This is a genomic window from Streptomyces sp. NPDC006743, from assembly GCF_040703815.1.
GTDB lineage: Bacteria > Actinomycetota > Actinomycetes > Streptomycetales > Streptomycetaceae > Streptomyces.
The window spans coordinates 1-57,184 of sequence record NZ_JBEYJA010000054.1 but is presented as its reverse complement, the minus strand read 5'-3'; the positions used below and the strand labels follow the sequence as shown (position 1 = coordinate 57,184).

General features: G+C 73.5%; 42 protein-coding genes and 1 pseudogene. 16 read left to right on the top strand and 27 right to left on the bottom strand.

Going from position 1 to position 57,184, the window contains the following annotated elements; all coding sequences use genetic code 11:
• Positions 1-279: 279 nt before the first annotated feature.
• The 3 genes from ABZ719_RS31410 to thyX all read right to left on the bottom strand — a co-directional run bounded on the left by ABZ719_RS31410 (position 280) and on the right by thyX (position 4,035).
• The gene (locus ABZ719_RS31410; RefSeq protein WP_366728546.1) at positions 280-1,965 is read right to left on the bottom strand and encodes a ribonuclease J; all 1,686 of its coding nucleotides are present in this window, start codon (positions 1,963-1,965) and stop codon (positions 280-282) included.
• Between the two features lie 195 nt (positions 1,966-2,160).
• On the bottom strand, positions 2,161-3,060 hold the full coding sequence (gene dapA / locus ABZ719_RS31405; RefSeq protein WP_037861968.1) for a 4-hydroxy-tetrahydrodipicolinate synthase: 900 nt from the start codon (positions 3,058-3,060) through the stop codon (positions 2,161-2,163).
• 234 nt (positions 3,061-3,294) lie between these two features.
• Entirely contained in the window at positions 3,295-4,035 is a 741-nt protein-coding gene (gene thyX, locus ABZ719_RS31400) for an FAD-dependent thymidylate synthase (protein ID WP_366728545.1), read from the bottom strand.
• Between the two features lie 234 nt (positions 4,036-4,269).
• On the opposite strand from thyX, the gene ABZ719_RS31395 reads away from it, so the two are divergent.
• Both ABZ719_RS31395 and ABZ719_RS31390 read left to right on the top strand, forming a co-directional pair.
• Positions 4,270-4,503, top strand: coding sequence for a hypothetical protein (locus ABZ719_RS31395; protein ID WP_366728544.1), 234 nt, complete (start codon positions 4,270-4,272; stop codon positions 4,501-4,503).
• 114 nt (positions 4,504-4,617) lie between these two features.
• Positions 4,618-5,172, top strand: a complete 555-nt coding sequence (locus tag ABZ719_RS31390; RefSeq protein WP_366728543.1) for a phage holin family protein — start codon at positions 4,618-4,620, stop codon at positions 5,170-5,172.
• A gap of 60 nt (positions 5,173-5,232) precedes the next feature.
• On the opposite strand, the gene ABZ719_RS31385 is transcribed toward ABZ719_RS31390, so the two are convergent.
• The 5 genes from ABZ719_RS31385 to rpsO all read right to left on the bottom strand — a co-directional run bounded on the left by ABZ719_RS31385 (position 5,233) and on the right by rpsO (position 10,852).
• Positions 5,233-5,688, bottom strand: a complete 456-nt coding sequence (locus ABZ719_RS31385; protein WP_366728542.1) for a hypothetical protein — start codon at positions 5,686-5,688, stop codon at positions 5,233-5,235.
• Positions 5,689-5,699: 11 nt separating this feature from the next.
• Positions 5,700-6,452, bottom strand: coding sequence for a 4-hydroxy-tetrahydrodipicolinate reductase (gene dapB / locus ABZ719_RS31380; RefSeq protein WP_366728541.1), 753 nt, complete (start codon positions 6,450-6,452; stop codon positions 5,700-5,702).
• Positions 6,453-6,549: 97 nt separating this feature from the next.
• The gene (locus tag ABZ719_RS31375) at positions 6,550-7,929 is read right to left on the bottom strand and encodes a pitrilysin family protein (RefSeq protein WP_366728540.1); all 1,380 of its coding nucleotides are present in this window, start codon (positions 7,927-7,929) and stop codon (positions 6,550-6,552) included.
• Positions 7,926-10,145, bottom strand: coding sequence for a polyribonucleotide nucleotidyltransferase (locus tag ABZ719_RS31370; RefSeq protein WP_366728539.1), 2,220 nt, complete (start codon positions 10,143-10,145; stop codon positions 7,926-7,928). The genes ABZ719_RS31375 and ABZ719_RS31370 overlap by 4 nt, the downstream gene beginning before the upstream one ends.
• A gap of 419 nt (positions 10,146-10,564) precedes the next feature.
• Complete coding sequence (rpsO, locus tag ABZ719_RS31365; protein ID WP_030177470.1) at positions 10,565-10,852, bottom strand: 30S ribosomal protein S15; 288 nt, start codon at positions 10,850-10,852, stop codon at positions 10,565-10,567.
• A gap of 282 nt (positions 10,853-11,134) precedes the next feature.
• Here rpsO and ABZ719_RS31360 point away from each other — a divergent pair, with 282 nt between their 5' ends.
• The gene (locus ABZ719_RS31360) at positions 11,135-11,446 is read left to right on the top strand and encodes a DUF397 domain-containing protein (RefSeq protein ID WP_366728538.1); all 312 of its coding nucleotides are present in this window, start codon (positions 11,135-11,137) and stop codon (positions 11,444-11,446) included.
• Positions 11,447-11,506: 60 nt separating this feature from the next.
• On the opposite strand, the gene ABZ719_RS31355 is transcribed toward ABZ719_RS31360, so the two are convergent.
• The gene (locus tag ABZ719_RS31355; protein WP_366728537.1) at positions 11,507-13,012 is read right to left on the bottom strand and encodes a PQQ-binding-like beta-propeller repeat protein; all 1,506 of its coding nucleotides are present in this window, start codon (positions 13,010-13,012) and stop codon (positions 11,507-11,509) included.
• Between the two features lie 127 nt (positions 13,013-13,139).
• Entirely contained in the window at positions 13,140-14,654 is a 1,515-nt protein-coding gene (gene eccD / locus ABZ719_RS31350) for a type VII secretion integral membrane protein EccD (protein WP_366728536.1), read from the bottom strand.
• Between the two features lie 339 nt (positions 14,655-14,993).
• On the opposite strand from eccD, the gene eccCa reads away from it, so the two are divergent.
• Positions 14,994-18,959: a type VII secretion protein EccCa gene (gene eccCa / locus ABZ719_RS31345; RefSeq protein WP_366728535.1), complete on the top strand. Its 3,966-nt coding sequence runs from the start codon at positions 14,994-14,996 to the stop codon at positions 18,957-18,959.
• A gap of 68 nt (positions 18,960-19,027) precedes the next feature.
• Here eccCa and ABZ719_RS31340 read toward each other — a convergent pair whose 3' ends face one another.
• From ABZ719_RS31340 to eccB, 4 genes are all read right to left on the bottom strand, one after another.
• Positions 19,028-19,330 carry a WXG100 family type VII secretion target gene (locus ABZ719_RS31340; RefSeq protein WP_037861952.1) on the bottom strand — a complete coding sequence of 101 codons (303 nt, stop codon included), beginning with the start codon at positions 19,328-19,330 and terminating at the stop codon, positions 19,028-19,030.
• A 58-nt stretch (positions 19,331-19,388) separates the two neighbouring features.
• Entirely contained in the window at positions 19,389-19,730 is a 342-nt protein-coding gene (locus ABZ719_RS31335; protein ID WP_366728534.1) for a WXG100 family type VII secretion target, read from the bottom strand.
• A gap of 302 nt (positions 19,731-20,032) precedes the next feature.
• A complete protein-coding gene (mycP, locus tag ABZ719_RS31330; RefSeq protein ID WP_366728533.1) occupies positions 20,033-21,283 on the bottom strand; it encodes a type VII secretion-associated serine protease mycosin in 1,251 nt (416 codons plus the stop codon).
• Positions 21,284-21,300: 17 nt separating this feature from the next.
• Complete coding sequence (gene eccB / locus ABZ719_RS31325) at positions 21,301-22,821, bottom strand: type VII secretion protein EccB (RefSeq protein ID WP_366728532.1); 1,521 nt, start codon at positions 22,819-22,821, stop codon at positions 21,301-21,303.
• 193 nt (positions 22,822-23,014) lie between these two features.
• On the opposite strand from eccB, the gene eccE reads away from it, so the two are divergent.
• The 8 genes from eccE to ABZ719_RS31285 all read left to right on the top strand — a co-directional run bounded on the left by eccE (position 23,015) and on the right by ABZ719_RS31285 (position 35,424).
• On the top strand, positions 23,015-24,343 hold the full coding sequence (gene eccE, locus ABZ719_RS31320) for a type VII secretion protein EccE (RefSeq protein WP_366728531.1): 1,329 nt from the start codon (positions 23,015-23,017) through the stop codon (positions 24,341-24,343).
• Positions 24,344-24,390: 47 nt separating this feature from the next.
• Positions 24,391-25,113, top strand: a complete 723-nt coding sequence (locus tag ABZ719_RS31315; RefSeq protein WP_366728547.1) for a hypothetical protein — start codon at positions 24,391-24,393, stop codon at positions 25,111-25,113.
• Between the two features lie 410 nt (positions 25,114-25,523).
• A complete protein-coding gene (locus ABZ719_RS31310; protein ID WP_366728530.1) occupies positions 25,524-28,853 on the top strand; it encodes an SCO5717 family growth-regulating ATPase in 3,330 nt (1,109 codons plus the stop codon).
• A 374-nt stretch (positions 28,854-29,227) separates the two neighbouring features.
• Entirely contained in the window at positions 29,228-31,135 is a 1,908-nt protein-coding gene (locus ABZ719_RS31305) for an ABC transporter substrate-binding protein (RefSeq protein WP_366728529.1), read from the top strand.
• 38 nt (positions 31,136-31,173) lie between these two features.
• On the top strand, positions 31,174-32,274 hold the full coding sequence (locus tag ABZ719_RS31300; RefSeq protein WP_366728528.1) for an ABC transporter permease: 1,101 nt from the start codon (positions 31,174-31,176) through the stop codon (positions 32,272-32,274).
• Positions 32,271-33,365, top strand: a complete 1,095-nt coding sequence (locus tag ABZ719_RS31295) for an ABC transporter permease (protein ID WP_366728527.1) — start codon at positions 32,271-32,273, stop codon at positions 33,363-33,365. The genes ABZ719_RS31300 and ABZ719_RS31295 overlap by 4 nt, the downstream gene beginning before the upstream one ends.
• Positions 33,362-34,390 (top strand): ABC transporter ATP-binding protein, encoded by a 1,029-nt coding sequence (locus ABZ719_RS31290; protein WP_366728525.1) that lies wholly within the window; start codon positions 33,362-33,364, stop codon positions 34,388-34,390. Before ABZ719_RS31295 ends, ABZ719_RS31290 begins: the two co-directional genes overlap by 4 nt.
• Positions 34,387-35,424, top strand: a complete 1,038-nt coding sequence (locus ABZ719_RS31285) for an ABC transporter ATP-binding protein (RefSeq protein WP_366728524.1) — start codon at positions 34,387-34,389, stop codon at positions 35,422-35,424. The genes ABZ719_RS31290 and ABZ719_RS31285 overlap by 4 nt, the downstream gene beginning before the upstream one ends.
• Before the next feature lie 277 nt (positions 35,425-35,701).
• On the opposite strand, the gene ABZ719_RS31280 is transcribed toward ABZ719_RS31285, so the two are convergent.
• The 9 genes from ABZ719_RS31280 to rimP form a co-directional block, all read right to left on the bottom strand.
• On the bottom strand, positions 35,702-36,658 hold the full coding sequence (locus ABZ719_RS31280; protein WP_366728523.1) for a bifunctional riboflavin kinase/FAD synthetase: 957 nt from the start codon (positions 36,656-36,658) through the stop codon (positions 35,702-35,704).
• A gap of 159 nt (positions 36,659-36,817) precedes the next feature.
• Complete coding sequence (locus ABZ719_RS31275) at positions 36,818-41,317, bottom strand: hypothetical protein (protein WP_366728522.1); 4,500 nt, start codon at positions 41,315-41,317, stop codon at positions 36,818-36,820.
• Positions 41,318-41,664: 347 nt separating this feature from the next.
• The gene (gene truB / locus ABZ719_RS31270) at positions 41,665-42,570 is read right to left on the bottom strand and encodes a tRNA pseudouridine(55) synthase TruB (RefSeq protein ID WP_366728521.1); all 906 of its coding nucleotides are present in this window, start codon (positions 42,568-42,570) and stop codon (positions 41,665-41,667) included.
• Positions 42,567-43,028 (bottom strand): 30S ribosome-binding factor RbfA, encoded by a 462-nt coding sequence (gene rbfA / locus ABZ719_RS31265; protein WP_037861939.1) that lies wholly within the window; start codon positions 43,026-43,028, stop codon positions 42,567-42,569. The genes truB and rbfA overlap by 4 nt, the downstream gene beginning before the upstream one ends.
• A gap of 68 nt (positions 43,029-43,096) precedes the next feature.
• Entirely contained in the window at positions 43,097-43,393 is a 297-nt protein-coding gene (locus tag ABZ719_RS31260) for a DUF503 domain-containing protein (protein WP_037861935.1), read from the bottom strand.
• Between the two features lie 200 nt (positions 43,394-43,593).
• On the bottom strand, positions 43,594-46,680 hold the full coding sequence (infB, locus tag ABZ719_RS31255) for a translation initiation factor IF-2 (protein WP_366728520.1): 3,087 nt from the start codon (positions 46,678-46,680) through the stop codon (positions 43,594-43,596).
• A gap of 150 nt (positions 46,681-46,830) precedes the next feature.
• Positions 46,831-47,127 carry a YlxR family protein gene (locus tag ABZ719_RS31250; RefSeq protein WP_366728519.1) on the bottom strand — a complete coding sequence of 99 codons (297 nt, stop codon included), beginning with the start codon at positions 47,125-47,127 and terminating at the stop codon, positions 46,831-46,833.
• 90 nt (positions 47,128-47,217) lie between these two features.
• Positions 47,218-48,204 carry a transcription termination factor NusA gene (gene nusA / locus ABZ719_RS31245; protein WP_366728518.1) on the bottom strand — a complete coding sequence of 329 codons (987 nt, stop codon included), beginning with the start codon at positions 48,202-48,204 and terminating at the stop codon, positions 47,218-47,220.
• Positions 48,205-48,206: 2 nt separating this feature from the next.
• On the bottom strand, positions 48,207-48,725 hold the full coding sequence (gene rimP / locus ABZ719_RS31240; RefSeq protein ID WP_366728517.1) for a ribosome maturation factor RimP: 519 nt from the start codon (positions 48,723-48,725) through the stop codon (positions 48,207-48,209).
• A gap of 205 nt (positions 48,726-48,930) precedes the next feature.
• Between rimP and ABZ719_RS31235 the strand changes: the two genes are divergently transcribed.
• The 3 genes from ABZ719_RS31235 to ABZ719_RS31225 all read left to right on the top strand — a co-directional run bounded on the left by ABZ719_RS31235 (position 48,931) and on the right by ABZ719_RS31225 (position 51,045).
• Positions 48,931-49,584, top strand: coding sequence for a hypothetical protein (locus ABZ719_RS31235; protein WP_366728516.1), 654 nt, complete (start codon positions 48,931-48,933; stop codon positions 49,582-49,584).
• The gene (locus ABZ719_RS31230) at positions 49,581-50,045 is read left to right on the top strand and encodes a ferritin-like domain-containing protein (protein ID WP_366728515.1); all 465 of its coding nucleotides are present in this window, start codon (positions 49,581-49,583) and stop codon (positions 50,043-50,045) included. The genes ABZ719_RS31235 and ABZ719_RS31230 overlap by 4 nt, the downstream gene beginning before the upstream one ends.
• A 94-nt stretch (positions 50,046-50,139) precedes the next feature.
• A complete protein-coding gene (locus ABZ719_RS31225) occupies positions 50,140-51,045 on the top strand; it encodes an aminoglycoside phosphotransferase family protein (protein WP_366728514.1) in 906 nt (301 codons plus the stop codon).
• A 177-nt stretch (positions 51,046-51,222) separates the two neighbouring features.
• Here ABZ719_RS31225 and ABZ719_RS31220 read toward each other — a convergent pair whose 3' ends face one another.
• The 3 genes from ABZ719_RS31220 to ABZ719_RS31210 form a co-directional block, all read right to left on the bottom strand.
• Positions 51,223-52,926 (bottom strand): proline--tRNA ligase, encoded by a 1,704-nt coding sequence (locus ABZ719_RS31220; protein WP_037861912.1) that lies wholly within the window; start codon positions 52,924-52,926, stop codon positions 51,223-51,225.
• A 74-nt stretch (positions 52,927-53,000) separates the two neighbouring features.
• The gene (locus ABZ719_RS31215; RefSeq protein ID WP_366728513.1) at positions 53,001-53,588 is read right to left on the bottom strand and encodes a GNAT family N-acetyltransferase; all 588 of its coding nucleotides are present in this window, start codon (positions 53,586-53,588) and stop codon (positions 53,001-53,003) included.
• A gap of 226 nt (positions 53,589-53,814) precedes the next feature.
• On the bottom strand, positions 53,815-54,663 hold the full coding sequence (locus tag ABZ719_RS31210; RefSeq protein WP_366728512.1) for a GNAT family N-acetyltransferase: 849 nt from the start codon (positions 54,661-54,663) through the stop codon (positions 53,815-53,817).
• A 236-nt stretch (positions 54,664-54,899) separates the two neighbouring features.
• Between ABZ719_RS31210 and ABZ719_RS31205 the strand changes: the two genes are divergently transcribed.
• Positions 54,900-56,771: a SpoIIE family protein phosphatase gene (locus tag ABZ719_RS31205; RefSeq protein ID WP_366728511.1), complete on the top strand. Its 1,872-nt coding sequence runs from the start codon at positions 54,900-54,902 to the stop codon at positions 56,769-56,771.
• Positions 56,772-57,033: 262 nt separating this feature from the next.
• Here ABZ719_RS31205 and ABZ719_RS31200 read toward each other — a convergent pair.
• A pseudogene (locus ABZ719_RS31200) lies at positions 57,034-57,184 on the bottom strand (4-hydroxy-3-methylbut-2-en-1-yl diphosphate synthase); the annotation flags it as partial.

Sequence of the window (57,184 nt, the reverse complement as noted above, 5' to 3'; positions counted from 1 at the left end):
CGACTCTATCAGATCTTTCCGATCCGATTTCCTCGGTGCTTTCCAGGTTCCCGCTCCGCTTTCGCTTCGCGTTTCCCTTTCCGGCGGTTCCGACTTTATCAGAAGTTCTGAGTCGGATTTTCCACCTCTCCGGGAACGTCCTCCGGTACGCACGAAGTGCGCCGGGTTCCCGTCCTGGCGGAGCCGTAAACGTACTGGAGCGGGGCGCCTCGATGCAAATCGAGGCGCCCCGCCACCAGTTCGCGCGTACGAGCTGCCGTAGGACAGTCGTACGGTCCGTCAGACCTCCACCACGACCGGGAGGATCATCGGCCGGCGCCGGTAGGTGTCCGAGACCCACTTGCCCAGCGTGCGGCGGATGAGCTGCTGCAGCTGGTGGGAGTCGGCGATGCCTTCCTGGGCGGACTTCTCCAGGGACTCCGCGATCTTCGGGATGACCGCACCGAACGCCGAGTCCTCGATGCCCGAGCCGCGGGCCTGGATGTGCGGGCCGCCGGTGACCTTGCCGGTCGTGGAGTCGACCACCACGAACACCGAGATGATGCCCTCGTCCCCGAGGATCTTGCGGTCCTTCAGGGCGGGCTCGCCCACGTCGCCGACGGAGAGCCCGTCGACGTAGACGTAACCGGCCTGGACCTTGCCGGAGATCTTGGCCTTGCCCTCGACGAGGTCGACGGTCACGCCGTCCTCCGCGATGACGATCCGGTCGTGCGGGACGCCGGTCATCGCGCCCAGTTCGGCGTTGGCGCGCAGGTGGCGCCATTCGCCGTGGACCGGCATCAGGTTCCTGGGCCGGCAGATGTTGTAGAAGTACAGCAGTTCGCCGGCCGAGGCGTGGCCCGAGACGTGCACCTTGGCGTTGCCCTTGTGGACGACGTCGGCGCCCCAGCGGGTCAGGCCGTTGATGACCCGGTACACCGCGTTCTCGTTGCCGGGGATCAGCGAGGAGGCCAGGATCACCGTGTCGCCCTCGACGATGCGGATCTGGTGGTCCCGGTTGGCCATCCGGGAGAGGGCGGCCATCGGTTCGCCCTGCGAGCCGGTGCAGACCAGGACCACCTCGTGGTCGGGCAGGTCGTCGAGCGTGCGGACGTCCACCACCAGGCCCGGCGGCACCTTCAGGTAGCCGAGGTCCCGGGCGATGCCCATGTTGCGGACCATGGAGCGGCCGACGAAGGCGACCCGGCGGCCGTACTCGTGGGCGGCGTCCAGGATCTGCTGGATGCGGTGGACGTGGCTGGCGAAGCTCGCCACGATGATCCGCTTGCGGGCGCCGGCGAAGACCTGGCGCAGCACACCGGAGATGTCCCGCTCGGGCGGGACGAATCCCGGCACCTCGGCGTTGGTGGAGTCCGCGAGGAGGAGGTCGATGCCCTCTTCGCTCAGCCGTGCGAACGCGTGCAGGTCGGTGAGCCGGCGGTCCAGCGGGAGCTGGTCCATCTTGAAGTCGCCGGTGTGGACCACCATGCCGGCGGGCGTGCGGATGGCGACGGCCAGCGCGTCCGGGATGGAGTGGTTGACCGCGACGAACTCGCAGTCGAAGGGCCCGATGCGCTCCCGGTTCCCCTCCACGACCTCGAGGGTGTAGGGGCGGATGCGGTGCTCCTGGAGCTTGGCCTCGATGAGCGCGAGGGTCAGCTTGGAGCCGATCAGGGGGATGTCCGGCTTCTCCCGCAGGAGGTAGGGGACGCCGCCGATGTGGTCCTCGTGGCCGTGCGTGAGGACGATGCCCTCGATGTCGTCGAGGCGGTCCCGGATGGACGAGAAGTCCGGCAGGATCAGGTCGATTCCGGGCTGCTCCTCCTCGGGGAAGAGCACTCCGCAGTCGACGATCAGCAGGCGTCCGCCGTACTCGAAGACCGTCATGTTGCGGCCGATCTCCCCGAGGCCGCCGAGCGGGGTGACGCGGAGGCCTCCGTCGGCGAGCGGCGGGGGCGGCGCGAGTTCAGGATGCGGATGACTCAAAAGACCCTCCTCACCACACACGCCACGTACCGGTGGGCACGTGGCGCGCGTGACGTTCGTGCAGAAGCAGTTGTCGTTGTGGGGTGCAGGCACCGGTGGCCTGCGGTGTCGTGCTTGTTCAGTTGTGGTGCCCGGTTCCCGGATGTGGTTCCGGGTGGAGCCGGGCGGTGCGAGGGATCTCGCGAAGTCTCGTTGTCAGAGCTGTACCCCGCCGGCGGCAAGATCGATCTTGAGCTGTTCGGTCTCCTCGGGTGCCAGCTCGACCATGGGCAGCCGCAGCGGCCCGCCGGGCAGGCCCCGCAGGGCGAGCGCGGCCTTGGTGGTCATGACGCCCTGGGTGCGGAACATGCCGGTGTAGACGGGCAGCAGCTTCTGGTGGATCTCGGTGGCCTTCTGCACGTCACCGGAGGTGTAGGCCTCGATGAGAGCGCGCAGGTCGGGGGTGACGAGGTGGCCGACGACCGAGACGAAGCCGACCGCGCCGACCGAGAGCAGCGGCAGGTTCAGCATGTCGTCGCCGGAGTACCAGGCGAGGCCGGAGCGGGCGATGGCCCAGCTCGCGCGGCCGAGGTCGCCCTTGGCGTCCTTGTTGGCGACGATCCTGGGGTGCTCGGCGAGGCGGACGATCGTCTCCGTGTTGATCGGGACGCCGCTGCGGCCGGGGATGTCGTAGAGCATGACGGGCAGGCCGGTCGCGTCGGCGACGGCCGTGAAGTGCCGGTACAGGCCCTCCTGCGGAGGCTTGTTGTAGTACGGCGTGACGGTCAGCAGGCCGTGCGCGCCGGCCTGCTCGGCGGCGCGGGCCAGTTCGATGCTGTGGTGGGTGTCGTTGGTGCCGACGCCGGCCACCACGTGGGCCCGGTCTCCGACGGCCGCCACGACCGCGCGTACCAGCTCCGATTTCTCCGCATCGCTCGTGGTGGGGGACTCGCCGGTGGTGCCGTTGACGACCAGGCCGTCGTTGCCTGCGTCCACCAGGTGGGCGGCGAGCCGCTGCGCGCCGTCGAGGTCGAGTGCGCCGTCCGCCGTGAAGGGCGTGACCATGGCGGTGAGGACCCGCCCGAAGGGGGTCTGCGGAGTCGAGGTCGGAGCCATGGGTAACACGCTACTCGTTGCTCAGGGCGGGGTCTGCCGTCGGGGCGGCCGACAAGTCGTGACAAAGGTGGAGCCCGGCACTGCCTGCTCGGGGGTTCAAGCAGTGCCGGGTCCGTTCGATCAGGCTAGATAACTTCCATAAATGCCGCAATACGGACACTTCGCAAGGCTGATCCGTACATCTGTCCCTGGTCCCGCCCCCGCGGCGGGACGGGGGCGTGCGCCGGACGGGGCCTACGGCGCGACCCGGCCGTTGGCGTTGAAGGCGGCGTGGGTGAGGGGCATGAGCTTCGCCCACTCGGCCTCCATCCGCTCACCGACCATCTCGATCTCCCGCTGCGGGAAGGACGGCACCTTGGCCAGTTCGTGCTGGGTGCGCAGGCCGAGGAAGTGCATCAGCGAGCGGGCGTTGCAGGTGGCGTACATGGAGGAGAACAGGCCGACGGGCAGGACCGCGCGGGCGACCTCGCGGGCGACGCCGGCGGCGAGCATCTCCTGGTAGGCCTCGTACGCCTGCCGGTAGGAGTCCTCCATGACCCGGCCGACCAGTTCCTGCTGGCCCTGGGTGCCCTCGACGAAGCGGTACTTGCCGGGGCGGCCCTCCTGGACGAGCTTGCGCGAGGCGTCGGGCACGTAGAAGACCGGCTGCAGCTCCCGGTAGCGGCCGGACTCCTCGTTGTAGGACCAGCCGACGCGGTGCCGCATGAACTCACGGAAGACGAAGATCGGCGCGCTGATGAGGAAGGTCATCGAGTTGTGCTCGAAGGGGCTGCCGTGCCGGTCCCGCATCAGGTAGTTGATCAGGCCCCGGGAGCGCTCCGGGTCCTTGTCCAGCTCGTCCAGGGACTGCTCGCCGATGGTCGAGACGCGGGCCGCGAAGAGCACGTCGGTGTCCGACGCGGTGTGCTTGACCAGCTCGACGGTGACATCGCTGCGGAAGCTCGGCTTCAGGTCGTCGGCGGGGGTGTCGGTCACGGTGCGGAGAGTCCCTTCCTTCACGTCTGACGGGCGGCGCCCACTCTACGTGGGCGGCCCCTGCCGTCCCCGTCCGCACTCGGGTCCCAGTCAATTTCCGGAAATGGGCACCTTTCGGGACACTCATGCGTCTGTATGAGTGAGACACGCCCGTTCGACCCCCGAACCGTTCGTTCCCGCGCTCCGAACCGTCCGGCCCGAACACTTTGACCCCGAAGGGAGCCGTACCCCGCCATGTTCCGTCGGCGTGAGCCCGTCCCGTTCGCCTTCGTCGCCGAGGCCGACCGGTTCCGCAGCAATGTCGCGCCCCCGCCCCGGCGGCGGGCGTCGGCGGCCCAGATAGCCGGGCGCTGTCTGCTGGGTCTGACCATCGTGGCGGGCCTCGTGGGCTCCCTGGTCGTGGGGATGCCCGCGCTGGCGACCACCCACTCCCCCACGCAGACGCAGCAGGCCTCGCACGGGCACTGACACAGGCGGCGAACGGCCCGGCCACTCACCTGGACCCCCGCGAGTGGTGAGCGACGACACAGCCGGATAGCCTCACCGGGCACAGCCCCCGCGTGGATTGAGTGAGGAACCGCCGTGCCCCTGCCCTTCCTGACGGCCGATCGCGCCTTCGACGCAGCGGACGACGTCGCGCTGCCGTTCGACGACCGGGAGCGCTGGCGGCGCCCCTACCGGCCCGGCCCCTGGCGGGTGGGCGTGGCCGCACTGGTGCTGCTGGTCGCCTCGTTCGTGCTGCTCTCGGCGGTCGTGATCGCGCTGACCGGCGCGGTGGCGGGCGGTGCGGCCTGTCTCGGCGTGGGTCTCGTCGTGGTCGCCGCGGCACTGCGGCTGCTGCGCATGGGCGTGTGGGTCGGGGCGCGCGGACTGCGGCACGTCGGCTTCCTGATCACGCGTACGACGCCGTGGGCACAGGTCGTCAGTGTGCGCACGGTGCAGCAGCCGGTGCGCTGGCTCGGTCTGCCGCGGACGGTGCAGGGCCAGGCGCTGCTGCTCGGTCGCCGGGGCCGGCCCCAGGAGTCCGCGCCGCCCCTGCTGACCACGCACAACGCCGACTTCCTGGGCCGCGTGACGGCGTTCGACCGCGCGGCGGACATGGTGGAGGCGTGGGCCGAGGAGTACCGGCCCCGCTGATCCGCGACCCGCCCCGGGCGTACGCGTCCGGGGCGGGCGGACGGTGATCCAGCGCCGTGCTCAGGCCGCCTGGACGGGCTTGCCGTCGTGCAGGGCGATCGCGCGCTGCATCGCCTTGCGGGCGCGAGGCGTGTCACGGGCGTCGTGGTAGGCGACGGCGAGGCGGAACCAGGTGCGCCAGTCGTCGGGGGCGTCCTCCGTCTCGGCCTTGCGGCGGGCGAAGACCTCGTCGGCCGAGTCCCGGTCGATGCGCCCGCTGGGCGTGCGCTCGAGTTCGTCGACGGGCAGGCCGCCCTCGGCGTCGAGTTCGGCGGCGAGCCGGTTGGCGTCGCGGACGAACTGGGTGTTCTTCCACAGGAACCACAGGCCGATCACCGGCAGGATCAGCACGGCGATCCCGAAGGTGACCGTCACGAACGTGCCGGACTCGATGAGCAGGACGCCACGGCTGCCGACCAGGACGAAGTAGAAGACGAGGACGGCGGCCGTGACGAGGTAGGTGATCTTCGCGCGCATGGGCTCGGGGCTCAGTTCAGGTCGAGGAAGTGCTCCAGGCCGAAGGTCAGGCCCGGAGTGGTCACCACGCGGCGCGCGCCGAGCAGGATGCCCGGCATGAAGCTGCTGTGGTGGAGCGAGTCGTGGCGGATGGTGAGCGTCTCGCCCTCGCCGCCCAGCAGGACCTCCTGGTGGGCGAGCAGGCCGCGCAGCCGCACCGCGTGCACCGGCACGCCGTCGACGTCGGCGCCGCGGGCGCCGTCCAGCGCGGTCGCGGTGGCGTCCGGCGCCGGGGCCGTACCGGCCTTGGCGCGGGCCTCGGCGATGAGCTGGGCGGTGCGCGTGGCCGTGCCGCTGGGGGCGTCGACCTTGTTGGGGTGGTGCAGCTCGACGACCTCGACGGACTCGAAGTACGGCGCGGCGAGCTGGGCGAACTTCATGGTGAGGACGGCCCCGATGGAGAAGTTCGGGGCGATGAGCACACCGGTGGACGGGGACCGGTCGAGCCAGCCCCTCAGCCGCGCGAGGCGGTCGTCGCTCCAGCCGGTGGTGCCGACCACGGCGTGGATGCCGTTGCGGACGCAGAAGTCGAGGTTGTCCATGACCGAGGCCGGAGTGGTCAGCTCGACGGCGACCTGGGCGCCGCTCTCGGTGAGGGTCTCCAGCCCGTCGCCCCGGCCGAGGGCGGCGACCAGCTCCATGTCCTCGGCGGCCTCCACCGCCCGTACGGCCTCCGAACCGATACGGCCCCGGGAACCGAGGACCGCCACGCGCAGCTTGCTCATCTCTTGCTTCCTTAAGACCGAGGGGGTTGCCGGCCGAAGTGTCACCGGCCGGGGGCGCCGCCGGCCGAGGCTGTCACGGCCGGGGCGCCCCGGGGGTTCACGCGACCGCGTCGTGCAGACGGGCGGCCTGCTTGTCCTTGAGCGGGCCGATGACCGACAGCGACGGGCGCTGTCCCAGGATGTCCCGGGCGACCTCGCGGACCTCGTCCGGGGTCACCGCGGCCATCCGGGCCAGCATGTCGTTGACGGAGATCTGCTCGCCCCAGCACAGCTCGCTCTTGCCGATACGGTTCATCAGCGCGCCGGTGTCCTCCAGCCCGAGGACGGTCGAGCCCTGGAGCTGGCCGATGGCGCGGCCGATCTCGTCGTCGGACAGGCCGTGCTCGGCGACGTGGTCGAGTTCCTCGCGGCAGATGCGCAGCACGTCGTGCACCTGGCTGGGCCGGCACCCGGCGTAGACGCCGAACAGGCCGCAGTCGGCGAAGCCCGAGGTGTAGGAGTACACGCTGTAGGCCAGGCCGCGCTTCTCCCGTACCTCCTGGAACAGCCGCGACGACATGCCGCCGCCGAGGGCGGTGTTCAGGACGCCGAGGGCCCAGCGGCGGTCGTCGGTGCGGGCGAGACCGGGCATGCCGAGGACGACGTGGGCCTGTTCCGTCTTCCTGTTCTGCAGTTCGACACGGCCCGCGGTGCGCAGGGCGCGCCGGCCGTCGCGCGGGGCGACGGGGACGGCCCCGCTGCTCCCGAGGGCGCCGGCCTTCTCGAAGGCGGCGCGGACCTGGCGCACGACCTTGGCGTGGTCGATGTTGCCGGCGCAGGCGACGACGAGGTGGGTCGGGTCGTAGTGCTTCTTGTAGAAGCGGCGGATGCGGTCGGCGGTGAGGGCGTTGACCGTGTCGACCGTGCCGAGGACCGGGCGGCCGAGGGGGTTGTCACCGAACATGGTGTGCGCGAACAGGTCGTGCACGCAGTCGCCGGGGTCGTCCTCGGTCATGGCGATCTCTTCGAGGATCGCGCCGCGCTCGACGTCGACGTCCTCCTCGCGGATCAGCGAGCCGGTGAGCATGTCGCAGACCACGTCGATGGCGAGCGGCAGGTCGGTGTCGAGCACGCGTGCGTAGTAGCACGTGTACTCCTTGGCCGTGAACGCGTTCATCTCGCCGCCGACGGCGTCCAGGGCGGCGGAGATGTCCAGGGCCGAGCGCCGTTCGGTGCCCTTGAAGAGCAGGTGTTCCAGGTAGTGCGTGGCACCGCCCAGCGAGCGGGTCTCGTCGCGGGAGCCGACGTGCGCCCAGATGCCGAAGGTGGCCGAGCGCACGGAGGGAAGGGTCTCGGTGACGATGCGCAGGCCGCCGGGAAGGGTGGTACGACGCACGGTGCCGATGCCGTTCGTGCCCTTGATCAGGGTTTGGGTACGGGCGACGGCCCGCGCCTCCGAGGAGGTGCGGGCCGTCGCCTTCAAGCCACGGGACGTCACTTGGCGGCGTCGTCCTTCTGCTCTTCCGCGTCCTCTTCGCCCTCGATCACGGGGACGAGGGAGAGCTTGCCGCGGGAGTCGATCTCGGCGATCTCGACCTGGACCTTCTGGCCCACGCCGAGCACGTCCTCGACGTTCTCCACGCGCTTGCCGCCGGCCAGCTTGCGGATCTGCGAGATGTGCAGCAGACCGTCCTTGCCCGGCAGCAGGGAGACGAAGGCGCCGAAGGTCGTCGTCTTCACGACCGTACCCAGGTAGCGCTCGCCGACCTCGGGCATCGTCGGGTTGGCGATGCCGTTGATCGTGGTGCGGGCGGCCTCGGCGGACGGGCCGTCGGCGGCACCGATGTAGATGGTGCCGTCGTCCTCGATGGTGATCTCGGCGCCGGTGTCCTCCTGGATCTGGTTGATCATCTTGCCCTTGGGGCCGATGACCTCACCGATCTTGTCCACGGGGATCTTGACGGTGATGATCCGCGGGGCGTTCGGGGACATCTCGTCCGGCGTGTCGATCGCTTCCATCATCACGTCGAGGATGTGGAGGCGGGCGTCACGGGCCTGCTTGAGGGCGGCGGCCAGGACGGAGGCGGGGATGCCGTCCAGCTTGGTGTCGAGCTGGAGGGCGGTGACGAACTCCTTGGTGCCGGCGACCTTGAAGTCCATGTCGCCGAAGGCGTCCTCCGCACCGAGGATGTCGGTGAGGGTGACGTAGTGCGTCTCGCCCTCGATCTCCTGGGAGATCAGGCCCATGGCGATACCGGCGACGGGGGCCTTCAGCGGCACACCGGCGTTCAGCAGCGACATGGTGGAGGCGCAGACCGAGCCCATGGACGTCGAGCCGTTGGAGCCGAGGGCCTCGGACACCTGACGGATCGCGTAGGGGAACTCCTCGCGGGTGGGCAGCACCGGCACGAGCGCGCGCTCGGCGAGGGCGCCGTGGCCGATCTCGCGGCGCTTGGGGGAGCCGACGCGGCCGGTCTCACCGGTGGAGTACGGCGGGAAGTTGTAGTTGTGCATGTAGCGCTTGCGGGTCACCGGGGAGAGGGTGTCCAGCTGCTGCTCCATGCGGAGCATGTTGAGGGTGGTGACGCCCAGGATCTGGGTCTCGCCACGCTCGAACAGCGCGGAGCCGTGCACCCGCGGGATGGCCTCGACCTCGGCGGCGAGCGTACGGATGTCCGTGACGCCGCGGCCGTCGATGCGCTTCTTCTCCTTGATGACGCGCTCGCGGACCAGCTGCTTGGTCAGCGCGCGGTACGCGGCGGAGATCTCCTTCTCGCGGCCCTCGAACTCGGGCAGCAGCTTCTCGGCGGCCAGGCCCTTGACGCGGTCCAGCTCGGCCTCGCGCTCCTGCTTGCCGGCGATGGTGAGCGCCTGGGCCAGCTCGGGGCGGACGGCGCCGGTGAGCGCCTCCAGGACGTCGTCCTGGTAGTCGAGGAAGATCGGGAACTCGCCGGTGGGCTTCGCGGCCTTGGCGGCGAGGTCCGACTGGGCCTTGCACAGCACCTTGATGAAGGGCTTGGCGGCCTCCAGACCGGCGGCGACGACCTCCTCGGTGGGGGCCTCGGCGCCGCCCTTGACCAGCTGGATGGTCTTCTCGGTGGCCTCGGCCTCGACCATCATGATCGCGACGTCGCCGTCCTCCAGGACACGGCCGGCGACGACCATGTCGAAGACGGCGTCCTCCAGCTCGCTGTGGGTCGGGAACGCGACCCACTGGCCGTTGATCAGCGCGACGCGGACGCCGCCGATCGGGCCGGAGAAGGGCAGGCCGGCCAGCTGCGTCGAGGCGGAGGCGGCGTTGATCGCGACCACGTCGTACAGGTGGTCGGGGTTGAGCGCCATGACCGTGCAGACGACCTGGATCTCGTTGCGCAGGCCCTTCTTGAAGGACGGGCGCAGCGGGCGGTCGATCAGGCGGCAGGTGAGGATCGCGTCCTCGCTGGGCCGGCCCTCGCGGCGGAAGAAGCTGCCGGGGATCTTGCCGGCGGCGTACATCCGCTCCTCGACGTCCACCGTGAGGGGGAAGAAGTCGAGCTGGTCCTTGGGGTTCTTCGAGGCGGTGGTCGCCGACAGCACCATGGTGTCGTCGTCCAGGTAGGCCACGGCGGAACCGGCGGCCTGCTTGGCCAGGCGGCCCGCCTCGAAGCGGATGGTGCGGGTGCCGAAGGAACCGTTGTCGATGACGGCTTCGGCGTAGTGGGTCTCGTTCTCCACCAGCGTTTTCTCCGTTACTTGTCGTCTTTCGTCCCGCCTCGCCCGTGTGGCGGGGGGACGGTGGCGGAGAAGCGCTCCGTCTGGTGCGGGCCGGTCTTCGATCGAAGCACCCGGGGCTCACATCGCCCGGGGGCCACTACCGAGGACCGGCGGCGGCGAGGTGCGCTCCTCCTCGTTCTGTGTGCGTGCTGGGCGCGTACGGATTCGTACCGCGCTTTCGCACGCGTATGCGTACTGTTCCGTACCGCGTTCCGTGCCGTACGTCGTGCGTCGTGCTACCACACTACAAAGCGTGAGTGACACTCCGCACGTTTCCGCCCGTCCGGCGGAGTTCTCCGTACCCGCGGCGCGTCACGCCGCACGTACGGCAAAGGGAGCGGCCCCCGATCCTGACCGGGAACCGCTCCCTTCACGGCGTCCTACTTGGCGCCCGCCGCACCGCGGCGGATGCCGAGGCGGTCGACCAGCGCACGGAAGCGCTGGATGTCCTTCTTCGCCAGGTACTGCAGCAGGCGACGGCGCTGACCGACCAGGATCAGCAGGCCACGACGGGAGTGGTGGTCGTGCTTGTGGGTCTTGAGGTGCTCGGTCAGGTCGGAGATCCGACGGGACAGCAGGGCGACCTGGACCTCGGGGGAGCCGGTGTCACCCTCCTTGGTACCGAACTCGCCGATGATCTGCTTCTTCGTAGCGGCGTCGAGCGACACGCGTACTCCTCATGGTCTGCAAGTGGCCACCGAGTGCCCCAGCTCTGTGTCTCTGGGGAGCTTCCGTGACTCGGGAGGCGGGGTCCGCTGGGCGCGATCTCCAGGGCCCGCAGGGTTGCCTGCGACGGCGCCGGGGGTGCGTACACAAACGGCCGTCGACCAGATTACCAGGCGGCGGCCGCCGCCCTTCACCCGGTTTCCCGAACGCCCCGCGCCGCGTGCCCCGGCCACTAGGGTGAGCGCTGGCACCGTGTACGTACGTCGGGAAGGGGTCGCTGCGAGATGGCGGAGACGGAAGCGGAGATCAAGGCACGCAAGGAGCGCGAGCGCGACGAACTGTACGCGCTCGACATCTCCGGTGTGGAGTGGCACTGCGCGCCGGGCACGGAGCAGCACGAGGAGCGCGTCGAGATCGCCTACCTGCCCGACGGTGCCGTGGCCATGCGGTCGTCCCTCGACCACGACACGGTGCTGCGGTACACCGAGGCGGAGTGGCGGGCGTTCGTGCTCGGGGCTCGCGACGGCGAGTTCGATCTGGAGCCCGCCGAGCACAACGGGGGGCTCGGGGCGGCGGCGGAGCAGCGGTCCGGCTGACGAACGGGGAGGGGCGGCGCGGGGTCGCGTGCCGCCCCTCCCCCTGTCCGGTGGGGCCGGTCAGTGCTGCGCGGCCGCGCTGCCGATGCCGAGGACGGCGTCCACCGGGTAGGTGGGGTGCTTGTCGTCGGCGGTCAGCTCACGCTTGGCGAAGTAGACCCGGCCCTGCGCGACCAGAATGTCCGAGTGCTCGATGTCGGCGAAGTCTCCCTCGTCGTCCGCCGGGAACCCGAAGAGGAGGAACGGTGTCTCCTTGCCGGTGCGCGGGTCCCACCTGGCGACCGAGGACGGCTCGATCTCGGAGTAGCTGCGCCGGAACACCAGCAGGCCGTCCCCGTCGGCCTGCACCGGGGTGAGCGGCTGCGAGGGCCGGGCGTCCAGCTTGCGGCCCGCCTTCCCGGTCGTGACGTCGAAGGCCACGATCCAGTTGGCCGCCTGGCGCAGCTCGGTGGTCTCCTTGCTGACCACGTACACCTGGTCGCGTCCGACGGCCACGCCGTCGCAGTACTCCACCGTCCCGAAGAACCCGGCGCCGAAGTCACGTTCGCCGCACTTGGGGTCGTAGCCGGTGAGGGAGATGGTGGCCAGGCGCTTGCCGGCGCCGTCGAGCGTGATCAGGTCGGTCACCGAGCTGTCGCCGGCGGCGACGGCGAGCACCGGCGGGTCGGCGGAGGGCAGGTAGACGTCCTCGACCCCGTTCGCCACCTTGTACGTCCACAGGGGCTTTCCGGTACGCGGGTCCAGCTTCTCGACCCGGTAGGTGGGGTTGGGCGACTGGGCGCCGCACTCTTCCAGGACCAGCAGGGCCCGGCCGCCCGCGAAGCCGTTGTCCTCGCAGGCGGAGACCGTCGTGCTGTTCCAGAGCTGCTTGCCGGTCTTCATGTCGTAGGCCACCGAACCGCCGCCCCAGGCGACGGCGACGACGCCCTTGGTCATGGTCAGGTTCGTGTTGGTCACGAAGGCGGAGGTGGCCGAGGGCATCTTCGCCTGCCACAGTTTCTTGCCGGTGTCGACGTCGAAGAAGACCACCTCGTCGCACACGCCGCGTTCCGCCATGGCGCCGGCCCTCTTGGGCTGGACGACGACCGCCGTACGGCCGTCCGCGGTGATGTGCTTGCTGGTGGCGCAGAGATGGCCGTCGAGACGCAGGGTGTAGGCCTTCTCCGGGCCGGTGGCCGCGGTGGTGAGACCCTCGATCCGGTCGGCCATGCCCTTGGCGAGCACCTTGTCCGTGGCCCAGGTGCCCGGCGCGTACCGGGGGTCGCCCTTGACCGTCTTGGCGAGGTCGCCCTCCCTGTACTCGACCAGCAGCCGGCCTTCGGGGGAAGCGGGGGTCTTCTCCGTCAGCTCCCGGATGTCGTCCGGGCTCTGTGCGGTGGCCGACGGCTTCGGGTCGGCGGATGCCCCGTCGCCGCCCATGGACGACAGGATCCAGCCGCCGACGCCGACGGCGGCGGCCACGACGACGGCCACGGCTCCCAGCGTCCGGATGCGGCGGCGTCTGCGGTTCTGGTCCGCGGCCAGGGCGGACTGGGTGTAGGCGGACGGTGGTGGGCCGAAGCTCACGCGAGGAGATCCCTTCGTACGGGGGCCTGTGCCCGGGCCGCCGGCCACCCCGGGGGGGCGGCGCGGGGCGTCCGGGCATGGAGCAGCGGGTGCGGCACGCGCGTGCCGCACCCACCGGACGGCCGGGTCAGCTGGTCATCGACCGGACGGTCGCGTACACGTCGAAGACGGCGAGGGCCAGGGGTACCAGTGTCAGCAGGACGAAGCCCTCGGCGATCTCCATGAAGCGGCCCCAGAACGGGCTGAGTCCGCTGCGCGGCACGATGAGGCCGATCGCGGTGACGACGGCGGCCGCCGCCGCGATCGCCGCGACGAGCCAGACGGTCCTGATGTCGAGGTCGCCGCGGTCGCCGCGCAGGGCCGCGGTGACGACCGCGTGCGGCGGGTCGAGCGCGAGTCCCAGCCCGAGCAGGACGAGTGCGCCGAGCCCCGCGGCCAGCACCGGGGCGACCTGGGCGGTGTAGCGGAAGAGCTGGGCCCGCGTCAGCAGGGCGAGCCCGGTGGCCAGGGCGAGCAGTTGGGCCCATACGTCGTGCGAGAAGCCGAGCACCGCCGACGCTCCGACGGCGGTGACCGCGCAGCCGCCGACCAGGCCGACGAGGAGTTCGTGGCCGCGGCGGGCCTGGGCGGCGATCCGCTCGGCGTCGACCGGTTCGGGGTCGGTGGCATCCGTGCCGTAGGCGGGGCGCGGGGCGGTGTCCGGCGGGTCGAAGCCGATCGGCAGCCGGGCGAAGCGCATCGACATGCCCGGCAGGAAGGCCAGGGCCCCGACTGCGGCCGGCGCGCACAGCGCCGCGGTCTGCGACGGCGTCCAGTGCGCGAGGATCGCCGCGAACACCGCGAGCGAGCTGATGGCGCCCGCGAGGACGAACGCGACGAAGGGCCCGTCCCCGCTCGGCGCGCACAGGGTGAGGACCACCGAGGCCAGCAGGACGGCCACGCAGGCCAGGAGGAACTGCAGCTTCCCGATGCCCTGGCCGTCTGCGAGCGGCAGCAGCCCCGACCCCGCGACGCCGGCGTTGGGCAGGGCGCCCAGCCCCAGGGCGACGGCCGAGGCGCGGTCGTCGTACACCCGGGCGCGTACGCAGGCGAGCACGAGCAGGAGCACTCCCGCCACCGCCGCGAGGACGCCCGGGAGGCTGTGCATGTCGTGGCGCGGGTCGGCGGTCCAGGCGACGAAGGCGAGCAGGGCGGGCAGCACGCCGGCGCCGACGAGCCCGGCGGCCCGCGTCAGGTCACCGCTCCACAGGGTGTGGTCGCGGGTCACCGCGGCGGCGACGGCGTCGGACACGTCGTCGAAGACGGCGGGGGGCAGGGAGTCGGAGAAGGGCCGCAGGGTGAGCAGTTCGCCGTCGAGAATGCGCTGGGCCGCGAACGAACGGGAGCTGTCGAGGACCGTGCCGTCCCTGCGCACGAGGTGGTAGCCGACGGGCGCGCCCTCGGCGGGGCTCTGCCGGGAGAGCCGGAGAATCTCCGGGTGGATGTCGGCGACCGGGATGTCGTCGGGCAGGGCCACGTCGATCCGGCTGTCGGGCGCGACGATGGTGACCCGGCAGAAGCCGAGCCCGGTCCCGGTCCCGGCGGGCACACCCGTGCCGGGGCCGCCCGCCCCGCCGGCCGTCGCGGAGGCCGTCATGCTCACCTGCTGCTCCCCCTCGGTGATGAATCTGCGTCAGTGGTGTGAAGGTCCCGCGGCGCGCTGTCCGCTCCGCGGCTCCGGCGAGGCACGGGGTACGGCGCAAGGGCTCCGCGGGGGCCGCCGACGGGACGGCATACCGCTCCACATGCCATGGAATGCCCCCGTTTTCCGGCCGGTCACGCGTGTGCTCACGCGAACCCCCGGCACCCTACCGCCCCTTGGTGCCCGGCGAAGTCAGTAGGATCACGCGGCGGCCCGCGTCTCCCTGCCCGGGATGACGGCGTCCGCCTGACACGGGGTGGCGGACGGGACCCTCGGGCCCGGCATGGGAATTGGTGAGCAGTGAGCCACATCGTCGTCAAGCGCCCGCCGAGGGCGCTGCCGTCCGAAGTGCCCACGGAGGAAGTCTTCCTGCAGCCTCCGCCCGAACTGCCGCGCGGGCACCAGGAGAGCGTCCTGATGCAGTTGCTGCCCACGCTGGGCATGGGCGGCTCGGTGGTCTTCTTCTTCACCAACGGCCAGCCGTTCATGAAGATCATGGGCATGGTGATGATCGCCTCGACGGTGGCGATGTCCGTCGCGATGGTGGTGCGTTTCCGGCGCGGCTCCCAGGGCCAGCTGGCGGACCTGCGCCGCGACTACCTGAGCTACCTCGCGCAGACCCGGCGCGCCGCCCTGGACACCGCGCGCGCCCAGCGCGACGCGCAGTACTACCTCCACCCCTCCCCCGACCAGTTGTGGGCGCTGGTCGCCGAGGGCAGCCGGGTGTGGGAACGGCGGCCGGGCGACGAGGACTTCGCGCAGATCCGCGTCGGTCTGGGCCCGCAGGCGCTCGCCACCGCCCTGGTCGCCCCGGAGACCGCCCCGGTGGAGCAGCTGGAGCCGTTGACCGCGGGCGCGCTGCGGCGCTTCCTCGCCGTCCACGGCACGCTGGACGACCTGCCGATGGCGATCTCCCTGCGGGCCTTCCACCACGTCACCCTCAGCGGCGAGCCGCAGGCGGTGCGCTCCTCGGCGCGGGCGCTGGCCGCCTCGCTCGCCGCGCTGCACTCCCCGCAGGACCTCGTCCTCGCCGTGGCGGCGGGCGGGGACGCGCCGGCCCACTGGGAGTGGGCCAAGTGGCTCCCGCACGCCCAGGCGGCCGGCGCCGTCGACGGCGCGGGCAGCCGCCGGCTGATCAGCGGGGACGGCCGCGAGCTGGAGGAGCTGCTGTCCGCCCGGCTCACCGGACGCCCCCGCTTCCATCCGAACGCGGCACCGCTGCCCGACGAACCGCACATCGTCGTCTTCGTGGACGGCCTGTCGCTGCCCGCGGACTGCGTACTCGCGGGCCCCGAGGGCCTGCAGGGGGTCACGGTCGTCGAGGTGGCACCGGGCGAGCCGGCCCGTGCGCCGGGCGATCTCCGCGTCGTCGTCGGCGGCGGATCGCTGCGCCTGGAGTCGCCGGACGGCTCCGTGTACGAGGGGACGGCCGACGCGCTCTCCTACGAGTCGGCGGAGGCCCTGGCCCGGCAGCTGGCGCCGCTGCGGATGGCGGCCGGGCGGGACGACGACGAACCGCTGCTGGCCAATCTGGAGTTCACGGACCTGCTGGGTCTGGGCGACGCGGCCTCGGTCGACACCCGGCGGACCTGGCGGCCCCGGGCGCTGGCCGAACGGCTGCGGGTACCGATCGGTGTCGGCGAGGACGGCCGCCCGGTGATGCTGGACCTCAAGGAGGCCGCGCAGGAGGGCATGGGCCCGCACGGCCTGTGCGTGGGCGCCACCGGTTCGGGCAAGTCGGAGCTGCTGCGCACCCTGGTGCTGGGCCTGGCCGTCACCCACTCCTCGGAGACGCTGAACTTCGTCCTCGCGGACTTCAAGGGCGGCGCGACCTTCGCGGGCATGGCCCAGATGCCGCACGTGGCCGCCGTGATCACCAACCTCGCGGACGACCTGACGCTGGTGGACCGCATGGGCGACTCCATCCGCGGCGAACTCAACCGCCGCCAGGAGATGCTGCGCGACGCGGGAAACTACGCCAACATCCACGACTACGAGAAGGCCCGCGCCGCGGGCGCCCCGCTCCAGCCGATCCCCTCACTGGTCCTGGTGATCGACGAGTTCAGCGAACTGCTCACCGCGAAGCCCGACTTCATCGAGATGTTCGTGCAGATCGGACGCATCGGCCGCTCGCTCGGGGTCCATCTCCTGCTCGCCTCGCAGCGGCTGGAGGAGGGCCGGCTGCGCGGCCTCGAGACCTACCTGTCCTACCGGATCGGCCTGCGGACCTTCTCCGCGGCGGAGTCGCGCGCCGCGCTGGGTGTGCCGGACGCGTACGAGCTGCCCAACGTCCCCGGCTCGGGTTTCCTGAAGTTCGGGACCGACGAGATGGTGCGGTTCAAGGCGGCCTACGTGTCCGGCGTGTACCGCTCGGGCGCGCAGCAGCCGTCCGTGGCGGGCGGGCCGCTGCCCGTGGACCGGCGGCCGGTGCTCTTCACCGCCGCGGAGGTGCCCGTGCTGTACGCGCCGGTGCCGCGGCCGCGGGCGGCGACGGGACCGGAGGTGGACGAGGCGCTCGCGGACACGGTGCTCGACGTGATCGTGCGCCGGCTGGAGGCCCAGGGGCCGGCGGCCCACCAGGTGTGGCTGCCGCCGCTGGACAGTCCTCCGGCGCTGGACGGGCTGCTGCCCGGCCTCACCGCGGTGCCGGGCCGCGGCCTGACCCAGCCGGGGTACGAGGGCGCGGGACGGCTCGTGGTGCCCCTGGGCCTGGTAGACAAGCCGTACGAGCAGCGCCGTGACCCGCTGTGGGCGGACTTCTCCGGTGCGGCGGGCCACATGCAGATCGTCGGCGGCCCGCAGTCGGGCAAGTCGACGCTGCTGCGCTCGCTGATCTCCGCGTTCGCCCTGACCCACACGCCCCACGAGGTCCAGTTCTACGGGCTGGACTTCGGCGGCGGCGGCATGGCGGCGGTGGCCGGACTGCCGCACGTGGGCGGGGTCGCCTCCCGGCTCGACCCGGAGAAGGTGCGGCGGACGGTCGCCGAGGTGTACGGCGTGATGACGCGCCGCGAGGAGTACTTCCGCTCGTCGGGCATCGCGTCGGTCGCGGACTTCCGTGCCCGCCGGGCACGGGGCGAGATCTCCGTCACCGACCAGCCGTGGGGCGACGTCTTCCTGGTCATCGACGGCTGGGGCAGCTTCCGCACCGACTACGAGGCGCTGGAGGCGATCGTCCTGGACATCGCGGCACGCGGCCTGGGCTACGGCATCCACGTGATCCTCACCGCGTCGCGCTCGATGGAGGTCCGGGCGAACATCAAGGACCACCTGATGAACCGCCTGGAACTGCGCCTCGGTGACACGATGGACTCCGAGATCGACCGGAAGGTGGCGGCCAACGTCCCCACGGGCGTGCCGGGACGCGGTGTGTCCCCGCAGAAGCTGCACTTCATGGCGGCCGTGCCGCGCATCGACGGCCTGACCTCCGACACGGACCTCGCCGCGGCCACCCAGGCGCTGGCGGCGGAGGTGTCCCGGCACTGGCAGGAGCCGGGTGCGCCCGGCGTGCGCCTGCTGCCGCGTGAGCTGCCGGCGGATCGGCTGCCCGCGGGCGACCGCTTCCCGCGGCGCGGAGTCGCCTTCGCCCTCGACGAGGACAACCTGGAACCGGTGTTCGTCGACTTCGAACAGGACCCGTTCTTCCTCGTGTTCGGCGAGAGCGAGTCCGGCAAGTCCAACCTGCTGCGGCTGCTGATCAAGCAGCTGACGGAGCGCTACTCCGGTGACGAGTGCAAGTTCTTCGTCGTCGACAACCGGCGCACCCTGCTGGACGTCACCCCCGCCTCCCACCTGGCGGAGTACATCCCGATGTCCAACAGCATGGAGCACCACATGGCCGCGCTGGCCGATCTGATGCGGCGGCGCACGCCCACGGCCGAGGTGACGGCCCGGCAGCTGCGTGAGCGGAGCTGGTGGCGCGGGCCGACGGTGTACGTCGTCGTGGACGACTACGACCTGGTCTCCACGTCGAGCGGCAACCCGCTGGGAGGCCTGACCGAGCTGCTTCCGTTCGCCCGGGACGTGGGCGTGCGGTTCATCATCGCGCGCTCGACGGCGGGGGCGGGGCGCGCCTCGTACGAGTCCTTCATGCAGCGGATGACCGAGCTGGGGGCCCAGGGCGTGGTGCTCGCCGGTGATCCCGGTGAGGGCGATCTGCTCGGCGGGGTCAGGCCGCGGCCGATGCCGGTGGGCCGGGGGATCTTCGTGTCCCGGCGGCGGGGCAGGCCGCTGGTGCAGACGGGGCTGGTGCCCGAGCGGTACTGAGACAGCACAGCGGGGTGGGCGCCTCCCGTGCGCGCCCACCCCGCCTGCGTACGGCCGTCCGGCCCCGCTCACTCGAAGTAGCTTGCTCCCTTGAGGTCGCCGGCGCGGTAGTCACCGCCGGCCTCGTGGATGCGGTGACCGATGGTCAGCAGCGCCTGGTGGATGCCGTTGGCGTGCATGTCCCACTTCTTGTGCTGCTTGGTGAAGGCCTCGTAGGCCTCACCGCCCCAGCCCTCGGCGATCTTCTGGACATCGGCCTGGAGCGCCTTGATGTCCTCCTCGAACTTCTTGGCGATGCCGCCGAGTTCGGTGGTCAGCGCGTCGAGGACGCCGTACTTGACGGCGAGGTCCCGGTTGTGGACGTTCGTCATGGTTGTCCCGTCTCTTCGGTCGGATCGGTCCGCTCGCCACGGAGCGGGAAGGCACGGCTCAGTAGCTGCTGAGGGCCGAGGTCTGGCCGCCCAGGTCCTGGACGTCGATCTGCCGGATCCGGCCGTGCAGTTCGTCCTCGAGCTTCTCCTTGTCCTTGCGGTTGATGTTGACACCGTCAAGGACCTTCTCGAGCATCTGCCCGAGCGCGACCACGTGGTCGTTGATCTCCGTCTGCTTGGCGTTGAAGGCCCCCGCGCCCTGTCCCGTCCAGTTGTTCTCGATCATGTCGATCGTCCCCTGGAGGCGGCGCAGCTGCCCCTGGATCGACTCGTACCGGTGGACGATGGACTGTTCGAGCCTGATGGCCTCGCCACTGTCGAGCTTCCGGCCGTCCGCCATGTTCCTGCTCCTTCTCGTCATTCGTGGACGTGTGTCGTCCGCGTTCCGGCGCGCCCGGGAAGCGCGTCGTACCGGTTCAGGAGCACCGGACGTCCCCCTTCCCCGTGTCCCCCGCCCCGAGGGGCGACGGCGCCCTGCCGACGTTCCGGCTCACAGCACCGTTCACTCTAGTCACCGGCGGTCACGGGCCCAACTGCCTTGACCGCGGTGCCTGTCGACCCTATGCGCCCGGCCGCCCCTGTTCCTGAGTACGCGTACTCAACCGCGCCGGTGCGCGCGGGACCGGAGCAGCGGGCCGTCGCTCAGCGGGCGCGCGCGACGCGGCGCGCCCTGCGGCGCGCGTCCCGCACCGCCACGGCGGTGCCGCCGAGCGCGGCCACCAGGACCCCGGTGCCGACGGCCACGTACACGGCGAGGCGGGTGTTGCGTTCGTCGGCACTCTCGCCGAGCTGGACACGGGCGGGGGTGGGCGCCTGCGCCCTGGTGAGGCCGTCGTGCGGGTCGGGGGACTCGACCGGACGGTCGTCCTCGGTCAGCGCGCGGACCGGGTCCACCACGCCCCAGCCGACGAGGCGGTCGTGGCCGGCGATGGTCCGCTCCGCGGTCTGCTCGATCTGCGCGACCACCTCGCGCGCGCTCCAGTCCCGGTGCCTGGCCTTGATCAGCGCCGCCACGCCGGCCACGTAGGGCGCGGAGAAGCTGGTGCCGTTGTCGACGCACTGGCCGCCCTGCGGCACGGTCGAGATCATGTCGACGCCGGGGGCGGCCACGCCGACGAAGTCGCCGGACTGGGAGAAGGCGGCGCGTTCGTTGTTGCGGTCGGAGGCCGCCACCGCGAGCACTCCGTCGTAGGAGGCCGGGTACGTCTTCTTGACGTTGCCGCCCATGCCGTCGTTGCCCGCGGAGGCCACCACGACGATCCCGGCGCCGAGTGCGGCGTCGATCGCCTCCCGCAGCGCGGGGGCCGGTGCGAGCGCGTTCGAGGTGTCCTGGGAGATGTTGATGACGTCGGCCTTGGCGGTGATGGCGTAGCGGACGGCGTCGGCCAGCGTCCGGGCCGTGCCGTGCCCCTCCGCGTCGTTCTGCTTCAGCGGGATGACGGTGGCCTCGGGGGCCAGGCCGGCGAAGCCGCTGCCCTTCATGGGCCGGGCGGCGATGATCCCGGCGACCTTGGTGCCGTGGCCGACCGTGTCCGTCGTGGCGGGCGTCCCGGCGCCTTCCACCTTCTTGCCCCTGTCGTCCTCGGCGGGCAGGAAGTTCTTGCCGCTCTTCGCGTCGACCGCGTGGGCGAGCTGCCGGTTCTTCACGTCGACGCCGGTGTCGATCACCGCCACGCGGACGCCCTTGCCGCGCGACCGGCTCCACAACTGGTCCAGGTTGACCCGCTGCAGGGCCCATGGCCGTCCCTCGTAGACCTGTTTGCTGGGGAACGTGCACTGGTCGGAGAAGGAGTCGCCGGCGGCAGCGGGAACGGCGGCGGTCACGGCCACGGCCAGACCGGCGGATGTCACCGCCGCCGCCCGCAGGAAGGGGGAGGCGGACGCGTGAGGCATGCTCTTCGACTTCCTCTCTAGGAGCCCTGCGGCTGGCGCGCGGCGGCCGTCGACAGACGCGGGCCGGTGGGCAGGAACTCGGACCACGCGGCGGGGACCGGCGCGGGACTGACTCCGGCGTAGCCCAGGCGGGTCTGCGCCTGCTGGGCTTCCTGGGCCAGCTCCTTCTTCTCCTTGTCCGTCATGCCGATGCCCGCGTCGCTCGTGGCGCTGTCCGAGTTGGACTGCAGTACGTAGCGCAGCCCTGTGTCCGTGACCAGGAAGACCGGGCCGGTCTTGGTGGCGGCGCCCTGGAACTGGCGGTAGAGCTGGCCGGATCCGGGGGTGACGTAGGCGCTGGCCGATCCGATGGGCAGCGGCGCGGGAAAGTCCGTCCCGGCCCAGGTGCTGAGGGTCGTGCGGCCGTCGGCGGAGACACCGCGCAGCACGTTGCAGACGGTGCTGCGGCTGCCCGCCCTCTCGGACGCCTCGTTGACGGCGACGGGCACCGCGGACGGCCAGGTGTGCTCCGCGCCGAAGGCGCCGCCGGGCACCAGGGCGCCGGGGCTCATCTCCCGTGCGTGACCGGCCTGCCCCAGCCGCGCCAGGTCCCGGCTGTACAGGAGGAGCTGGGCGACGAAGTCGGAGACGGGCGCGACCCGCCCGGGCAGGACGACGTAGTACCGCTCCTGGTTGGCGTCGAACGCCTTGAGGACCATGCCGACCCTGTTGACCGACGCGTCGAGCTGGCCGGGGGCGTGGGCCGGGGCACCGGGAACGCCGTCGACCCTCGGGAACGTGATCCGGTCACCGCGGTGCAGGGTGGCCAGCCATTCTCCGGAGACCCGTTCGGGCTCGCGGCCCGACCCGACCACGGTGCGCAGCAGCAGCTCGTCGTCCGCGCCCAGCGGATAGGCCGTACCGCCCGCGTCCACGACGTAGCGGTTCTTGTCCGGGTCCATGACGTAGAGCAGCTCGCCCCCGCGCAGTCGCTGGCTGCCCTCGCTGCGCCCCATGTCGCGCCGGTCCAGGACGAGCGCGGCCTTCCGGATGGACCGGCCGCCGGCGCTGGGCCGCTCGCACACCATCCAGCGCTTGGCCGCGCCGGCCTGCTGCGCGGACGGCAGCCGGTCGGGGGCGTAGGGGATGCCGATGGTGACGCCGTGCGGGACCTCGCCGCTGTCGAGGACGGACTCGGCAACGGTGACGACCTGGCCTTGTCCCGGGTCGAGGAGGAGTTTGGCGGAGGCCATGTTCAGGACGGGGTGCAGCTGCGCCTTGCCGCCGGTCTTCAGCACGACGTAACGGGTGGTGGACCGGTCGGCGACGATGACCTTGGCGTTGGGGGTGTCCCAGCCCTGCGGCGCGGCCGGCTTGAACATCCCCCAGGCGCCGAAGACCGCCATCACGACCACGCCCGTGATCACACTGGGCACCACCGCGCGCAGCGGCTTCGGCGCGTCCTCCTCGGAGCCGCCCGGCGCCGACCGGACGAACGAGGCGAGCATGCGGCGCTTCGCGAAGGTGTAGGCGTTGAGCTGGTCCCGCCGAGATGCCATCTGTGCGTGTCTCTCCCCGTTTTCCCCTGCGCCGTACCCGGAGGGCGGGTCCGTCCCCGCCCCTCGTCGCCGGACCGAGCCCCTACTATGCCTGGTGTCCGCGGGGACTTGTGGAGCAGGTAGGGTACCGGGGCCTTCAAGGGCCTTGTGCGGGGCGGGAACACGCGCGCCGCGAGCATGACGGGGGGATGCGGTGATGGCTTCCGGGACGCGGGTGCGCTCCCGTGGCGGGGCGGGCGGGGCGGGGGCGCCGGCACCGGTTCCGGCGGCGCCGGCGGGCCGGCCGGCGACCCCCTCGGCGGCGGCCGCGGTGCAACCGCGCATACGCCGGGGCCCGGCCCGGGCGTTCCGGCTGCAACGACTCGTCCTCCTGGAGGTCGCGGCCGGCCTCCTGCTCGCGGGCTGGGCCGCCGGGCCCCTGACTCTGGCGCCGGCGGTCGTCGTGGCCCTGCTGCTCGCGCCGGCCGCCCTCGTGCGCCGGCGGGGACGTTCGCTGCCCGAGTGGCTCGCCACCGTGCGTGCGCTGCGGGCGCGTCGTCGGCGGGCGGCGAGCACGCTGGTGCCGGACGGCACCGAGCCGGGGCTGGCTCCCGCGGTCGAATGCGATCCCGGCCTGCGGACCTGCTCCTACGGCGGCCGGGAGCGGCGGCAGGTCGGGATGGTCGGGGACGGCACCTTCCTCAGCGCGGTGGTGCAGGTGGAGGCCGAGGTCACCGCGGTGCGGTCGGAGCGGGGACGGCAGACGCTGCCGGTCGCGCTGGTCCGCGACGCCCTGGAGGTGGACGGCATCCGGCTGGAGTCGGCGCAGATCGTGCTGCACACGCGGCCCGCGCCGGCCCTCCACCTGCCCCAGCACTCCGTGGCGGTGACCAACTACGCGCCGCTGCAGGCCCAGACCGGCGCACCGGCGGCGCGCATCACCTGGATCGCGCTGAAACTGGATCCCGAACTGTGCCGGGAGGCGGTGGCGGCCCGCGGCGGTGCCCTGGTGGGGGCGCAGAGGTCCCTCGCGCGCGTCGCGGACCACCTCGCCAGCCGGCTCACGGGTGCGGGGTTGCGCACCACGGTGCTCGACGAGGAGGAGCTGATCGCGGCGCTGGCCACCTCGGCGTGCGCCAATCCGCTGGTGACGGCGGAGGCGGGACGGACCGAGACACGCGAGCGGCGCACGGAGGAGACCGGCCGCAGCTGGCGGTGCGACAACCGCAGACACACCACCTACTGGGTGCGGCGCTGGCCTCAACTGGGGCCGGGCGCCGCCTCCTTGCCGCAGCTCGTGGCGTCCCTCACCAGCGTGCCGGCGTTCGCCACGACGTTCAGTCTCACCCTCTCCGGCGGCGACCGGCAGCAGACGGACCTGTGCGCGCACGTGAGGGTGACCGGCCGCAGCGACGACGAACTCGCCGCGGCCCGGCGGAGCGTGGAGGACGCCGCCCGGCACGCCGGGGCCGGCCTGGCCCGCCTGGACCGGGAGCAGGCGCCCGCCATGCTCGCCACGCTCCCCCTCGGAGGTACCCGGTGACGACGACGGACCCCCGGACGGGCGCCCCGGCCACGCCTGCCTCCCCGGTGGCCGGACGGCTGCGCGGGCGGCTGCGCACCGGCCTCGGACTGATCGGTCCGCGGCACGGACGGCACACGCTGCCCACGGACCAACTGGACGCGCTGGCGCTGCCCATCGGGGACGACGGCGTCGTCATCGGGGTGGACGCCGAGGGCAGGCCCGCGGTCCTGGGACTCAGCAGCCCGACGCCGTACGACGTCGTCCTCATCGGGAGCCTGTGGACGGCGCAGGTGCTGGCCCTGCGGGCGGCGGCCACCGGGGCACGCGTCGCGGTGGAGACCGGCCGGGCCCAGGCATGGATGCAGATGGTGCACGCCATGGGCGGCGGGCAGAACGGCCTGGCGGTCCACGAGGTCGGCCGGGTGCCCCCGCAGGGCGCGTCGGCCGGTACGCCCGTCCTGCTGGTCCGGGACTGCGGTATGCGGCCGCCGCGCGGCCGGGTCGTCTCCGGTCCCTGGCAGTCGGTGGTGACCCTGCTTCCGTACCTGAGCCCGGCGGCCCCCCGGCTGATCCGGCAGGCACGGCTCGTCGGCGTCCAGCGGATCTCCCCGGACGAGGCCGCCGAGCTGGGCCGGACCATGGCGCTGCCGCGGGCCGACGTGGACTGCCTGCCCACGCTCCCCGACGGTGTGACGCTGTGGTGCGCCGACCGCGACCGGCAGTACGTGATGACGCAGCCCACCGACCCCGAGATCGGTCTGCTGGGCACCGCCCGCCGCATGGACTGAACTGCCCCGGAAACGGCCCACTTTGACAGGAACAGCCGGAATGTCCCGCACTCCCCCGCTCGTCGGGGTGCGCCGATCGCGGGGCGGGCCGCGACCGACCCGTGACCAGGGCCGCCACCAGGTGATTTGGCCGGTTCTCGCCCGACTTGACGGGTGTGCGGGTGCCCGTGTGTGACGGGGCGTACCCGGGCGGACGCCGGACGGGCTGCCACCGGTACGGCTGTGGTGATTAGGCTGGTACCGGGGCGCCACATCAGAGCCCGTGGCCGGGCCGTCGGCGCTCCGGGGGGGGATGGCCGAGCGGGCCGGCTCGGTTCCACTCCGCCGAGGACCGCTTCCGACCGACCCCGTACGACACGAACGGTCGCCCCAGCACGGCATGAGGGTGCTCGACCACACCAGGAGGAACTGTGAACAGCGATCGGGACGGGATCCGCGGGGGCTGGGCCACGCCCGACGACGACCAGCCCGACGCTGCGTCCGCCGTCGACGCGACGGGCGAGTTCACCATCGACTACGCGCCGCCGGCCTGGTACACGCAGAACGCGTCGGGTGCGGCGGACGAGACGGCACCCGCGCCGGCACCGGCCGCTCCCTTCACCCCTCCCCCGCCGGCCGGGCCGCCGGTCGACCTTCCCGCACCGCCACCGGAGAGCGGCTTCCAGCCCGCCTGGGCCCCCGCCGCCGCTGTCCCCGCCGCACCCGAGCCGCCCGTGGCACCCGTCGCGCCCCCGGCGCCGCAGCCGGCGGAACCCGCGAACGGCGACCTGGTGAGCGGGGCGACGGTGCGGATCTCCTCCGCCGCTCTGAAACGCGAGTTCGCCCGGCGCGAGCGTGCGGAGCAGGAGGGCAGCGCCGGTGACGCCGCTGCCTCCGGCACGGGCGGCACCGTGAGCGAGGGACCGGCGCGGCCGGACGCGGCCGCGGCATCCGCGGGCGGGGCCCCCGCCGCGGCCGCGGACGTCACGGAGCACCCGGCCGGTGCGGCATCGGCCGGCCGTTTCGGGGAGACCGCCGGACATCCGGAAGCCGGGCACGGCAGCGGCCCGGGTACGGCCGCCACCGACGACACCGGGGACCCGGGCGCTGCCCCACGGTCCACCGGGGGCCCCGACGACGCGGGGGTCCCCCAGGCCGCCTCCGAGCCGGACCCCCGGTCGCCGGAGCACTCGGGGGTTGGCGACACCGCGCCCGGGGATGCCACGAACACCGCGGATGACGGCACGGACGCCCGGAGCACGGACACGGCGGACACCACGGACACGGCGGACGCCACGGGCACCACCGGTCCTGCGGACGCCCCTGCTCCGGAGGGTCCCGGCGCCCCCGAGCCGTCCGCGCACCCCGGCTCGTCCGGCGAAGCCGGTGACGCCGGCGACGCCACCGCGTCCGCGGCCGGTGACAGGGTCGGCGAGGACGCGGAGGGCCCGGGGAACGAGCAGGTGAGCGGTGCCGTACCCCCCGGGGCGGACACGCCCGAGGCCGCCGGCACCGGCGACAGCGCCCCGCCGACCGGTGCCGCCCCGGGGCCGGTGCAGCCCCCCGTGCGGGACGCCGTGCCCCAGGACGCCCCGGCCGGGTGGGGCCCGCCGCCCGCGCCGCAGCAGGCCGTCCCGCCGCTTCCCCCGTCGTACCAGCCCGCCGCCCCGGCCCCCGCCGCCCAGTGGCCGGGACAGCCCCAGGCGCAGCCGGCGGCCGGTCCGTCCGCGCCGGGCCCGTCCCAGCCCCCGGCCGGCACTCCGGCCGACCGGCACGCACACCCCCAGCCGCCGTTCCCTGCGCAGGCCCCGCAGCCGGCGCCGGCCGCCTGGAACGCGCCCGCGGGAGCGCAGCCGGGCCCGGCACCCGCCGCCCCTGCGGGATACGGCTTCCCGCCGCCTCCCCCCGGCCCCTCCGTGCCGCAGCCACCGCAGCAGGCGCAGGGCGGTTACGGCTTCCCGCAGACCGGCGCGTCCGCCCCGTCCGGCGCACGGGAGGGATACGGCTTCCCGCCGAACCAGCCGGCCGCGCCGAGCGCGCCCCTGCCTCCCGGCCAGGCCGGTGGTTACGGCTTCCCGCCGCCGCCCGCGCAGCCGGACGGCGCGCAGCCCCCGATGGCGGCGCCCGCGCCCGCTGCCCAGCAGCCCCCCGTCGATCCCCGGACCGGCGCCGCGTGGCCGCAGCCCGTTCAGCACGATCAGCGGCAGCCGACCAATCCCGGGGTCGCGCCGCTCGGTTACACGGCGGCCGTCGAGTTGTCGTCGGACCGGCTGCTCAACAACAAGCGGCAGAAGGCGCGCAGCGGGCGTCCCGCTGCGGGGGCGGGGCGGTTCCGGATCGGCGCGAAGAAGGAGGAGGCCGAGCGGCAGCGGAAGCTGGAGCTGATCCGTACGCCGGTGCTGTCCTGCTACCGGATCGCGGTCATCAGCCTCAAGGGCGGTGTCGGCAAGACGACCACCACCACCGCGCTGGGATCCACGCTCGCCACCGAGCGGCAGGACAAGATCCTCGCCATCGACGCCAACCCGGACGCGGGCACGCTCGGCCGCCGGGTGCGGCGGGAGACCGGGGCCACCATCCGTGACCTGGTCCAGGCGATCCCCTACCTCAACTCGTACATGGACATCCGGCGGTTCACCTCGCAGGCGCCCTCCGGTCTGGAGATCATCGCCAACGACGTCGACCCGGCCGTGTCCACGACGTTCAACGACGAGGACTACCGGCGCGCGATCGAGGTGCTGGGCAACCAGTACCCGGTCATCCTGACGGACTCCGGCACGGGTCTGCTCTACAGCGCCATGCGCGGCGTGCTGGACCTCGCCGACCAGCTCATCATCATCTCCACGCCGTCCGTCGACGGTGCCAGCAGCGCCAGTACGACGCTGGACTGGCTCTCCGCGCACGGGTACGCCGATCTGGTCGCGCGCTCCCTCACCGTGATCTCGGGTGTGCGCGAGACCGGGAAGATGATCAAGGTGGAGGACATCGTCTCCCACTTCGAGACGCGCTGCCGGGGTGTCGTCGTGGTGCCGTTCGACGAGCATCTGGCGGCCGGCGCCGAGGTCGACCTCGACATGATGCGGCCGAAGGTGCGGGAGGCGTACTTCAACCTCGCGGCGATGGTCGCGGAGGACTTCGTCCGGCACCAGCAGGCGCACGGACTGTGGACGTCGGACGGGAACCCGCCCCCGGTGGCGGCCCCGCCGATGCCCGGCCAACCCCTGCCGTACCAGCCCGTGCCGGGCGGTCAGCCCTACCCCGGGCAGCCGGTCCCCGGACAGCCCCAGCCCCCCGGGCAGCCCCAGCCGGGACAGCACCTGCCCGGACAGCAGCCGTATCCCGGACAGCCGCCGTACCCCGGCCAGCCCGTGCCGGGTCAGCCCTACGCCGGGCAGCCCGGGCAGCCGTATCCGGCGCAGCCCGGGCCGTTCCCGCCCCCGCAGGCCGGACCGGGACAGCCCTACGGTCAGCCGGCCGGGCCCGGGCAGCCGTACCCGCAGCCCGGTGCCGGGCAGCCTCTGCCCGGGCAGCACCCCGCGCCGCCCGCACCCGGCGCCCAGCCCGGCGTCCCGGGACCGCCGGTGCCTCCTGGCCGGTCGGGGCAGTTCCCGCCCCCGCCGCAGTCCGGGCAGCCGTACCCCCAGCAGTCCGCGCCCCCACCGCAGCCTCAGCCCCAGCCGGGTCAGCCGCCGGCCGTGCCGCCGCAGACCCCGCAGGGCGGGCAGACCCCGCCGCCTCCCCCGCCCGCGCAGCAGCAGTAGGTTCCGGGCTGCGAACGTGTGAAGGCCCGCGCCGTCTCCCGACGGTGCGGGCCTTCGCGCGTTCGCAGGCAGAACCGGCGCAGAACCGTCGGGAATCGGCCGCCACGCTCTCACCAGGGAGGCGTCAGTGGTCTCCACCAATGGGGACCAAGGTGCGGCCCGATTGTTGTTTCCGCAGGCCACATGGGGTTTGACACACCGTTGACGCGCGCAGACTGCCGCTGATAGACACACACTTCATTCCGTCGGCGTCACCCGGTCAAGCTCGTTCAAGCCCCTCTACAGCTCGTTCCAGCCTGTTCACTTCTGTTCAAGCCCGCCTCGCGCGGGGCGCGCCGCGTCCCGCGCGTGCGACGACGCGAGGTCACCGAGCCATGAACACACACGATCAGCACGGCAGCGGACGCAACGGCCCCCGCCCGCACAGGACACGGTTCCTCGCCGCCGCGGGCGCCGCGGCGCTCCTCCTCGCGTCCGGGCTCGCCGCACCGTCCGCCTCGGCCGCGCAGTCGCGCGCCGAGCAGGGCTCCCAGGCCGCACGGGCGGCCAAGGACGACCAGGGCGACGAGGGCCGCGAAGTGCTCACCGTCGCCGTCGCGCAGAGCGTCGACTCGCTCAGCCCCTTTCTGGCGGTGCGGCTGCTCAGCACGAGCATCCACCGGCTGATGTACGAGTACCTGACGAACTACGACCCCAAGGACAACCACGTCATCCCGGGTCTGGCCACCAAATGGCAGTCGTCGCCCGACAAGCTGACCTGGACGTACACGATCCGCACCGACTCCAAGTGGTCGGACGGGCAGCAGGCCACCGCCGAGGACGCGGCGTGGACGTTCAACAAGATGATGACCGACCAGGGCGCCGCCACCGCCAACGGCAGTTTCGTCGGCAACTTCGCGAAGGTCACCGCGCCCAGCCCGACGCAGCTGGTGATCCGGCTGAAGAAGCCGCAGGCCACGATGACCGCGCTCGACGTGCCGATCGTGCCCAAGCACGTCTGGGAGAAGGTCGGGGACTTCTCCAAGTTCAACAACGACAAGAGCTTCCCGGTGGTCGGGAACGGGCCGTTCGTGCTCACGGACTACAAGCCGGACAGCTACGTGCGGCTGAAGGCCAACAAGGACTTCTGGCGGGGCGCCCCCAAGTTCGACGAACTGGTGTTCAGGTACTACAAGGACCAGGACGCCGCCGTCGCCGCCCTGCGCAAGGGCGAGGTGTCCTTCGTGGCCGGTTCGCCCTCGCTGACGCCCGCCCAGGCCGCCTCCCTGCGGGGCGACAAGAACATCCACGTCAACGACGCGCCCGGCCGCCGTTTCTACGCCCTGGCCACCAACCCCGGCGCCCGGGCGAAGAACGGCACGAAGATCGGTGACGGCGACCCGTCCCTGCTGGACGAGCGGGTGCGGCACGCGCTGTTCATGGCGGTGGACCGCGCGACGATCGTCGACAAGGTCTTCCAGGGGCACGCGGTCGAGGGCCAGGGCTACATCCCGCCGCGCTTCACCCCGTACTTCTACAAGCCGACGGCCGCTCAGGAACTGGCGTACGACCCGGCCAGGGCGGGCCAGCTCCTCGACCAGGCCGGCTACAAGAAGAACGCCGACGGCAAGCGGGTGGGCAAGGACGGCAAGCCCCTGAACTACCGCGTCCTGTGCCACGCCACCGACCCGAACGACAAGGCGGTCGGCAAGTACCTCCAGGAGTGGTGGGGCAAGCTCGGCATCGGGACCACCCTCGACTGCCTGGACAACGTGACCGACCCGTGGCTGGCCGGCAAGTACGACCTCGCCTTCGACGGCTGGTCCGTCAACCCCGACCCGGACTTCGTGCTCTCCATCCACACCTGCGCGGCCCGCCCGCAGACCCCGAAGGACACCGGCGCCACCGACAACTTCATCTGCGACAAGACGTACGACGACCTGTACGCCCGTCAGCTCGCCGAGTACGACCCCGCCAAACGGGCGGACATCGTCAAGCAGATGGAGTCGCGGCTGTACGACCTGGGGTACATGAACGTCATGGCCTATCCGAACGCGGTCGAGGCCTACCGCACGGACCAGATCAAGTCGATCACCACCATGCCGTCCGCGGCGGGCAACATCTACGGGCAGGACGGCTACTGGAGCTGGTGGTCGGCCGTCCCCGCCGACTCCAATGACTCCTCGGGCGGTTCGTCCTCGACCGGTGTCGTGATCGGGATCGTGGTGGGCGTCGTCGTCCTCGGCGGCCTCGCGGTGCTCTTCGCGGTGCGCCGCCGCGCCACGGCGGAAGACCGTGAATAGGACGGCGACCGTGTCCACGCGTACAGGTGCAGGTGCTCATGACCACTGAAGCGACATCCTCGCCGGCCGGGGGCCCCGTCCCCGGCCCCGCGGGACCGGGGCCGGCGCGGTCCGCGGCGGCGGACGGGGGGCGGCCGGCCGGGGCCTCCCGCGGACTCCTCGCCGGCGGCTATCCGCGGTACGTGGCGGGCAAGCTGGCCGGAGCCGCCGTCTCCCTGCTCGCCGTCCTCGTCACCAGTTTCTTCCTCTTCCGGCTGATCCCGGGCGACCCGGTGAAGTTCATGACCGGCGGGCGTCCGGTCTCGGCCGAGCAGATCGCCGTCTACCGGCGGGAGTTCGGGCTCGACCTGCCGCTGTGGGAGCAGTTCACGCACTACTGCGGCAAGGCCCTGACCGGCGACCTCGGCACGTCGTACCAGTTCCGCGCGCCCGTCGTCGACAAGATCACCGAGGCGCTGCCGAACACCCTGCTGCTCACCGGCACGGCCTTCGTGCTGTACACCGCGCTGGGCGTCTTCCTCGGCACCCGTTCGGCGTGGCGGCACGGCGGGCCCGGCGACCGTGTGCACACCGGGCTGGCGCTGACGCTGTACTCGATCCCGTCCTTCTGGCTGGGTCTGCTGCTCATCATCGTCCTGTCGGTCGGTGTGGGCCCGGTCCCGGGGCTGTTCCCGACCGGGGGCATGGAGTCCGGCGGCAAGGAGGGCTTCGCCTACGTCCTCGACGTCGCCCACCACCTGATCCTGCCGGTGGTGACCCTGGTCGCCGTCGAGTACGGGCAGACGCTGCTGGTCACCCGGTCGGCGCTGCTGGACGAGATGGGCAGCGACTACCTGACGACCGCGCGGGCCAAGGGGCTGCGCGACGACCTCGTACGGCGCCGGCACGCCGTGCCCAACGCGCTGCTGCCCACCGTCACGCTGATCTTCGTCAACCTGGGCCGGACCGTGGCCGGTGTCATCCTCGTCGAGACGGTCTTCTCCTGGCCGGGGCTCGGCGGACTGTTCTACCAGGCGCTGAGCGTGCCCGATCTTCCGCTGGTGCAGGGGCTGTTCTTCGTCTTCGCCGCGGCGGTGATCGTGATGAACACCCTCGCCGACCTGCTGTATCCGCTGCTCGATCCGAGGGTGGGCCGATGACCGCCGACACCACCGAAGCCGCCGAGCCCGGCGGGACGAACGGGCCCGAGGGGACCCAGGGGTCCGACGGGACCAAGGAGTCTCAGGGGAACACCCGGGCCGACGGGACCACCGGGACCGAGGGAGCCGGCGGGACCGCGGCGGGCGCCGGGCCCGCGGGGAGCACCGGCGGTCCCGCCGGTACCGGGAAGTCCGCGGGGCCCGGGCCGCGGGCCCTCGCGTGGCGCCGGCGCCGCGCCTCCGCCGCACGCTTCTGGAAGGAGTACCGCAAGCACCGCGCGGGAGTGTTCGGTCTCGCCGCGCTGGTGCTGTTCGCGCTCCTCGCGCTCACCGCGCCGCTGACCGTCGGGTCGGACGTGGACAGCGTCACCGGTGCCCCGGGGCAGCCGTTGCAGGGCCCGAGCGGTCATTTCCCGCTCGGCACCGACCAGTTCGGGCGCAACCTGCTGGGGCTGCTGGTCTGGGGTTCGCGGGTCTCGCTGCTGGTCGGGCTGCTCGCCGCCGTGCTGTCCGTGGCGATCGGGGCGCTCATCGGGATCACCGCCGGGCACTTCCGCGGCTGGTACGCCACGGTGATGATGCGGGTCACGGACTGGTTCCTGGTGATGCCGACGCTGGTGCTCGCCATCGCGCTCGCGACCGTCCTGTCCCGCTCCCTCGGCACGATCGTGCTGGCCATCGGCGTGACCACCTGGCCCACGACGGCCCGCCTGGTGCGGGCGCAGACACTGGCCGTGGAGTCACGGCCGTACATCGAGCGCGCCAGGGCGCTCGGCGGCGGGCACTGGCACGTCATGTCCCGGCACGTGCTGCCCAACGTCATGCCCCTCGTCCTCGCCCAGACGACCCTGATCATCTCCTCCGCGATCCTGGCGGAAGCGACGCTCGCCTTCCTCGGGCTCGGCGATCCGACGGTGGTGTCCTGGGGCGGGCTGCTGCAGGACGCGCGGGAGGCCGGGGCGGTCAGCTCCGGCGACTGGTGGTACCTGGTGCCGCCGGGCATCGCGATCGCCGTCGTGGCGCTGGCGTTCACGCTGTGCGGGCGTGCGGTGGAAGCCGTGCTCAACCCGCGTCTGGGGGTGTCCCGTTGAGTCTGCTGGAGGTCCGGAACCTGGAAGTGACCTACCCCGGTGGTGCCGCCGCCGTGCGCGGGGTCGACCTGTCCCTCGGCGCGGGCGAGAAGCTCGGCATCGCGGGCGAGTCCGGCTGCGGCAAGTCGACGCTGGCGCTGTCGCTGCTGCGACTGCTGCCCGCCGGGGCCCGCACCGGCGGGCAGATCCTGCTGGACGGTGAGGACGTGCTGGCCATGAAGTGGGGCCGGGTGCGGGCGGTGCGCTGGGCGGGGGCGTCGATCGTCTTCCAGGGCGCGATGCACTCCCTTAACCCCGTGCACCGCGTCGGCGACCAGATCGCCGAGCCGATCCTGCTGCACCGCAGGGCGAGCCCGGCCGACGCCCGCAAGCGCGCCGGTGAGCTGCTGGAGCAGGTGGGTCTGCCCGCGGCGCGGGCGTCCGCGTACCCGCACGAACTCTCCGGCGGGCAGCGGCAGCGCGTGATGATCGCGATGGCGCTGGCCTGCGATCCGCGGCTGATCATCGCCGACGAGCCCACCACCGCGCTCGACGTGATGATCCAGGCCCAGATCCTGCGTCTGATCGAGGAGCTGGTCAGCGAACAGGACGTGGGTCTCATCATGATCAGTCACGACCTGGCCGTGCTGGCCGACACCTGCGACCGGCTCGCGGTGATGTACGCCGGGCGCGTGGTCGAGGAGGGGCCGGCCCGGCAGGTCCACGAGGACGCCCGGCATCCGTACGGCAAGGCCCTGTCGGGGGCGTTCCCCAGGATCGGTGACCCCGCCTCCCGGTTCGCGCCCCGCGGACTGCCCGGCGACCCGCCCGACCCGGCGGCGGTGCCGTCCGGGTGCGCCTTCCATCCGCGCTGCCCGGTGGCGCTCGACGCCTGCGCGACCCAGGACCAGGTGCTGCGGGACGCGGGCGCGGGACGACGGGCCGCGTGTGTGCACGTGACGGACGGCGGCGGTGACGTGCCCCCCGGCGGCGCGGCGTCCGCGCGGTCCGCGCAGGACCAGGAAGTGAGGAGCAGCACCGCATGACGACCACCACTGCCGCCACTCGCCCGCTGCTGAGCGTCGAGGGTCTGCACGTCACCTTCCCCGGCCGGCACGGCGCGCCGACCGCCCGGGCCGTGGACGGGGTGGACCTCGACATCCGGCCCGGTGAGATCGTGGCGCTCGTCGGGGAGTCGGGCTGCGGCAAGACGACCCTGGCCCGTTCGCTGCTCGGGCTGGTGCCGCCGACCTCGGGCCGTGTCACCTTCGACGGCGCGCCGCTCCACCACTCCGCCCGCGCCCTGAAGGCGTACCGCAGACGGGCACAGTTGGTGCTCCAGGACCCCAGCGGTTCGCTCAACCCGCGGCACACGGTGTACGACGCCGTGGCCGAGGGCCTGCGCATCCACGGCCGCACCGGTGACGAGCGGGCCGCGGTGGCCGAGGCTCTGGCCCGCGCCGGGCTGCGCCCTCCGGAGCGCTTCTTCCTGCGTTATCCGCACGAACTGTCCGGCGGCCAGCGCCAGCGGGTCGTCATCGCGGGCGCGCTCGTCCTGGAACCCGAACTGCTCGTCGCCGACGAACCGGTGGCCTCCCTCGACGCGTCGGTGCGCGGCGAGATCCTCGCGCTGCTGCTGCGGCTGCGCACCGAACTCGGCCTGTCGGCCCTGGTGGTGACCCATGACCTGGGGCTGGCCTGGAACATCGCCGACCGGGTCGCGGTGATGTACCTCGGCCGGATCGTGGAGACGGGCGACGTGGAGCAGGTGCTGACGGCGCCGCGGCACCCCTACACCCAGGCCCTGCTGTCCGTCCTGCCGGAGGCGCCCGGCGCCCCGGTCGTCCTCACCGGCGAACCCCCGGACCCGTCCCGGATCCCCGCCGGCTGCCGCTTCCACGCCCGCTGCCAGGTCCTGGCGGGGGGCGAGGCCGAACGCGCCGGTGTCGCCGACGCGTGCCGCGGCCAGGACCTGGAGATCCTGCACGGCGGCGCCGAGACCCAGGTCGCCTGCCACTGGGCCCGGACCCGGGCGGAGCCGACAGTGCCGCCGGCCATGGAGGGCGACCGGACGACGTAGACGGCAACGGCGGCGCTTCCGGACTGACGGCGGGGGCGGGCACCCCCGTCCGCCCCCGAAGAGCATGGGGGTGGCCACCGGACCGACGACCAGAGCGGGAGAGGTGGCCACCGGGCCGGTCATCAGAGCGCGAGGGGCAGCCACCGGGCCGGTCACCAGAGCGGCGGGTGCCGCCGGGCGTCGGCCGACCGGCGCATCGGCCGACCGGCCCGTCAACCGGCCGGCGCGTCAACCGACCGGTTGCCTCGGCCGAACGGCCCTTCGGCCGGCGCGCCCGTCAGCGCTGCTGGTCGTCGGCCGCGATGATCTCGCGGCACTTCTTGACGTCCTCGGCCATGGTTTCGAGCAGTGCCTCGAGGGAGTCGAACTTGGCCTGGCCGCGGACGTAGGCCAGGAAGTCGACGGCGACGTGCAGGCCGTACAGGTCGAGGCCGACGCGGTCGATCGCGTACGCCTCGACGGTGCGCTCGGTGCCGTCGAACTGCGGGTTCGTGCCGACGGAGACGGCAGCCGGCATCGCCTCGCCCTGGGCGTGGAGGTAGCCGGCGTAGACGCCGTCGGCGGGGATCGCGGTGTGCGGGAGGGTTTCGACGTTGGCCGTGGGGAAGCCCAGGGCGCGGCCCCGCTGGGCGCCCCGGACGACGATCCCCTCCACCCGGTGCGGGCGGCCGAGGATCTCGCGGGCGCCCGTGACGTCGCCCTCGGCGACCAGCCGCCGCGTCAGCGTGGAGGAGAACGGCTCGCCGCCGCCGGCGTCCCCGGTGACGTACAGGTCGACGACCTCGACCTCGAAGTCGTAGAGCTTGCCCTGGTCGACGAGGAAGTCGACGTTCCCCGCGGCCCGGTGGCCGAAGCGGAAGTTCGGGCCCTCGACGACCGCCTTGGCGTGCAGCTTGTCGACCAGCACCTTGACGACGAAGTCGGCCGGGGACAGCTGCGAGAACTCGGTGGTGAAGGGCAGGACGAGCACCGCGTCCACCCCCAGCTCCGCCATCAGCTCGGCGCGGCGGTGGTGGGGGGCGAGCAGCGGCGGGTGGCTGCCGGGGCGCACGACCTCGCTGGGGTGCGGGTCGAAGGTGACGACGACGGAGGGCACGCCCAGCTCGCGGGCGCGGTTCACGGCGTGCTCGATGATGAGCTGGTGACCGCGGTGGACTCCGTCGTAGGAGCCGATGGTGACGACGCTGCGCCCCCAGTCCTGGGGGATGTCCTCCAAGCCACGCCAGCGCTGCACTGTGACCGCTCCTCGTCGAACCGTGTTCGTATTGCCTAGATGCCGTTGCCTAGGTCGCCTTGCTGCGTTGTCCGCAGGTCTAAGGGTGCCATGCCCGGCGTTGCGCGCCCGCATCGGCATGGGCGCTGTGACCCGGCGCACGTGCGGACCCGTGCGGCGTCAGGCGGGGACCGGTGCCCCGGCGTGGTGCTCGATCGTCCGGCGGGCGCTGGGGCCCACGAGGGCGGCCCAGTCGTACGGGGAGCCGGTGAGCCATCCGGCCACCCGCGCGGCGAAGCCGGGGAGGTGCCGGGCCAGCTCCCCGAGCGCGCGGTCGAACACGGCCGCGCCTTCCGGGGTGCGGACCAGCAGCAGACCGACCCGGTGCACGAGGTGCCGGAGATCCTCCTCGGCACCGGGCGCGGCGGTGCGCAGGACCGTTTCCAGCACGGCCGGGTCCCTCTCGTGGGCGAGGAGGAGGTCGAGGAGCTCCCGGCGCAGCGCGTCGCAGGCCGGGTCGCCGGGAGCGGCCAGGACGGCGCCGAGCGCCGTCCGCAAGGGGGCGGGACCGTCCTCCAGGAGGGCGCCGACCAGGGGTGACAGGACCGAGCGGACGGCCGGTCCGTGACGCAGGCGCCCGTCGACGCAGGCCGCGACCGCCCCGGCGGTGTCCGGCCGGCACGCGACCGCCTCGCGGACGACGGCCGCGACACGGCGGGCGAGGGCGGGCGTGGTGACGTCGACGAGGGCGCGCAGGCTCTCCGCGGTGTCGGGGCCGTTCCGCAGCCGTTCGCCGAAGGCGGCCAGGACCGCCTCGGGGTGGGTGGCGAGGGCGGGGGCCAGCGCGCTCGGCGGGAGCTGCGCGTCACCGGTCGCGAAGTGCCGCAGCGCCTGGGGCAGGTACCGGGCCCGGGTGGAGGGGTCCGAGACCAGGAGGGCGAGCGCGCCGCCGTGCAGGGCGCTGTCGGCGGGCCGGGCGAGGACGGCCAGGGCGGCGCGGCGCAGCAGTGCGCGGTCGGGTCCGGACCGCGCGTGCGGACAGGTGAGCAGTCCGTACTCCACCGCCTGGGCCCGGCGGTCCCCGCGTTCGTCGTGCGCCCATCGCTCCACGGCGCGGCACAGCACGGCCGGTTCCTCCTCCGCGAGCGCGGTCAGGAGTTCGGCGGCCCGCGGGTGCGCGCGGGCGGCGAGCGTGTCGGTGAGGTCGTCCGGACTGTGGTGCCGGTGGGCGTAGAGGAGTGCCTGGGCGGCCGTGGCGACGGTGGCGTTCGGCGCGGCGGGCAGCGGCCGTTCGTCGTCGAACCAGCCGGTGAGGTGCGGGCGGACCGTGGCGGGGTCGCCGGCGAGGAGGCGGGCGAGGGCGTCGAGGTAGCGGGGCGGGCGGCGGGCCCCTGGAGCGCGGGGGGCGGGAGGGCGAGGGAGAGCGGTCGGAGCGGCGCCGTCGGCAGAGGCGGGGCGCGTGCCGGGGGCGGGGGTGAGGCACGTGTCCGGCGCGGGGGCGGGGCTGAGGCGCGTGTCCGGCGCGGGGGCGGGGCTGAGGCGCGTGTCGGGTGGGCCGGCCGGGTCCCGTGCGGGGTCGTCGGCGACGAGGAGGCGGCGGAGCAGGTCGCAGCGGTCGGTCACCGGCAGGTTCAGCGCGGTCCAGAACTCCGGTCCGAAGCCGGCCGGCACGGGCAGGCCGCACTCCTGCCACACGCCGATCCGGTCGGCCAGCAGCCGGAGCACACCGGCGTACGGCGTCGCGTCGGGGACGCGCAGGAGGACACCGGCGAGCAGCCGCGACGCCCACCAGGAGTGCGGATCGCCGTCCAGGGCGCACAGCAGTTCCTCCAGCCGGACGGCGAGCCGGCGGGGGCCGTGCTGGCGGGCCAGCAGGAGGAGTGCCTGGAGGACCGGGCCGATGCGGTGGTGCGGCACCGGCAGCGGGCGGTGCGGCTCGCCGGGGACGTGCCGCCGGTGGACGAGGACGCGCAGGGCTTCGTCCAGGTCGAGGTGGGTGCCCTGGATCCAGTCCGCGAGTTCCTCGTGCGCGAAGCGGTAGCCCTCGCCCGCCGGGACGAGGAGGCCTTCGGTGAGGACGGCGGACGCCCATCCGGTGCCGCCGCCCAGGCGGGCGGGGGCGGGCCCCCAGGGGAACACCTCCTCGAACGTCGCCCGGTCCAGTTCGCCCCGGCCCGGGCCGAGACTGCGGCGGGCGGCCTCGTGCACCTGGCCGGAGACCTTGGCCGCGAGACGGCGGACCGCGGTGCCGCGCAGGTCGTTCTCCGCGGCGAGGCGGACGGCGATGCGCAGGCACATCAGGTCCAGGTGGGCGGCGAGGACGTCGCCACGGTCGAGGCGCGGGTGGCTTCCGGTGCCGGGCAGGGCCGCGCGGACCTCGGCCAGGAGGCGGAGGGTGAGGGGGTGACCGGCGTCGGCCGCGGCCAGGGCGCCGTCCGGGATGCCGTACCGGGCGCGGGCCTCGCGTGCCTCCGCCGGGCGCAGGTCGCCGAGGTGTACGCGGGGCGGCGGGGGGCCGGTACGGGCCGGGGTGCACGGGTCGGCGGCCCGCGCCTCGCCGACGGCCGCCTCGGCGGCCCTCCCGGCGACGGCGACGGCGACGCCGGTCACCGCCGCACCTCCGGCGCCCCAGGCCCCTGGGCCCCCGACGGCGCCCTCGGCGGGACCGACACTCCCGACCGGACCGGTGCTCCCAGCCGGACCGGTGCTCCCCTCCCGGTCGGGCCCCTCGGCCCACCCGCCGTCGTCCTTCCGACCGGCACCCGCGACCCGGCCGGCTCCCCCCGTCCGGCCGACGCCCCCCGCCCCACCGGCCTCCGCCTCCCCCGCGGCGCCCCTCTCCCGACCGGCACCCATGCCCCCACCGATGTCATCCCGGCCGCCCGCCTCCACGGCCCGGCCCGCACCGGCCGCCGGGCCCGCGGGACCGCTGCTCCGGCCCGGTGCGGCCGGGGTGTGCAGCAGGTCCGGCGGGAACCACACCCCCGCCCCCTCCCAGTACTCGTCCCGGCACGCCACCACCAGCCGCGCTCCCGTACCGCGCAGCCATCGCGCGGTGGCCCCGGTCCACTCGTCGAGCCGGTGGGCCAGGGCGGCCGGCATCTCCTCGGGGCCGTCCAGCAGGAGCAGCAGCGGTCGTCCGTGCGCGCGGGCGAGGCGGGCCACGCGCTCCGGGGTGAGGTCCGTGAGATCGGCCGGCAGCGGCGCCCGGGCGGCCGCGACGATCCGGGCCGCCCGGTCCAGCGCACGGCCCGCCGCGTCCGCCACCGAGGCGTCGGCCCCGTCCAGGTCGGCACCGCGCAGCCACAGGGTGGGCGCGGGCGCGTCGCCCCGGGCGCGGCGTCCGGCCAGCGCGGCGAGTTCGGTGGTACGGCCGCTGCCGGGCGCCCCCACCAGGCCGAGCACGGCCGCGGGGCCGCGCTCGAAGGCCTCCAGCTCCCGCAGCACGGCGACCCGCTCCACCGGCGGTCCGGACAGAGCCGCGGCCGGTCGGGGCAGAGCCGCGGCCGGTCCGTACCCGGTCGCCCCGGGGCCGTACCAGGTGGCCGCCGGACCGGACACCGCGGAGCCCGGGCGGGACCCCCACGACCCCGGACCGCCCACCGCCGGCCCCGGACCGGACGCCGCCGCTCCCGGCCCGGGCACGGCCGCCCCCGCGGCGGACGAAGCCGTCGCCGCGGCGGCCGAAGCCGTCGCCAGGGCTGACGAAGCCGTCGCCGGGGCGGACGCGTGGTCCGGCAGGGCTCCTCGGGGGGCGTCCTGGGCCACGGAGGTGGCCGTGAGTTCCAGGACACCTGCGAGATTGAGATCGGGGCCGTAGGCGGGAACGGTCGCCGCGTTGCGGGCGAGCAGTTCGCCCAGCGGGCCGTCGCCGGCCGGCAGCGGCACCGCGAAGCCGGTGTCGCGGTCGCCGGCCTGGAGGGCGGTCCCCAGGACCGCCACCACGGCGCCGGTCCCCGGGTCGAGCACCGGCCCCCCGGCCGCTCCCCCGCCCCGTCGGAGCGCGTCCCGGCCGGCCGTGCCGATCGCCAGTTCCAGGGCGCCGTCCACGAGGTGGAAGCGGTCCGTGGCCGGGTACGACACCGTGGTGGCGCCCAGGACGCGGGCCTCGCGCCAGCCGCCGGCGGCGATCCGCACGTAGCTCCCCGTCCGCACCCGGCCGCGCACCGACACCGGCAGCGGCGGCACGTCCAGGTCCTCGGCCCGTACGAGTGCGAGGCCCAGCCCGGGCAGGGGGGTCACCGCCGCGGAGGTCACCACGCAGGAGCGGTCGCCCGCGCCCGGCGCGTGCAGCACGAGGCGGGTGAGGCCGTCGACCGCCTCGTGGCTGGTGATCACGGTGCCGCGGTGGTCGGCGGCGAAGCCGGTGCCGCGGGGGCGGCCCGCCAGGTCGCGGACGCACACCAGGGCGCCGTCGAGGAGGCGGTCGCGGGCCTCGGCGGTGGCCAGGTGCGCCAGGTGGCGGGCCGCCGCCGTGTCCGGGGCGGTGCGCGCCACCGTCCCCCGCGGATGCTCGCCGCCGCGCTGCTCCCCGGGCCGGGGGCTGCCGTCGGACGTGCTGTCCGGCGTGCCGCGCGGCGGTCCGGCAGGCGGTCCGGTCCCGGTGTCCGCCGGGGTCCGGGCGGTGGTCCGGTGCCCCCGGCCGGTCGCGGCCGCCGGCCGCTCGGCCCCTGCTGCCATGGTCCGACCTCCCCGCCGTGCCGCCGTCCAGCTCCGCCGGGCCCACCCGGCCTGTCGGGCCGCGCCGGGCATGTCCGGCGCGCGCCCTGACCTCGACGGTAGGCACGGAACGATCAACGGGGAAGATCGCGAGGCGAACGCGCCCCCCTGCGCTCCCTCGGTTCACTCCGAGCGCCCGCACGGTCGGGTGAACCGCCGGGGGTCGCTGGATACACCCTGGGAGTGGGGGGAACCGAGGGGGGACCGTGGAGCGGCGGCCGGGGAACGCCCGTGCCGCAGCCGCCGCTCCACGGACAGCCTGCCGGGCCGCCCGACCGGGAGGGCCGCCGCCGGCCCGCCCGGCGGGGTCAGCCGAAGACGGCCAGGCTCTTGGCCTTGCCCCGCTGCTCCTCCACGAGCGCGAGGAAGCGCCCCTGGGGGTCGAAGACGGCGACGGCACCGGCGCCCGCGTACGCCTCGGGCATCTCCAGCCGCACGCCGTTGGTGAGCAGCCGGGCGCGCCGCGCGTCGACGTCCCAGCGCGGGAAGGCGGCGCCGGCCGCGTCGGCGACGGGCATGACGGTCAGCTCCTGCTGGAGCTGGTCGAGCGTCTTCGCGGCGTCCAGCTTGTAGGGCCCGACGCGGGTGCGGCGCAGCGCGGTGAGGTGGCCGCCGACGCCGAGGTCGGCGCCCAGGTCGCGGGCGAGGGCGCGGATGTAGGTGCCGGAGGAGCAGACCACCGAGACGACGAGGTCGAGCACGGCGGTGCCGTCCTCGGCGACGGCGTCCCGGACGTCGTACACCTGGAAGGAGGAGACGGTCACCGGCCGGGCCGGGATCTCGAACTCCTCGCCCTCGCGGGCCCGCTTGTACGACCGGACGCCGTTGATCTTGATGGCGCTGACCTTGGACGGCACCTGCATGATGTCGCCGGTCAGCTTGGCGACGGCGGTGTCGACGGCCTCGCGGGTGACCTTGGAGGCGTCGGCGCGCGAGGTGATCTCCCCCTCGGCGTCGTCGGTGAGCGTGTTCTGGCCGAGCCGGACGGTGCCGACGTACTCCTTCTCGGTCAGCGCGAGGTGGCCGAGGAGCTTGGTGGCCTTCTCCACACCGAGGACGAGGACCCCGGTCGCCATGGGGTCGAGGGTGCCGGCGTGGCCGACGCGGCGGGTCCTGGCGATCCCCCGCATCTTGGCCACGACGTCGTGCGAGGTGAAGCCCGACGGCTTGTCGACGATGACGAGGCCGTCGGGCGGGGTGGGCTTGCTGGTCATTCGGTGCTGTCGTCCGTCTCGTCGGCGTCGTCCTCGGAGCCCGGCTTGCGGTACGGGTCCGCGCCGCCGGCGTAGGGGGCGCCCGCGGACGCCTCCCGCACCTTGGCGTCGGACTGGCGCGCCTTGTCGAGCAGGTCCTCGATGGTCCGGGCGGTGTCCGGGAGGGCGTCCGCGACGAAGGCGAGCGTCGGGGTGAACTTCACCCCGGCCGCGCGGCCGACCTCGGAGCGCAGGATGCCCTTGGCGCTCTCCAGCCCGGCCGCGGCGGCCGCGCGCTCCTCGTCGTCGCCGTAGACCGTGTAGAAGACGGTCGCCTCCCGCAGGTCGCCCGTGACCCTGGTGTCCGTGATGGTGACGTGCGAGCCGAGCCGCGGGTCCTTGATCCCGCGCTGCAGCTTCTGGGCCACCACCTCTCGGATGAGGTCCGCCAGCCTTTTCGCCCGCGCGTTGTCGGCCACTGGTCCGTCTCCCGTTCTTTCTCTTCTACGTTCTGTGGTGTGGTGCGGTCGGTGCGGTCCGCCGTGCGTCAGTCGTCGTCCTCGCCGTGGAAGCGCCGTCTGACGGACAGCAGCTCCACCTCGGGACGCCCGGCGACCAGCCGCTCGCACCGGTCCAGTACGTCGGTCAGGTGTGCCGCGTCGCCCGAGACCGCGGCCAGGCCGATGACGGCCCGCCGGTGGAGGTTCATGTGGTCCACCTCGGCCGCGCTCACCGCGTACTTGCGCTGCAGCTCGGCGACGATCGGGCGGACGACGGAGCGCTTCTCCTTCAGCGAGTGGACGTCGCCGAGGAGGAGGTCGAAGGACAGCGTCCCCACGTACATGTGTGTCCGGGTTGCCCGCCGGTACGGGGTCGATGGTCCTGCCTTCGAGACGGGCAGGGACATCAAGAACGGTACCGCGAACCCGGCGGTGACTCGACGGGATTTGTCTCCCGCCGGCCCGACGACGGGCAGGTCCCGGACGCGGCGCACCGGCCGACGGGAAGCAGTCCCGTCGGCCGGTGCCGGTGTTCCGTGGGGTGTTACACCCGCGGCTTCTCGCGCATCTCGTACGTCGCGATGACGTCGTCGACCTTGATGTCGTTGAAGTTTCCGAGGTTGATACCGCCCTCGAAGCCTTCGCGGATCTCGGTGACGTCGTCCTTGAAGCGACGCAGACCCTCGATGTTGAGGTTCTCCGCGACGACCTTGCCGTCGCGCAGCAGGCGCGCCTTGGTGTTGCGCTTGACCTCGCCGGAGCGGATGAGGACACCCGCGATGTTGCCCAGCTTGGACGACTTGAAGACCTCGCGGATCTCCGCCGTGCCCAGCTCGACCTCTTCGTACTCCGGCTTGAGCATGCCCTTGAGGGCCGCCTCGATCTCCTCGATCGCCTGGTAGATGACCGAGTAGTACCGGACGTCCACGCCTTCGCGCTCGGCCATCTGCTGCGCACGGCCGACCGCGCGCACGTTGAAGCCGATCACGATGGCGTCGGAGCCCATCGCCAGGTCGATGTCGGACTCCGTGACCGCACCGACGCCGCGGTGCAGGACGCGGATGTCGACCTCTTCGCCGACGTCCAGCTGGAGCAGCGAGGACTCGAGGGCCTCCACCGAACCGGAAGCGTCACCCTTGATGATCAGGTTCAGCTGCTGGACCTCGCCGGCCTTGAGCACCTTGTCCAGGTCCTCCAGCGACACGCGGCGCGTGCGCTTGGCGAACGCGGCGTTGCGCTCGCGGGCGGCGCGCTTCTCCGCGATCTGGCGGGCCGTACGGTCCTCCTCGACCACGATGAAGTTGTCACCCGCACCCGGGACGTTGGTCAGGCCCAGGACCTGGACCGGCGTCGACGGGCCGGCCTCGGCGACGTTGTTGCCGTTGTCGTCGAGCATGGCGCGCACGCGGCCGTAGGCGTCGCCCACCACCATCGTGTCGCCGACCCGCAGGGTGCCTCGCTGGACGAGGACCGTCGCCACGGCACCGCGGCCGCGGTCGAGACGGGACTCGATCGAGATGCCCTGCGCGTCCTGGTTCGGGTTGGCCCGCAGGTCGAGCGAGGCGTCGGCCGTGAGGATCACGGCCTCCAGCAGCGAGTCGATGTGCAGACCCTGCTTGGCGGAGATGTCGACGAACATGGTGTCGCCGCCGTACTCCTCGGCCACCAGGCCGTACTCGGTCAGCTGACCGCGCACCTTGGTCGGGTCCGCGCCCTCCACGTCGATCTTGTTGACCGCGACCACGATCGGCACGTCGGCCGCCTTGGCGTGGTTGAGCGCCTCGACCGTCTGCGGCATGACGCCGTCGTTGGCCGCGACGACCAGGATCGCGATGTCGGTCGACTTCGCACCGCGGGCACGCATGGCGGTGAACGCCTCGTGACCCGGGGTGTCGATGAAGGTGATCGCGCGGTCCTCGCCGTTGACCTCGGTCGCGACCTGGTAGGCACCGATGTGCTGGGTGATGCCGCCGGCCTCGCCCGCGATGACGTTCGTCTTGCGGATGGCGTCGAGCAGTCGGGTCTTTCCGTGGTCGACGTGACCCATGACGGTGACCACCGGCGGGCGGACGACCAGGTCCTCCTCGGTGCCCTCGTCCTCGCCGAACTCCAGGTCGAAGGACTCGAGCAGCTCGCGGTCCTCCTCCTCGGGGCTGACGATCTGGACGTTGTAGTTCATCTCGTCGGCCAGGAGCTGCAGCGTCTCGTCGGAGACGGACTGCGTGGCCGTGACCATCTCGCCCAGGTTCATCATGACCGCGACGAGCGACGCCGGGTTGGCGTTGATCTTCTCGGCGAAGTCGGTGAGCGACGCGCCGCGGGAGAGACGGATGGTCTCGCCGTTGCCGCGCGGCAGCATCACGCCGCCGACGCTCGGGGCCTGCATGGCCTCGTACTCCTGGCGACGCTGCCGCTTCGACTTGCGGCCACGGCGCGCCGGACCGCCGGGACGGCCGAAGGCACCCTGCGTGCCGCCACGGCCACCGGGACCGCCCGGACGACCGCCGAAGCCGGGACGGCCACCGCCGCCACCGAAGCCGCCGCCGCCACCGGGGCCACCGCCGCCGGGACGGCCGGCGAAGCCGCCGCCACCGGGACGACCGCCGCCACCGCCGCCCGGACGGCCGGCGAAGCCGCCGCCGCCGGGACGACCGGCGCCGCCGGGACGACCCGCACCGCCCGGACCGCGGCCGCCGGGGCCACCGCCGGGACGCGGGCCGGCAGCGGGACGCTGCGGCATCATGCCGGGGTTCGGACGCGGGCCGCCGGGACGGGGACCGCCCGGACCGCCCTGCGGACGCGGCATCCCGCCCGGCGTCGGGCGCGGACCGCCCGGAGCCTGCGGACGCGGACCGCCGCCCTGGGCACCGGCCGCCTGCGGACGGGGACCGCCGCCGGGAGCACCGGGACCGCCGGGCCGCTGGCCCTGCGGACGGGGCGCCTGCGGGCGCGCCATGCCGGTGGAGCCACCGGAGGTGAAGGGGTTGTTGCCCGGACGCGGACCGGCCGGACGGGCACCCGGACGCGGGGCCTGGCCACCGGGACGCGGGGCGCCCTGGCCCGGACGGGCCTGGCCCTGGCCACCGCCGCCGGGGCGGCCGCCGCCGGGCTTGGGAGCACCGGGACGCGCGCCACCGGGGCGCGGGCCCTGCGCGGCGGCCGGGGACGGAGCCGGAGCCGACGGCGGAGCGGTGAACTCCGGAGCGGCCGGCGCGGCCGGGGCCGGACGCGGGGCGGGCTTGGGACCCGGCACCGGACGCGGGCCGGGAGCGGCCGGCGCGGGAGCCGAGGGGGCCGCGGGCTGCTGCGCCGCGGCGGGCTTGGGCGCGGCCGGCGGCTTGGGAGCAGCCGGACGCTCACCCACGGGCTTGGCGCCCTGGGAGGTGCCCCCTGCCTGCGCCGGGGAGGGCGCGGGCGGCCTGGGGGCGGCCTTCTTCGGGGCACCCGGCTTGGCGGACCTGCCGCCGCCGTTGCCCTGCTGGAAGGCGTCAGTCAGTTTGCGTACTACGGGCGCCTCGATCGTCGAGGATGCCGATCGGACGAATTCACCGAGTTCCTGGAGCTTGGCCATGACGACCTTGCTCTCCACACCGAACTCCTTGGCGAGTTCGTATACCCGGACCTTAGCCACTTCGCTCCTTTGAGGTCCGGGTTGCGGCCGGACCGTCGCTAGTTCATGGGCGTACTCATCGCGTACTCATCGAGTGCTCATCGCAATCTCGACCTGCTTTCGACTCGCGAGGTACCAGGCCGCACGGGGGGTTCCGCACGACACGTCTTCCTACCGTGTTGCCTGCTCGGCAACTGTCGTCCGCTCGACGTACCGGCGCAACGCCTTTGTGTCGAGCGCTCCCGGGGCGCGCAACGCCCGCGTGAACGCCCGGCGGCGTACCGCCTGGTCGAGACAGACCAGGGCGGGGTGCACGTACGCACCCCGGCCGGGCAGCGTACCGCGAGGATCGGGGGCGCACTCGCCCTCGACCGCCACGATGCGCAGCAGATCCGTCTTGGCCGCTCGCTCCCGGCACCCCACACAGGTGCGTTCAGGGCATGCGCGGGCCTGCGTCCGGCCAGACACCCTTAAGTCTACCTCCCCGCGCACACCTCACCCCTTTGGGGCAGGATTCGAACGACTGTTGTCGTGTTCCGAGCGCCGTCCCGACCGGATCTATTCCCCGGCCTGCTCGGTGTCCGGCCGGATGTCGATGCGCCAGCCGGTCAGACGGGCGGCCAGGCGGGCGTTCTGGCCCTCCTTGCCGATCGCCAGGGACAGCTGGTAGTCCGGCACGGTCACCCGGGCGGAGCGGGCCGCCAGGTCCACGACGTCCACCTTGGAGACACGGGCCGGGGACAGCGCGTTCGCCACCATCTCGGCCGGGTCGTCCGACCAGTCGACGATGTCGATCTTCTCGCCGTTCAGCTCGCCCATGACGTTGCGCACCCGGCCGCCCATGGGGCCGATGCAGGCGCCCTTGGCGTTCAGGCCCGAACGGGTGGAGCGGACCGCGATCTTCGTACGGTGACCGGCCTCACGGGCGATCGCCGCGATCTCCACGGAACCGTCCGCGATCTCGGGCACCTCCAGGGCGAAGAGCTTCTTCACCAGGTTGGGGTGCGTGCGCGAAAGGGTGACGGAGGGACCCCGCACACCCTTGGCCACCCGCACGACGTACGACCGCAGGCGCATGCCGTGCGGGTACGTCTCGCCGGGGACCTGCTCCTGCACGGGCAGGATGGCCTCCAGCTTGCCGATGTCCACGAGGACGTTCTTCGGGTCGCGGCCCTGCTGGACCACGCCGGTGACGATGTCGCCCTCACGGCCGGCGTACTCGCCGAGCGTCGCGTCGTCCTCGGCGTCGCGCAGCCGCTGCAGGATGACCTGCTTGGCGGTGGTGGCGGCGATACGGCCGAAACCGGACGGGGTGTCCTCGAACTCGCGGGCCTCCTGGCCCTCCTCGAGGTCCTCGGGGTCCTCCTTCGCCCACACGGTCACATGGCCGGTCTCCCGGTTCAGCTCCACGCGCGCGTGGCGGCGGCTTCCCTCGGTGCGGTGGTAGGCGATGAGGAGGGCCGACTCGATCGCCTCGACCAGCAGGTCGAAGGAGATCTCCTTCTCCCGCACCAAGCCCCGCAGGGCGCTCATGTCGATGTCCACGGCTACGCCTCCTCCTCTTCCTTCAGGTCCTTCTCGACCTTGTCGTCCTTGCGGTTGAACTCGACCTGCACGCGCGCCCTGACGACGTCCGGGAAGGCGATGCGGCGGGCCGTGGGCTTGCGGCCCTTGACTCCGGGCACCTCGAGATCGAGTCCCTCGTCGTCGACCGCGATGATCCTGGCCACCAGTTCGCCGCCCTCGGCCAGCTGGAACCTCACCAGCCGGCCGGTGGCGCGCACGTAGTGGCGGTGCTGCGTGAGAAGGCGCTCGGCGCCCGGGGTGCCGACCTCGAGGGTGTACTCCCCCTCGCCCATCGCGTCGCTCTCGTCGAGCTTCGCCGAGAGCGCGCGGCTCACATCGGCGATCGCGTCCAGGTCCGCTCCGGTGTCGGAGTCCACGACGACGCGCAGCACCCGCTTGCGTCCTACGGAGTCCACGGCGATCTCTTCGAGATCCAGCCCCTGGGAGGTGACGAGCGGTTCCAGCAGCTCCCGCAGCCTCTCGCTCTGGGTGGTGCTCATCCGGGTGACTCCTCGGCCGCGTGTGCTGTTGTGGGACGGTTCGCGTGTCTGGTCAAAGGGTATCCGGTCCCAAGGGGTGTTGCCGTCCACCTGGGCGAGGGTGGTGCCGCTGAGTCGTGCCCGGGGCACGCGCGGGTACGGTGATCACGGGCGAGGCACCCGCCCGCCGCCGAACGTACGCATCACGCACCCGAGGACGTCTGCCGTGCCGTTCCCCTCACCCCCGCAGGCCCCCTCGGGCCCGCGCAGAAGGAGTCTGCTCGCCTCGGCGGCGGGGGCCGCCCTGCTCGCGGGCGCTTCCGCCTGCTCCGCCGGGAGCGACGGCTCCGGATCCGCGAGCACCCGTGCCTCGCTCGCCGACCGGGTCCGCGCGCAGGCGGCCCGGGACAGCCAGGACCTGGTGCGGCGCTACGACGCCGTGCTCGCCGTGCACCCGTCGCTGGCCGGGCGGCTCTCGCCGCTGCGGGCGGAGGTCGTGCGGCACGTGACCGCGTTCGGCGGTACGGGCCAGGCGTCGCCCGCGGACTCCGCGACGGCGTCCACGGATCCGGCCCCGCCGCCCACGGCCACGGCGACTGCGACGGCGACGGACGCGGTCAGGGCGGCTGCGGGCGCGGCGGCCTCCGCCGGGGCTTCCGGGTCCGCCGGCCCCTCGGGCGGGGCCCCGGGGTCCGCTTCTGCGCGTGTCCCGGCGGACGAGAAGGAGGCGCGGGCCGGGCTCGCCGCCGCGGAGCGGTCGCTCGCCGACCGGCGTACGGCGGCGCTGCTCGAGGTCCCCGGTGAGCAGGCGCGGTTGCTGGCCTCGGTGGCGGCGGCCGGCGCGGCGCACGCGTACCTGCTGACGGAGGGCGACAAGTGAGCACGGCGGCAAAGCGGGAACTGCGGGCCCTGCAGGCGGCGCTGGCCGCGGAGCACGCGGCGGTGTACGGCTACGGCGTCGTGGGCGGCAAGGTCCATGAGGACCGGCGCGCCCAGGCGCGAGCCGCCTACGACGCCCACCGGGCGCGCCGCGACGCCCTGGCGCGCCAGGTCGCGGACCTGGGCGGCAGGCCGGTGGCCTCGGCCGCCGGCTACGCCCTGCCCTTCCCGGTGCCGGACTCGGCCGCCGCGGTCCGCTTCGCCGCCGAACTGGAGGACCGGGTGGCCGGGGTCTGCTCCGACCTGGTGCGGGCCGCCAGCGGGCGGCGCAGGCAGGAGGCGGCCGGGGCGCTGCGGGAGGCGGCGGTCCGTGCGGCGCGCTGGCGCGGCGGGAGCGTAGCCTTCCCAGGTCTCGCCGAACGCGCCGGTGCCGGCAGCCCGTCGGCGACCGCGACGCCGTAGCGGGGCAGGTGACCGGCAGGCGTCCGACCGGGACGCACAAAGACAGGGAACGCGTGCGAACGCGTCCAGGCGTCCAGGAAGGAAACACTCGCGCATGGCTTTCGAACCGCCGCGCCGACTGGTGCGGGCGCTCGGTGAGACGGCACCGGACGGTGACGACTGGCTGGAGCAGCTGCCCCGACTGGCCGGACGGGCCGTCGAGCAGCGCGGGTTGACGGTCGAGCGGGTGCAGGTGCCCGGCGGGCGCAGCAGCCTGGTCGTGCTGGTGCGGACGGCGCAGGGGACACCGGCCGTGCTGAAACTGGCCCCGCCCCGGGCCCGGCCCGCCGGCGAGCGGGCCGCGCTCGCGCACTGGGCGGGCCGGGGCGCCGTACAGCTGCTGGAGCCGTCCGGTACGGACGACGAGGGTGTGCTGCTCCTCGAACGGCTGCACCCGGACGTGTCGGTGCGCTCCCTGCCGGAGGCGCGGGCGCTGCTGGAGGCGGCGGGCACGCTGCGGCGGCTGTGGGTGGAGCCGCCGCGGGGGCACCCCTTCGAGACGGTCGCGGAGCGGACCGGACGGCAGGCGGAGGCGATGCGGGCGAGCGCGGAGGGCGACGCGGAGGTGGCGCCGCTGGTGCGGGCGGCGCTCGCGGCCCGCGAGCAGTTGCTGGCCGCGCCGCCCGAACAGCGGCTGCTGCACGGCACGTTCCGGCAGAGCAAGGTGCTGGCCGGGGACCGGATGCCGTGGCTGGCGGTCGGCCCGGACCCGGTGGTGGGCGAGACCGCGTTCGATCTGGCCCGGCTGGTCCGTGACCGGGTGGAGGACCTGATCGCCTCGCCGTCCGGGCCGGCCACCACCCGGCGCAGGATCAAACGGCTGGCGGAGTCCCTGGAGGTGGACCGGGAACGGCTGGGCGGCTGGACCCTGTTCCGCGCGGTGGAGTCCGGCGTGCGGGCCCGCCGGGTGGGCCGTCCCCAGGACGCCGAACTGCTCCTGGAGTTCGCGGGCTGGCTCTGACCCGGCCAAGGCCGGCAAGGGCACCGCAGCGGTCGCGCCCCGCCGCCCCCGCGCCGGGAACGGGCCAGGCCCCGTCCGGGTGGGGGCGGGGCCTGGGGGGTGTCTTCGCGGGGCGGGTCCGCGGGACTCCCGCACGGCCGGGGCCGGGCCGGGTTCCCGTGGAGCCGCGCCGCCTCGCTACGCGGTGAGGCGGGCGATGGCCTCGTCGACCGTCAGTTCCTCGCGCTCGCCGCTGCGGCGGTCCTTCAGCTCGACGACGCCCTCGGCGGAGCGGCGGCCGGCGACGAGGATCTTGGGGACGCCGATCAGTTCGGCGTCCGTGAACTTCACGCCCGGGGAGACGCCGGCGCGGTCGTCGACGAGGACGCGGAGGCCGGCGGCGGCCAGCTTCCCGGAGACGTCGAGGGCCAGTTCGGTCTGCAGGGCCTTGCCCGCGGCGACCACGTGCACGTCGGCCGGGGCCACCTCGGCGGGCCAGACCAGCCCGTGCTCGTCGGCGTGCTGCTCGGCGAGGGCCGCGACCGCGCGGGAGACGCCGATGCCGTAGGAGCCCATGGTGACGCGGACCGGCTTGCCGTTCTGGCCGAGGACGTCGAGCTTGAGGGCGTCGGTGTACTTGCGGCCGAGCTGGAAGATGTGGCCGATCTCGATGGCGCGGTCCAGCTTGAGACCGGTGCCGCACTTCGGGCAGGGGTCGCCGTCCTGGACGACCACGACGTCGACGTAGTCGTCGACCTGGAAGTCACGGCCCGCGACGACGTTCTTCGCGTGCGTGTGCTCCTTGTTCGCGCCGGTGATCCAGGCGGTGCCGGGCGCCACGCGCGGGTCGGCGATGTACCGGACCTTCTCCCCCAGGCCCTGCGGGCCGACGTAGCCGCGCACCAGGTCGGGGCGGCCGGTGAAGTCCTCGGCGGTGACCAGTTCGACGGTGGCCGGGGCGAAGTGCGCCTCGACCTTGTCCAGGTCGACCTCGCGGTCGCCGGGGACGCCGACGGCGACGATCTCGCCGTCCACCTTGACGAGGAGGTTCTTCAGGGTGGCGGAGGCCGGGACGCCGAGGGAGGCGGCGAGGGTCTCGATGGTGGGGGTGTCCGGGGTCGGGATCTCCTCCAGGGCGGGCACGGCGGAGCCGTCCACCGGCCGCAGCTCGTAGGTGATCGCCTCGGTGTTGGCGGCGAAGTCGCAGTTCGGGCAGTCGGCGAAGGTGTCCTCGCCGGCCTCGGCCGGGGCGAGGAACTCCTCGGACCGGGAGCCGCCCATCGCGCCCGCGGTCGCGGCGCAGATGCGGTAGTCGAGGCCGAGGCGCTCGAAGATGCGCTGGTAGGCCTGGCGGTGCAGGGCGTAGGACTCGGCGAGGCCCTCGTCGGCGGTGTCGAAGGAGTAGGAGTCCTTCATCAGGAACTCGCGCCCGCGCAGGATGCCCGCGCGGGGCCGGGCCTCGTCGCGGTACTTGCTCTGGATCTGGTAGAGGATGACCGGCAGGTCCTTGTAGGAGGACGCCTGGTCCTTCACCAGCAGGGTGAAGATCTCCTCGTGGGTGGGGCCGAGCAGGTAGTCGCCGCCCTTGCGGTCCTGGAGGCGGAACAGCTCGGCGCCGTACTCGTCCCAGCGGCCGGTCGCCTCGTACGGCTCCCTCGGCAGCAGTGCGGGCAGCAGCACCTCCTGCGCGCCGATGGCGTCCATCTCCTCGCGGACGATCCGCTCGACGTTGGCGAGGACCTTCTTGCCCAGCGGCAGCCAGCTCCAGACGCCCGCGGCGGTGCGGCGGACGTAACCGGCGCGGACCAGCAGCTTGTGGCTGAGGACCTCGGCGTCGGCCGGGTCGTCGCGCAGCGTCTTGGCCATCAACTGGGACATGCGCTGGACCGGTGCGTTCGCCATCGTTCTCGTACTCCTGCCGGAAATCGGTGATGGCTAGGAGGTTAGCCGGGCGGACGGCGGCGGCGGTAATCGCCTCAGCGGCCGCCGGCCGGGCCGCGGCGCAGGGGCAGCGGGGCGCCCATCACGGCGTACGGCTTCGGCGCGCTGGGGAAGAGGACCTGCCGGGCCAGGTCCACGTACCCCAGGGAGTGGTAGAGGCCGCGGGCGGGGCTGTCGGTGTCGATCGCGGAGAGGATCGAGCGGGGCTCGTCGGCGCCGTCGGTGATGGTGGTGATCAGGGCGCGGCCGATGCCCCGGTTCTGGTGTCCGGGGTGGACGTGCAGCTCGGTGATCACGAAGGAGTCGTCCAGCCACTCCTCGTGGCCGCGGGCGCGCAGGTAGGGCTCGACGACGGTGGACCACCAGTGGGTGCGGTCGTTGGGCATGCCGTAGACGAACCCGGCCAGCCGTCCGCCGGCGGTGGTGGCGCCGAAGGCGCGGGCGCCCGGGCAGGTCATGTGGCGCAGCACGATCTGCCGGCGTACGGCGACCTCCTCGGCGCCGAGCCCGAAGGCGACGGTCTGCACGGCCAGTGCCTCGTCGACGCGGGCCGACAGGTCGAGGGGGCCGATCACGATGTCGTCGGGGCGGCGGCCGGGGCCGTGACCGGGAAAGTGCGCCATGCCGGGGAGACTACTGGGCCGACCACCCGGCTCGCACCTGCCTCATCAGCGCACGGGTCCGGCGACGGCACCTCGGGCCTCCCGGCCGGATCGGGCCGGTTCAGGCCGGGCTCGCGGAGTCCGGCACCGCGCCCTGCTCCGGGCCGGTCCGGACGACAGCCCCAAGGGCGGGTCTCGAAAGTCCCGCCTGCCCCGCGGGCGGACGGCGCTGCTTTCGGAACACGTCCTAGAACAGCACGCTCGTGAACGAGCCGACCTCCTGGAAGCCCACGCGCAGGTAGGTGCGCCGGGCCGCCGTGTTGAAGTCGTTGACGTAGAGGCTGACGACGGGGGCGACGTCGGCCAGTGCGTAGCGCAGCACCGCCGCCATGGCGGGGGCGGCGAGCCCGCGGCCCCGGTACTCGGGCGCGACCCAGACGCCCTGGATCTGGCAGGCACGGTCGGTCGCCGCGCCGATCTCGGCCTTGAACATCACCTTGCCCTGCTCGTCGATGCGGGCGAAGGAGCGGCCGGAGCCCACGAGTTCGGCGACCCGGGCCTGGTAGAGCAGGCCGCCGTCGCCGGCCAGCGGGGAGACGCCGACCTCCTCGGTGAACATGGCCACGCACGCCGGCATGATCGTCTCCATCTCGTCCTTGCGGACGCGGCGGACGCAGGGGTCGGCGGCGATGTCGGCGGGCATGCGGTCGGTGACCATGAGGGGCTGGCGGGCGCGGACCTCGCGGGCCGGGCCCCAGCTGGGTTCGAGCAGGCCCCACAGCTGGGTGGTGGGTCCGGAGGGGCCGACGATGGAGGAGCAGCGGCGGCCGGCCCGCCGGGCGCGGTCCGCGAAGGCGCGCACGGCGCGCGGGGTGGCGCAGATGGGGACCAGGTTGGCGCCCGCGTAGCACAGGGACGTGAGCATGCCGCCCTCGTACCAGCCCCACATCTCGCCGCCGAGCCGCCACGGGTCCAGGCCCGCGACCTGCACGCGGGAGGTCACGAAGGCGTTCGCGACCGGCTCGCGGTCGAGGACGGCGAGCGCCGCGTCCAGGTCGCTCGGTTCGAGCACCCGTGAGGTGGTCTGGGTCAACACGTGCGGGGCCTCACGCTGGGGTTTCGGCTGATCTCCGCACTGTACCTGCCGGATCCTGGCGGCGCCGCCCCCTGGTGAGGCCCGCTACCGGTTGCCCTGGAATGTGGCAGTACGGGCTGTTCTGGGTACTCCTTGGGTCGAGAACGGCGTGGTTCTCCCGGCACGGCCTGGCGAAAGCGGTGATCTACGGTGGCAGCACGCCGGACGGCGGTCCGGGGCGAGAGGGGGCCGGTTCCGTGAGCGCGGCGGGCGGGGCGGCCCTGGATCCCGACTTCCCGCGGGCGGTCCTGCACGGGCTGGGGACCGGTGTGTTCACCCTCGACGCCGACGGGCGCATCACCTTCGTCAATCCGTGGGCGGAGCGGCTGCTGGGCCGCTCGGAGGCGGAACTGCTCGGCCGGGACGCGCACGACCTGCTGCACCGCCGGGCCGACGGCGCGGCGGTGCCGCGGGAGCAGTGCAGGATGCGGATGCCGCTGGCCGGCGGCCGGTCCGTCGAGGAGGGCCGCGAGGAGTACTTCCTGCGGTCCGACGGGTCGACGGTGCCGATCATCTGGACGACGACGTCGCTGGTGGTGTCCGGCCGGCCGGCGGGGCTGGTGGTGGTGTTCAGCGACTTCGGCCCGCAGCGGGCGGCCGAGGAGCGGATGGCCGCGCACGCGGCGGCCCTGGAGGCGCTGACCGCCCGGCTGAACCTGCTGGCGGACGTCTCCTCGGTGCTGATGTCCGCCCTGGACGCCTCCGGGCGCATGCGCAGGCTGGTGCGGCTGCTCGTTCCGGAGCTGGGCGACTGGGCGTCGGTGGCCCTGTGCTCGCAGCGGACGGGCGTCCTGGAGCGGGTCGCCGTACGGTGCCCGGCGCACCCTCGGCGGGCACGGCGGCTGCAGGGGGCGCTGCCGCTGCTGTCGTCCGGGGCGCGGGCGGCGGTGGAACGGGTCATGGCCGCCGACGAACCGGTCCTGCTGAGCGCCGAGGAGCTGCGCGACCCGGACGCCCCGCTCGCCGCCACCCACGGAAGACTGTTCGAGCGACTGGGCGGCCACACCGCCGTCGTGGTGCCGTTGCGCGCCCGCCGCAACCACTACGGGATGCTGACCGTGGGCCGTGCCGCGGGCTCGGCCGCCCCGACGGCCGCGGAGGTGCGGCTGCTCTCCGACATCGGCCGCCGGGTGGGGCTGGTGCTGGACAACGCCCGGCTCTACCAGGAGCAGCGCAACGTCTCCGAGACGATGCAGCGCCAGTTGCTGGCCCCGCTGCCGCAGGTCGACCATCTGCGGATGGCCGCCCGCTACCTGCCCGCGCAGAGCGCCATGGAGATCGGCGGCGACTGGTACGACGCCTTCCTGCTCTCCGACGGGGTGATGGCCCTGGTCATCGGGGACGTGGTGGGCCACGATCTCCAGGCCGCCGCGCACATGGCGGAGGTCCGCAACATGCTGCGCGCCCTGGCCTGGGACCACGGCAAGCCGCCCAGTCTGATCATGTGCCGGCTGGACGAGGCGGTCACGAACACCAGCGACGCGCCGATGGCCACGCTCGTCTTCGCCCGGATCGAGGGCCCCGAGGGCGGCCCGTGGCGGCTGAACTGGGTCAATGCCGGGCATCCGCCGCCGCTGCTGGTGACCCGGGACGGCGGGACGCGGTTCCTGACCGGCGGGCACGGTCCGCTGATCGGGATGAGCGCGGTCCTGCACCTGGGGCTGAGCTGGCCCGACGCCTACGAGGACCTTCCGCCCGAGTCGACGCTCCTGCTGTACACCGACGGGCTGGTGGAGAGCAGGGACCGCCCCATCGACCTGGGGATGGCCAAGCTGCGCCACCACGCCTCGGTGCTGTCCCGGCGGATGGCCGGGGAGACGGTGGACGCCTTCTGCGACGAGCTGCTGGAGCGCATCAGGCCCAGCGGCGACGACGCCGCGCTGCTCGCGCTGCACCTGCCGCCGAGCGGGGCCGGTGCCCCGGGCGACCGGGAACCGCCGCCGCCCCCGCAGTCCCGGTACGGCAGCCCGGCCGCGCCCGAACGGTCCGCGCCCGGTTCGGTCCAGGAGGACGCCCCGGTGTCGGACCCCACCCGGGACGGCCAGGACGACGAGGCACCGGGGCGGTGAGGCGGGCAGGACGGCTGGGGGGTAGAAGGGGGCGAGGCCGCTCGGCGGGCGGCGGGGCGGCCGGCGGCTCGGCGGGCCGCTGGGGCGCGAGGGATCTGACCGGCAACGGCGGGATGGTCGGCGGCTGACGGCCGGGGCCGCTACGGCGCAGGCCGTTCCGCCCCGCACCGCCGGCCCACCGGGCCGGGCGTCTGCGGCCCGGCCCGGTGGGCCCGGCCGCGGCGGAGCGGTGGGCCAGGGGCGTCCAGAGGGCGGGCGGGGTTCAGCCCGCGACGGAGACCTCCGGTTCCCCGGAGGCCACGCCGTCGGCCTCCATCTGCTCGGCGAGCTTCATCGCCTCTTCGATCAGGGTCTCCACGATCTTCGACTCGGGCACCGTCTTGATGACCTCGCCCTTGACGAAGATCTGCCCC

What these genes read in the sequence shown, in the direction of transcription:
- dapA (WP_037861968.1), bottom strand. Translation starts at nt 3,060, where the DNA reads ATGGCTCCGACCTCGACTCCGCAGACCCCCTTCGGGCGGGTCCTCACC.
- ABZ719_RS31395 (WP_366728544.1), top strand. Translation starts at nt 4,270, where the DNA reads ATGTTCCGTCGGCGTGAGCCCGTCCCGTTCGCCTTCGTCGCCGAGGCC.
- ABZ719_RS31385 (WP_366728542.1), bottom strand. Translation starts at nt 5,688, where the DNA reads ATGCGCGCGAAGATCACCTACCTCGTCACGGCCGCCGTCCTCGTCTTC.
- dapB (WP_366728541.1), bottom strand. Translation starts at nt 6,452, where the DNA reads ATGAGCAAGCTGCGCGTGGCGGTCCTCGGTTCCCGGGGCCGTATCGGT.
- ABZ719_RS31360 (WP_366728538.1), top strand. Translation starts at nt 11,135, where the DNA reads ATGGCGGAGACGGAAGCGGAGATCAAGGCACGCAAGGAGCGCGAGCGC.
- ABZ719_RS31340 (WP_037861952.1), bottom strand. Translation starts at nt 19,330, where the DNA reads ATGACGAACGTCCACAACCGGGACCTCGCCGTCAAGTACGGCGTCCTC.
- ABZ719_RS31335 (WP_366728534.1), bottom strand. Translation starts at nt 19,730, where the DNA reads ATGGCGGACGGCCGGAAGCTCGACAGTGGCGAGGCCATCAGGCTCGAA.
- mycP (WP_366728533.1), bottom strand. Translation starts at nt 21,283, where the DNA reads ATGCCTCACGCGTCCGCCTCCCCCTTCCTGCGGGCGGCGGCGGTGACA.
- eccB (WP_366728532.1), bottom strand. Translation starts at nt 22,821, where the DNA reads ATGGCATCTCGGCGGGACCAGCTCAACGCCTACACCTTCGCGAAGCGC.
- ABZ719_RS31305 (WP_366728529.1), top strand. Translation starts at nt 29,228, where the DNA reads ATGAACACACACGATCAGCACGGCAGCGGACGCAACGGCCCCCGCCCG.
- ABZ719_RS31300 (WP_366728528.1), top strand. Translation starts at nt 31,174, where the DNA reads ATGACCACTGAAGCGACATCCTCGCCGGCCGGGGGCCCCGTCCCCGGC.
- ABZ719_RS31295 (WP_366728527.1), top strand. Translation starts at nt 32,271, where the DNA reads ATGACCGCCGACACCACCGAAGCCGCCGAGCCCGGCGGGACGAACGGG.
- ABZ719_RS31285 (WP_366728524.1), top strand. Translation starts at nt 34,387, where the DNA reads ATGACGACCACCACTGCCGCCACTCGCCCGCTGCTGAGCGTCGAGGGT.
- ABZ719_RS31275 (WP_366728522.1), bottom strand. Translation starts at nt 41,317, where the DNA reads ATGGCAGCAGGGGCCGAGCGGCCGGCGGCCGCGACCGGCCGGGGGCAC.
- truB (WP_366728521.1), bottom strand. Translation starts at nt 42,570, where the DNA reads ATGACCAGCAAGCCCACCCCGCCCGACGGCCTCGTCATCGTCGACAAG.
- ABZ719_RS31260 (WP_037861935.1), bottom strand. Translation starts at nt 43,393, where the DNA reads ATGTACGTGGGGACGCTGTCCTTCGACCTCCTCCTCGGCGACGTCCAC.
- rimP (WP_366728517.1), bottom strand. Translation starts at nt 48,725, where the DNA reads ATGAGCACCACCCAGAGCGAGAGGCTGCGGGAGCTGCTGGAACCGCTC.
- ABZ719_RS31225 (WP_366728514.1), top strand. Translation starts at nt 50,140, where the DNA reads ATGGCTTTCGAACCGCCGCGCCGACTGGTGCGGGCGCTCGGTGAGACG.
- ABZ719_RS31220 (WP_037861912.1), bottom strand. Translation starts at nt 52,926, where the DNA reads ATGGCGAACGCACCGGTCCAGCGCATGTCCCAGTTGATGGCCAAGACG.
- ABZ719_RS31215 (WP_366728513.1), bottom strand. Translation starts at nt 53,588, where the DNA reads ATGGCGCACTTTCCCGGTCACGGCCCCGGCCGCCGCCCCGACGACATC.